Raw genomic sequence first — 57671 nt, 5'->3', positions numbered from 1 at the left:
CTGCTGGATACTCATATAATGTCCCACATGGTCGAGTTCTGCACGCAGAGAGGCCAAATCCTGAGGTTCCCGTACCACGTAACGGAACATCTCACTCAGTGACCGAATGACTTCATAGGTATCCTCTGGCTTTTGGGAAAACACCATACTTCCGATCATTTGCAGCGTATTTTGCAGAAAATGTGGATGAATCTGTGCCTGGAGTGCTTTCAATTCAGCCGTCTTTTTTTGCAAATTGATACTGTATTCCGTCTGGATATGCTCACGGATTCTGCCTGCCATCCCATGCAGACTTCTTTCCAGCAACCCAATCTCATCCGGGCGTGTACTTGGCTGTCCAACCGGCCCCTTGATCATATCCAGTTCCTGTACGGAACGCGCCAAATGGACAATCGGACGTGCAGTGCGCCATGCGATGAAAACGGCAATGCAGATGGAAACCAGGATAGAAATCACGCCGACGATAATACCATACAACATGGTTGAAAAAGCGCTGTGGTTAATGGAGGAAGTGGGTACGATTTTGACCAGCTTCAGCCCAACTACATCCAGATCATTATAGAACACATAATGTTCAGCAGTTTGAATCACTCCGGGACCCGGCTTAACGTCACGAAGAGCTGTCAGCACTCCTGCAGGAGGAGGCGACTGCAGAGCCTGTGCTGGATACATAACCCTGCCATCCGCATCTGTAATAAGCACCTGATGCTGATCCCCTCGTCCCAGCAGGCCCAGCGTCTGATCGAATTGCGACCACAATACATCCAATGAAATAGCCCCCGTCTGCTTCTGGTCTTCAAAACGCCGAATACTGCGTGTCAGTGTAAAGCGTTCCGGGTCAGCAGGGCTTGGACGAATCGAGTAATCCTTATTCGCTTGCCACATCTCGGCATACTGCGTGGGAATACCGTTCACCGTCGTGATTTCATTTTGCATGCTGTTGAAGGTAAACAGGGTTTGCGACTGCTTCAAATAAAGCTGGATGCCGATCACATGACTCCCGGCCGAATAATACACATTCGCCATCGTATTCAGCATTTTTCGCTGGGCATTAAATTGGCTTGAAAGATTGTCAGGCTCGCGCTCATTCAAATAATCGCTCAGATCAGGGCTGATCTGAATGCTGTAAATCAGATGATTTAGACGATCTAGCTGGTCGCTGATATAAATTCCCGTCCATTTCATATTGGACATGTTCGTCTCTACGACTTCGGTTTCCATAGACGCTCTGCTTTTCTCCGCAGCCAGCACCGTGACAGCAATGACCGGCAGCACAGATAAAACAATCATCGTCAAGATCAGCTTGAGCTGAATGCTACGTCGATACGGGGCCGTCAGCGCCCGAAACCAGCGGACTGCTCGGGTTGGCATAGCAATGCACTCCTCTATTCAGCCATATGCGAAAACGCCCCGCAATTCGCAGGGGCGCTTCATGTACCGGATACTCCCGGAGAATACCTATATGATATTATTCGTAAGTCAGTTTCAGCTCATTATTCATCATTTACGCTTCTTCGATAATTATAACACCCCAAGGCTCTAATGAAAGCGTTTGTCCTTGAGCAACTGTACGCTCCCCGATTAACTCCTTGCCGTCTCCATGCGGATATACCACCGAGCCTGCTTGTTCGGAATAGTTAAAATAGTACCGGATTGTCCGTCCCAGTTCATTCGTGCCGGATTTAACAATGATCGGATAAGATGTTTCCTGATCCAGTCCCCATACTCCTGCCTTTTTGGCTACAGAGCTGAATAGTTCGCGGATGACCGCCGGGCTGACGATACAGCCGATGTAGGTCGCTGTTCCCTGACCATAGCGGTTTTGCGTAATCGCGGCATATTTTCCCCAATGCGGGTGATCGTAATAGGCCAATACTTCGGCAGTCGTCGGGGTAATCAGCTCCATCCACGTATCTACCTGATTCTCCTCTGGTGCCACCTCAAAAGGATTATTTTTGAGCGTCACCTTCTTCGGCTCCACGAACAAGCTGTAATGAATGCCGCAGGCTTCGCTAATCAAGCCCGGCTGTCGGGACGTTCTCACCTGCACATGCTCGTCGGTAAATCCGCTTCGGAATGTGTAAACTACATGACCACCTTTTTCCACATATCGGTTCAGCTTCTCCAGTAGTGCGTCTGGGGCAGAATAGAGAACCGGGACGATCAAGAGATCATACTCGTCAAACGATTCTGTACCTGGATGAACGATATCCGTCCCGATATTCAGTTTATACAACTCGTCATACAAACGACGTACGATGTCATTGTAATTCAACGGGCTGCTCATATTAAATTTAAACCAGTCAATCGACGTCAATGCTTCGTTGCTGACCAGAATCGCCGTTTTATTTTTCTTTTTCAGGTTAACCAAATGCGGAGACAATCTGGCAAAATCCTTCCCTATCGTCTGTGCTTCCTCATACACAGGATTCGGCTCAAAATCATGGCTGAGCAGACCCTTCCAGTAGGTTTCGAAGGAATTATGGATGGAATGCCAATGCCAGTATGCGACCATATTCGCCCCGGAAGCCAGATGGCTGAACGCTTGCAGACGCAATTGCCCCGGATAGGGAACCCAGTGGGTAAAAGCCTGCGCTTCCGTTTCCAGCACCAGATAGTTGTTATTTTTCGTCGAACGCGCCACATCGCCACCGAAGGAAATTTCAATTCCAGTCAGATCATCCTGTGATGGATGGTAAATATCCACCCCAGTCACATCAAAGGCTTGCGATGCCGCAAAGTGATCCACGTCCGGCTGAACACCAAAGGAATGACCTCTCCATTCAAAATCAAAGTTTTGCGTAACAAATTGGTCTTCCCGCTTATATTCATTCACCAGCGCGACCTGCCATGCCAGGAAATCCGTCACCAGCTTACGCTGGAATTGGGAAAAGGCTGCGCCCAAACTTCCATTAATTGTTCCGACCACCGAAGGAAAGTCCTCCCAGCTATTGATGCGATTACTCCAGTAGTCCAGACCAAATTTGCGGTTTAGCTCCTCCAGCGATTCGAACCGCTCCCGCAAATACTTCACAAATTGCAATTGCACATTGGGCCCGCTTGTGTTGTAATGCTTGGTCTCATTATCCGTCTGAAAGCCAATGACCGCCGGATGCTGACTCACCCGTCCGATCAGCTTGCGTATGATTCGCTCGGCATGGAACAGGTACACCGGGTTCGTAATGTCCATAATCTGGCGAGCTCCATATTTGCCCGGACCTTGAGGCGTTGTCGCCAATACATCGGGATGCTCTTTCACCAGCCATGTGGGTACGGCATAGGTGGGCGTCCCCACAATGACTTCGATGCCTGCCTCATGCATGGCGTCCAGCACCCGATCCACAGAGGTGAAATCAAACACTCCATTTTGCGGTTCATGCGTGCTCCAGGTGGATTCCGCAATCCGCACCACGTTAATTCCCGCATCCTTCATCATTTGAATATCTTGGTCCAAACGGTCATATGGCATATATTCATCATAATAAGCAACACCGTACAGTAGCTTTTTCATCAAGTCGTCCTCCAATTAGGTTCGTAATAGAATGGTCTTATCAGCAACACCCTGCTTCGCAGAATCTGTCTGTTGTTGATTTTGTTTCGCACTTGCTAGCCAGCCTTCTACGTCTTTTTCCTTAATCTTGTACAGCCATGCGAACAGTCCTGCCGTAATTAAGGCCCCCACACCAGGCACTACTGCATAAAGCGCGAAAATCCATGTGAGAACCTGTCCGGTCTGCGGTACATTCGGGATATAGCCTGCAAAGGCAAGCGCATAAGCGACGATTCCACTGGCTGCCGCTCCCCCCAGTTTTCCTGCAAACGTTTGGGTAGCAAAAGCGGTACCACTGGCACGTACGCCTTTTTTGAATGCGCCATACTCCACACAATCGGCCGTAAACATTGGAACCATGAGCTGTGGTGCAGAGCTGAACAAACCGAAAAGAACCGCGAATACACATACGACAACGGGGTTGCTGTAACCGATTGCAAACAAGGACAGGCCTGTAGTAAACAATCCAAGCAAGCTGACGACATTCACTTTCCACTTGCCGAATCTTTTAATAATTGGTGGTAAAATCAACGCGGTGAGCAGCTGCACACCCAAGGAAATGAACATGAGAATTGAAATATAAATAGGATTTTTCAAGTTGTATAAGGCAAAGTAACTGACGACAATCCCTTGCAGGTTGGTCATAGACAGCGTCATAAACGACATCAGGTAGAATAAAAGCTGCTTGTTTTGCAATGGATACGTCATAATTTGCTTGAGCGTAACCTTCTCCGCCTTGTTGGAATAACGTTCTTTGACATTAAAGCGAGTAAAGTTCATGAGTATCAAACCTGCTATGGCAACAATCAGTGCCAAAATCGGCCAAGATATCTGATTGGCCACAGCGACCGAAGACGAGGAAATCACCATAAAAGCCAGAAAGACCATCGTCCGCCCTCTCGACATCAGCAGGTCACGTTCGTGCGTGTTTTTCGTCATCAGTGTAGCCAAACCGAAACCGGGCGCATCACTAATCGTATAACACATTTCCCATGCCAGATACGTGACGGCGATGTAGATCACCTTAACGGTAAGCGACGCATCACTGGGAACGAGAAAAATAAGTACAGTAAGTATCGGCAAAATGATGGAAGCCAGATTCGTCCATGGTTTGAACAAACCGCCCTTTAGATTGGCTCGGTCAATGATCACACCGAAGATCGGAGCGCTAAGAGCATCCCATATACGGGCTAGTACGAATAAAGTACCGATAATAGAAACAGATATGCCAACATAATCCGTATAAAATAGCATCGCAAAAGAGGCGACCAGACAGAGAATTGCGTTGCTCCCCAAAAAGTAAACGTAATACGATACACGTTCTTTCGATGTTGTTTCCATAGCTCCTCCTGATTACAATATGGCATCGCTTTCAAAATATCTATATATAAGCGCTTTCTTTTACGTAGAAGCTTATACTATAGCATTTGTAAACGCTCTTTTATTATAGTTAAATGTTAGATACAATGAGATTGTCTAAGCGGTGTAAAATTTGCCCTAATCGAAGGTGATCTGATGATATTAAATCCTGATGTTGATCCAGCTCTATTCCATGATTGCCAATGGCTACCCATTATTGACTGGAATGTGAAATTTTTTGGCGCTCATATTCACCGGGTCAAAGCAGATTGGTGCATGCCAGAGGAATCTCATATCGGTTTTGAAATTGCACTCATTTTAGAAGGTCGTCAGGAAACGATCATGGAAAATAACGTATATTCGGTTGGGGAAGGTGATATTTTAATTATTCCGCCGGGTTTTAAACATGTGAGTCAGTGTGTTTCCCCAAACGGCATGTACTATTTTAGCTCTCATTTTAATGTCGATGATCCATTGTTCCGTCAGGAAATGATTAAGAACAATCAGCTCTTTTTCCCGGCGGGTACTGAAACGAATGCCAAGCTGCAAAAGGTCGTCCATAGCTGGATTGGCATGGTGCAGGAAAGTGGAGAATATACGACAGCAGACCGATTTCGCATGCAGATTGCCTTATTTGAGCTATTTGGGATATTCTCGCAAATGATATCTACCGGTTTGGAGCCCAGAATCGCGCCTTCATCCGTTCAATATGCCAAGGCCATCATGGAAGCCATTCAATCAAGGTTTAAGCCTTATCGGGAGGATGAATCTGGCGAGCAAGCGTTCCGTCTTGAAGATGTGGCGGCTTCTCTCGGGATCAGTCCCGGCTATGCCCAGGAAGTGTTCCGCAAGGTGTACGGCTATTCTCCACGTCACTATCTATCGGAGACCAAGTTGCATGAGGCTAAGGTGTTGATCCAGCAGCCCAATCTGCCACTCAACAAGGTAGCTTCCCTGCTCGGATACTCCAGTCTGGCTCATTTCAGCAGACAGTTCAAACGCTGGACAGGCACCAGCCCACTTAAATACCGCCAAACGTTAAAGCCGATTACTGATGAACAAAGGACTAAGATATAAGGACGAATAGCAGGACGAATAGCAGGACGAATAGCAAAGGCTCCAGCGTGTTATTCAACCCAAAAAAGAGCGTGACACCGAATATTACGGTTGTCGCGCTCTTTAGACTCTATTTTCTATAAGCTGTACCGTTGCCTTAATGATCTAAAATCTTGACCAAGCTCTCATTTTTTCGAATCACAGCCTGATATCCCCTATATGCTGGTGCACCACATACATCATCCCCATCAGGAATACGGCCAAAGCCAAGTAACCGATACCGAATTTCCAGCGCGATGATGCGGGTACTTCGTAATATTTATCATTTTCAAACGGAATGTAGTCAATCCCACACAGCAATCTGAGCTGATACGCATCCGGGGTCGGTATATGTTCTACACCGTTCAGCCATACATGCTGGACAAGACACTGCTGTGGCAGCAAAAGCGTCTGCTCCACATCCAGACTTTCCATATACACCGTCACATATTGCTGCCCCTCCAAATCCGAGTAGGTATTAAAGGATAATCTGCGTGTGTGCTCCGGTCCGGGCAGTGGATATCCCTGCTCATACAGATGCTGTACGTTCACCAGCGGCTTTTGCAAAAAGGATTGGATCTTGACCTCTCCTTTATTGCGTTTAACATATTTTTTGTACAAATCGTAGGCAAAGAACGCCCATATGAAGAAAAATAAAAAGGATTTTAAATATACTACGACTACAATTCCACCCAATAGGCCCACCAGCCATAACCAGCGTGTCACAGCCGTGGAAATCCGTCCTCCGTCGAGCGGATGAATCGGCAGCAAATTGATCAAGTTCAGGAAAAAACCGATATATGCTAGTGCATACAAAAGTGGACTGTCTGTTGCATAGGCTCCTGCGTATACCGCCATAGCCCCTACCGTTCCCAATAACGGCCCGCCCATGGCCACGTAAGCCTCTGTCTGCGCATCCAAAGGTTGGCGTTTCATGGTGATCAGCGCACCAAGAAAAGGAATAAATAACGGTGCTGACACCGGAAGCCCCTTGCGCTTGGCAGCCAATACATGTCCCAGCTCATGCACAAACAACAGCAACACGAATCCAACCGCAAATCCCCACGGGTAAATGATCGCATATGTGCTAATCGTTATCGCCATAGATATCAGCGCACCGCCAAATTTACTGAATTTTAAAAGGGCAAGTAACGACTTGCCTTTCAGCAGAAGCAATGCTGCTGCGCTACCGAGATACCATTTGGATGAGCCGGATTTGGAATCGGTCTTTTTATCTTCATTTTGCAAAAGTATCCGTCTCCTTTCTCTAACACTTCCATTGTATCCTGCAATGTGCAGCTTGTAAAAACTTCTCTAACCCACAGATAAGCGAACTGGGGTAACTATTTATATTATTCCTCGTGTTGTAGACATCCTCCATGTAGGATGTTATATTGGTGCTGGGTTAGATGCCCTATTTTGTAAAGGAGGTTTGCTCTTTCATGTGTGCTCACTACATGCGTCTCAGATAAAAGGATAGGCTTTTCAATGAAGTTCAACCCGTTTTTTTATATGGAAGGTTGAGGCTTGTTTAAGTTATCTTTTTTTAACTAAATCTGAACAATGAGGTGTGTTTCATATGACTGAAAAGCGTTCCTTGACTAGCTCAAAAGACGTTAGCGATATATTGGCCCTTGCCAAAAGCAACGGGCTTCACATACTACATGAAGGATTGGAACTCAACGAGTCCGGGCTAGATTTCCGGGCACTATTCGCCAAAGACATTCAGGGTACCCCTTGGGTTCTACGTACACCGCGACGAACAGATGTGGTCCAATCAGCCGCTTACGAGCACAAAGTTCTTCAGTTGATTCGTGATACTCTTCCTGTAGCGGTACCGGATTGGCAAGTGTATAGTCCAGAGTTCATCGCCTACCCTCAGCTGGAGGGCACTCCTGCCGCTACCATTGATATGGAAACAAAAAGTTACGTATGGTTCATCAATCCTGAGGCTCTGACGGAAAGATTCGTTGCTTCGCTCGCTAAAGCCTTAGCCGCGTTGCACCGGACGGATCACCAACAGGCAGCCGATTTTGGTGTCCGCGTAAAGCAGCACGACGAAGTTCGGCAATTGATGGCTCAGCGGATGAAGGAAATAAAGAGCGTCTTTGGTGTATCTGGTGAGCTGTGGCAACGATGGCAAACCTGGCTGGCAGACGATAGCTACTGGCCGGAATATTCCGCACTTGTACACGGCGATTTGCACCCAGGTCATATTCTAGTCTCTTCGAATACAGAGGTTACTGGAATGCTGGACTGGACCGAGGCCGAAGTAGCTGATCCGGCGATTGATTTTACGAGTTACCATACTTTGTTCGGAGAAGTAGAGCTTACTCGTTTATTGAAGTTTTACGAGGCAGCAGGCGGACGTGTATGGCCGCGTATGAGCGAACATATCGTTGAACTGACCACGGTTTACCCTGTGCTTATCGCTGAATTCGCCCTCAAATCCGGACTAGATGAATATATGGAGATGGCACGTAACGCGCTGGGTGTCCATGAGCAAGAAGAAGGGCTATCCGACATATAATATAGCTGTAGCCACCTGGCAGGCTTTGGTTCAATGACGAACCAAGGCCTGCTTTTTTCTGTTCTCCTTTTTCGTAAAGTTACGTTCCGCACACAAGTGTCCATCCTCCTGTCTGTTCTGTTATCATGTAAGAAAACGGAATAACCCAGGAAAGGATTACGAACCATGAGCTTTGAACTTACCCGGCGAGCTATCAGACAACTATGCAGTCAAGCCGCTTATGACGACGGGGATGCCTATTACCGGGCCAAAAGAGTGGCCTTTACACAAATAGATCATGATGAAGGTGTATATGAAGCTACGGTCAAAGGAAGCAGCTTTTATGCTGTTGCGGCGATGATCCGCCCCAATGGAAGTATCCGAGCAGAATGTACCTGTAGCACATTTCAGACCACCGGACGATATTGTAAACATATCGCTGCTGTTCTCCTTAACGCCCATGATATACGCCGTGGAAAAAGTCTGTCTGTACGCTCCTACGCCTCCAGACTTCATCCCGGTACTGCCCCAGATACAGCAGGAAGCATGGATTCAGACGGGATGCATACATCTACAGATGCTCCGTATGATCACACTGCTAGAACGGCACGATCCTCTGACATCACACAAGGGGATCTCCAGCTGACCGACAGCATGTTAAAACTGTTTGACCGCAAGCGACCGCTTCGCAGCACACCAACCCTGCTGGATACTCGCGCAGTCTTGGATTTTCAGTTCGTGATCCGACCTTTTGCCTACGGTTACCAAAAATATATGTTTGGTGTGGAAATGAAAGCTGGGCCCAAACGATTATATATCGTCCAAAAAATTCGTCCGTTTCTGGATAATATTGACCGTGGGGATAGCTACATGTTCACGAAAAGCTTCTCATACGATCCTGCGTTGTACCGCTTCCGACCTGAACATGACGCTATTCTCCAGCAATTATCCCAGGTATGCCACCATGAGCGTATGATTCGGGAAACCTCAGGTACGTATTCATCTTCAGGTAGTCATATGAGCGGTGAACGAATGCTCCTCATCCCGCCTGCAGCTTGGGAAAAGCTGCTCCCCTTGCTGACAGCAGCACAGGGCGTCTACTTTGAAATTCACGGAAATATGAGCGAGGGTATTCCCCAGTCCGACCTGATGCTTCCGCTGCAATTTGAATTTGATGAGGCCGGGACTGAAACCGAAGGCTACCAGCTAAGCATACAAGGATTGGATGACCTGACCATCATGGAAGACTATGGTGTCGTCATTGCCGATGGCAAGCTTGTCAAACAGAAAGCCGACCCCTTACGGCGTTTGTCCGAGCTAAAACGGATGGTAGAAGTACACCACAGGCGAAAAGTTCAGATCGCGCCAGAGCAGATGGAATCTTTTATGGACAAGGTTGTACCCGGGTTAATGAAGCTCGGACGTGTTCATATGACACGTTCCGTCTCAGATCGGGTCACACAGCAGCCATTGAAGGCCAAGCTGTATCTGGACCGAGTAAGAGACAAGCTGCTGGCAGGGCTGGAGTTCCAATATGGGGATATCATCATCAACCCGCTGGAAACAGATGCACGAACGCCAGGTAACGACCGTATTTTGATACGTGATGGGGAACAAGAGCAGCGGATTTTGGAGCTGATGGAGCATAGCTCCTTTGCCAGAACAGACAGCGGATATTTTATGGAAGATGAAGATGCAGAGTATGATTTTTTGTATCATACTGTTCCGCAACTGGAAAAGCTGCTGGATGTCTATGCCACAGGTGCAGTCAAAGCAAAAATAAACAATACTCTGCCAACCCCAAGGATACGCGCGGAGTGGGATGAACGTACGGATTGGCTTGAATTTAAATTTGATATGGAGGGCATACCAGAACCGGAAATTCGCAAACTGCTCAAATCGTTAGAGGAAAAACAGAGATATCACCGTCTGCCGAATGGTGCCTTGCTGCCGCTGGAAACAGAGGAGTACAAGGAATTGATTCGGTTCATGAATGAAACAGGTATCCGCAAAAGTGATCTGGATGCAGCGCAAATTCGTGTTCCCGTCACGCAAGGACTGTACTTAATTGATCCTCACGATCATGGGAAAAACCTGACTTTGGGTAAAACCTTTCGCCAGCTGCTGGAAAATATACGTAACCCAGACCATCTCGACTTCCCAGTTCCAGACATGCTTGCTCCAATCTTGAGAGATTATCAGGTTTACGGCTTTCAATGGCTTAAGACATTGGCGCATTACCGTTTTGGGGGCATTTTGGCAGATGATATGGGGCTGGGTAAAACGCTGCAAAGTATCGCCTTTCTCGTCTCAGTATTGCCGGAAATCCGCAGCCAGCAGCTTCCAGCTATGATCGTGTCTCCTGCATCACTGGTGTACAACTGGCGGAATGAGCTGGAGAAATTTGCGCCGCACATCCGCGTCACTATCGCAGATGGCAGCCCGGAAGAACGCAGCCGGATCATACGGGATGCCGCCAGTTACGACGTCGTCATTACGTCCTACCCGCTGCTGCGGCGCGATGCAGATGTGTACAGCAAGCCATCGTTTCATACGCTCATTCTGGACGAGGCACAGGCATTCAAGAACCATGCCACCCAGACGGCACAGGCTGTTAAGGATGTAAAAGCCCGTTACCGTTTTGCCCTGACAGGAACGCCAGTAGAAAATACGCTGGAAGAGCTGTGGTCCATCTTTGACGTTGTATTTCCTGCGTTATTTCCCGGCGGGAAAAGAGCGTTTCACAACCTGCCTAGAAATGTGATTGCCAAGCGGGTTCGTCCGTTTTTGCTGCGCCGTCTTAAGAGTGATGTCCTCAAGGAGCTGCCGGAAAAAATCGAATCCGTGCAGGTATCCCGGCTTCTGCCAGATCAGAAAAAGCTGTATACGGCCTATTTGGCCAAGCTCCAGCATGAAACGTTGAAGCATCTCAACGAGGAAGGATTTCAGAAAAATCGGATTAAAATTCTCGCAGGTCTAACCCGGCTTCGTCAGCTCTGCTGTCATCCTGGCTTGTTCATCGAAGGATATACGGGAAGCTCCGCCAAATTTGAACAGCTGTTGGAGATTATTACGGAATGTCTCAGCTCCGGGAAACGGATGCTCATTTTTTCACAGTTCACCACGATGCTTCAAATGATCGGACGCGAGCTTGCTCGAGAAGGGGTATCCTACTTTTACCTAGATGGGCAGACTCCCGCTCTGGAACGAGTTGAACTGTGCAGTCGCTTCAACGAAGGCGAACGCGAGCTGTTTCTGATTTCCCTAAAGGCAGGAGGCACTGGCCTGAACCTCACTGGCGCAGATACAGTCATACTGTATGATCTGTGGTGGAATCCCGCTGTAGAGGAGCAGGCTACCAACCGCGCACACCGAATGGGCCAGAAAAAAGTCGTGCAGGTTATTCGTCTCATCGCCCAAGGCACGGTAGAGGATAAAATGTATGAACTGCAACAAAAAAAGAAAAACATGATCGACCAGGTCATTCAGCCGGGACAAGAAACCCTTTCGGCACTGACCGAGCTGGAGATTCGCGAACTGCTCATGATCTAGCCAATTCCACATGCAAAAAAGGTCCAATCACGGTAGAAATCTTCCCGTATTGGACCTTTTTCCTTCTAATATGATTGTTTGGATCGAGCAGATTAATCCTGTTTTAATACTCTAGGTTGAATGGGAACCAGGTTAGACTCAATCTGGGTGCGCTGAGGCTCATACCATTCAGGTAGCATCAGCTTGTGCCCCAACTCATTCAATTCCTCGTCCACGGTAAATCCGGGTGGATCGGTTGCGATCTCAAATAAAATACCGCCCCGCTCGCGGAAGTATACGGCATTGAAGTATTGGCGATCTACAATACCACTGGTCCCAAAACCATGCTGATGAACCCATTCGTTCCACGCCTGATGCTCCGTATCATCCTGCGCGCGCCAGGCAATATGGTGAACCGTACCGGCGCCGCCATTCCCCCACGGGACATCTTTGACCGGAATGTCGATCAGGTTGCCCAAATCACCTGTAGCCTGATAGCGGATGTAGCCTGCATTTGCGTCTTCTCCGATGGGAGCCATTCCCAATACGTTCTCCAACACCTCTTGCGTATGCTTGGAGTCCGCACTGTACAGTACCGCCCCGCCAAAGCCCTTGATAGCTTTATCCGTAGGCACGCCGCCGGCTGTCCACGTGTTCACCGGGCCATCTTCCCGTTCCACCAGCTCCAGATGCAAGCCCTCATTGTCTCGGAACTGGATGAATGACTCGCCAAAACGGGTAGCCTTCGTGAAAGATACCTTCAAGCTGTGCAGACGGTTTTCCCAGTATTCCAAAGCACCGGACGGCACGACATACGTCGTAATCCCAACCTGTCCACCTCCAATCTTACCCTTGCGTGTACCTGGAGCTGGAAAAAAGGTAATGATCGTTCCCGGGCTGCCCTCTTCATTACCAAAGTACAAATGGTATACTTCTGGAGCATCAAAGTTGATCGTCTTTTTAATCAATCGCAAACCAAGTACGCCTGCGTAAAAATCAACGTTGCCCTGCGGATCGCCTGCAAAGGACGTGATATGGTGAATTCCAGCGGTTTTCAATGACATCTTTATCACTCCTTCATTAACATGTTGATTTATTTACACAAATGATTTACAAATTTCAAAATCCATTGTAGCTGACAAATTGTCCAACCGGCTTACGGTATCCCCGTGCCCGCTGACCCGATTCGTCCTCTTTACCCAAGGTAATCATCATCACCGGTACAAATTGCTCTGGAATATTCAGTACTTCCTGCACCTTTGCCGGATCAAAACCGATCATCGGGCATGTATCCCAGCCTTTGTCCTTGGCAATCAACATAAATTGCATAGCCGACAGGCTGGCATTACGGATCGCTTCTTCTCTCTGGAAGACAGGTCCTCGCTCGCGATAAAACTGAGTTACCGATTCCACTGTACTATCATATTCCTGCTTGCTCAGGACACCTAAATTCAGGAATCCTTCGTTGAGGTCAGCTACCTTGGTATAAGCTTCTGTATCCCCCAGCACTACAATGGTCGCCGAAGCCGTTAATATTTTATACTGCTTACTTGCCTCATCATGCAGTCTTTGTTTGGTATCCGCATCCTGCACTACGATATAACGCGCATGCTGTAAATTAAAAGCCGATGGAGCAAACTTCACCAGCTGAAATATTTCTTCCAGTTCTTTTGCATCTATAGTAACATCAGGAATAAATTTAGAAGCTGATCTTCTCTCTTGAATAATATTCACCAGTTCGCTCATGTTAGTTACGCTCCTCGATATTATTTTCAAATGAATTATCTTTAAATTAAGAATATATCCATTCGTGATTTCTGTCAAGTAAAACTATAATCATGTTAGTAAGTATTTTTGGATACAACCTAAGGGCTTCAGCAGCCCTTTACAGATCCGTTGCTCGTATTCTCATCGTAATCGCTTCGCGTTGCGCTTTGGTTAAGCTCTTGAAGACCAGCTCATACGAATGGTCGATCATGCTGTACAAATCCTCCAGTGGGAAGGTAGCATCAACCTCAATCGTATTCCAATGCTTTTTATTCAAATGATAGCCTGGCTTAATCGCCTTGTTTTGTTCACGCAGATTTACCGCAATGACTGGATCACATTTCAAGGATACGTGGCAAATGTCATCCTTTTTAGTTAGAAGTGCAAACATCTTGCCCCCTACTTTTAGTACCAGGGGATCAGCACCAAATGGATAATCCTTAACAGCTTCTTTTTGGCTCAGACCATATGCTACAATTTGTTCAAACACCAGCCTTCTCTCCTCTGCTCCAAGTTGTCGAACTATGAATCTATTTGCGCCCTATTATATCACCTCCGTGCACTCCGAATACACCGGGTCCGTGCTACAATAGGGGAACTGTGCTAAAAGGAGATTCATTATGGATACCATCACACACACATTGTTCGGATTGGCTTTATACGGCGCAAGCAAAAAAGGCGTTTCTACCGGGAGGGTCAATCCTTTCTATATGAATTTAGCGACCGTCCATGACTTCATACACGTCCTAAAGATTTAGCGATATTTTACATACTGTATCTGCAAGCTGACAGCCCTTCACTTCCGAATAGGAAGTTGGAGAGGCTTGTTTTGTTCATATAGTAGAAAATGTTATGCAACAGCCCTATATTTTGGTATACTTCCGTGAGAGGCTGTATCGATACATTCGAACGGTACTCTAGTTAGTGTAATTCAATATGTAGATGTGTGAGCCTATGGAGGTGAACTCGTTGGATTTTGCTCTGATCCGCAAGGACCGAGACAAAAGAACGGTCGCAAATTGACTCTTTTTTTGCCTTTCGGACCTTTTCAGCCATGTGCTGAAAGGTTTTTTTGTGATCTAAAATAAAGGTAGGAAAGGATTTGAATGCAACCATGGCAACCTCGAAAGCACTTAATATTTTGCAATTGAAGAAAATGAAACAAGAAGGTTCACCTATAAGTATGATTACGGCGTATGACTATCCATCTGCTCGTTTGGCTGAGGAAGCCGGGATCGATATCATCCTTGTTGGTGATTCCGTAGGTAATGTGTTATCTAATTATAACTCCACACTGCCCGTCACTATGGATGATATGGTCTATCATACACGGTCTGTCGTGCGCGGTGCGGAACATACTTTTATTGTCGCGGATATGCCATTTATGACGTACCATGGGAGTAGTGAAGAAGCCCTTACTAATGTGCGCAGGCTCATGCAAGAGGGACATGCCCATGCCGTTAAATTAGAAGGGGGCATGGAAATTTGCGACACCGTGAAGCGAATTGTTCAATCCGGCGTCCCACTACTGGGGCATATTGGACTTACACCACAGTCTGTGCATCAAATCGGCGGATACTTCATTCAAGGTAAAAACTCACAGGCCGCTGAGCGCCTTCTAAATGATGCCCGGGCCCTGGAGCAAGCGGGAGCTTTTGCCATCGTGTTAGAGCTGGTGACAGAGGAAGTAGCGAAGAGCATCACCCGAGAGATATCTATTCCGGTCATAGGCATCGGTGCGGGGAGATACTGTGATGGCCAGGTTTTGGTGTATCATGACATGTTACAATACTCAGCTCCTTACCGGGAGAAAAAGTTCGTAAAAACCTATTCGGATATAGGTGCTTTGATTCGCAACAGCATCGGGCAATATGTCGAAGACGTGAAGAATCGTTCTTTTCCGGGCGAGGAGCATGTTTTTAAGGCAGATGAGAACGTAGTAGAAGGACTATACGGGAATGCAAAAGTAAAGGCAGGGACTCTATAATGCGATTTCTGATTGTAGGTGCAGGGGCGATTGGAGGCTATTTTGGGGGACTTCTTGTTCAAAAAGGAGAAGACGTGACCTTCCTCGTACGCCCTTCAAAAAAATCTCAGTTGGCAGAAGACGGTCTAATTGTTAAAAGTGTTCATGGGGATTTTCAGACACCAGTGCGTGCTATTACAAATGGTGAAGCTGCCGATCCGTTCGACTGTATTATCATTTCGGTCAAAGCGTATCATCTTCCCCAATTGCAATTCGATCTTGAGCCTTATGTCGGTGTTCATACCATGATTCTTCCGTTACTTAATGGTTACAAACATTTTGACTTTTTGCGCAAGCAATTCGGTTCTGAAAAAGTGCTGGGCGGACTTTGTTATATTGAAACTACGCTGGATCATGATGGTTCTGTTGTTCAGACAAGTCCGTTCCACCGTATCGTCTTCGGTGAATGGAACGGAGTGCACTCAGAGCGTACACAACTGCTGCTGAATCATCTTGATCATGCAGGCTTCACAGTGGCACGAAGTCACGATATCCAGCGTGAAGTTTGGCAGAAATATATATTCGTTGCCAGCTTGAGTGCAATTACAACACTGATGGATGCCTCGGTTGGGACTATACTTGCCACGGCAGAGTCACGAGCTATATACGAAAAGCTGCTGCATGAGATTGTCACACTTGCTCGCAACGCAGGGATGCCGATTGATTCAGAGATGGAAGCTCATACACTGAAAACGATGGAATCCTTACGACCTGAGATGATGTCATCCATGCAACGCGATATGCATAAAAAGCTTCCGATTGAAGCCAGTCATCTACATGGTTCACTGCTTGCATTGGCTTCAACCAGTAATACTGTTTGCCCCATACTCGAAACGGTATATGCCCGATTAAAGGTATACGAGAGCTTATTGGACACTGTCTAACATTCAAAATTTAAAATCAATTAAAAGAGGAAGCGGCAGCTTCGAAGGTGAAAATGAAATCTTAGACTGCCGCTGCTTTTCCTTTATTAAACTTCAAATATTAAACTTCAAAAATCTAAAGAGTTCCTGTGCTTGAGCAAGCCTGCTCAAGCCCTTGAAGCAATGCTTCTAGCTCCTGCCTAGTCTCAGCATTTGTAATTTCACCTTCCTGATTTAGCTTCAAGGTGATATGCGGAATAATGACCTTTCCATTCTCCACAATCTCTGCATTGATCATTTGCAATGTGAGCAGCAGCGAGGCATGCGCCAGATGACCGCCCATAGGAGACGGGGACGCGCTAATGACCGCTGTAGGTTTATTTACAAATTCACCTGAGGATACGAGCCAATCCAAGGCATTTTTCAAAGCACCCGGCACACCATTTCCATATTCCGGTGTACAGATCAGCACTCCATCCACTTGTTTCAATTGTTCCCGTAGCTCTCTTACGGAAGCTGACCCTTCATCTACATCCAAGTCAGGGTTAAAATGCGGGAGATGCCCCAATCCATCATAGACTGTGAATATCATATTTTCAGAAGCCAGCCCCATAGTAGCCTTCATCAGCGCTGTATTGGAGGACTTTTGACGAAGGCTACCCGATATAGCCAATACCTTAATCTTCTGTTCCAACCGTATCATCTCATTTCTCTGAACTTGATCTGATCTTGCATATTCAGTGTACTATAGCTAACAAGAGAATTAAAAAGTAGGTGAAAATTCATTAGACAATGCCGTTGGACACCTCCTGAATGATGATGAGCGTCAGCGGTTCTTCCTATGAACAAACGGGCAATAAAAAAATGCCTGCGACTTCACAGGCATTCGTGATGAATCAATAGTCACTATACTAGGGTGGAATCTGTAGTGCTGAATCAAGTATCCTTCTCTTGCTTGCGTTTTATCCCAATCAGATCAAGGAAGAAAACAAACAGCGGAATACCTACAATTAAGCCCCAAATCCCAATTAAATGTTCAGAGAAAATCAATACAACAAAGGTAAAAAAGATCGGTAGATTGGTTTTGGATGACATCAGCTTCGGATTTAAGAAATAGGCCTCAATCGCATGAATCACCACGATCAGAATAACCAAGTAAATCACATAATTAATTCCCCCGACGCTAAAAGCGATCAGGCCGAGCGGTGCCAGTGAGATAAACACACCTGCCACTGGAACCAATCCCAGTACGAAAATGATGAGCGCAAGACCGAGCAGATTAGGGAAGCCCATAATCCAGAGCGCAATCGTGGTCAATATACAGTTAATAAGTGAAATCAGCAGTTGAGCCTCCAATACCTTCCCGAACGTATCCAGAAACATACGGCCAAAATGACCCACTTCCTTGAAAAACCAGCCCAGCTTGCTATCTACAAACGTAGCAGTAAAACGTGTAATATAGGATTTTTCCATCAGGAAAAACAAGCTCAAAATAATCGACACCAGCAGCTGTGTTCCCAATTGACTGACCTTCATCACTGCACTCAAGCCAGGCTCAAATAGCCGCTGAACATTCAGCGTATCCATAAATTCGATAATCGTTTCGTTCCATTGGTTGCGATCAGGATACATATACGCTTGCTGAATCATGAGATACACCTGCTTGACCTGTACAATGATTAGCGGCACCATCCGGTAAACGCCCCACACCATAATCAGGATCAGCAGCCCGTATACCAGAAGCAGCACGATCATTGAAGGCACATTGACGAACCGCTTGACCAGCTTATTCACTCCGTTATATATACTACCAATCAAGATCGTAAGCAACAGTGTTAACAACATAATATTCATCATACTTCTTAACATAAACAACAGCAAAACGATTATCGCAAGGACAGCTACCCGCCTGACGCCCGCATGATTCATCCAGTTTCTTACCATTCGTCTTTATTCCCTCTCTCCCACTTGACTGTCACCCTTGCAATCTTCCCCGGCATTAACTTTCTCTTTTTAACAATTTACTGTTAGCGATCAATAGAGAACCTACCATGACTAGGATAGCAATGGACCACCAGAATGTATTTTTAGCATCATCATGGTCCACAATAATGAGCCTGATGACGGCCGTAATCCCAATATAAATGAAATAACGTAATGGAAAATGAAAATTGGTTTTAAAGTACTTAACGATTAATGCAATGAATTCAAAATACAAAAAGAATACAAGCAGCTCTTCCGTGAATTCATAGTAATTTTTGTCGTCTTCTGTAGACAAGAACACATATGAAAAAATGGACCATGTTTCTTTTAGAAGTAAGAAGCTTAAAATCAGCCCCACCAGAAACAGCGAAACATTTAAGATCATTTGCAGAAAACCAGGTAACTTCTCAATATACTTCATTAATGCATTCAATACAGATCCCCTCACTGGTTGTACCCTATCATCTTTACTTATATTATCGGTGGTATACGTGAAAAATGCTACATTACTTTTGGGGTCACCTTAATGAAAGTTTATATTCGCCCCTGCAATATAACCAATGGAGATAAAGATAAGCGTCCATATCAGAGAACCTGCGCTTGCCACCAGCATATATTTTCGGACAGGCATCGCACTAATGCCCGACAAATAGCTTGTCGCATGTCTGACTCCTGGGATAAAATAACCAAACAAAATGGTCCACAACCCAAAGCGCGCAAACCACCCCTTAACTCTTGCAAATCGCTTCGGTGTTAATCCAACCCACTTACCGTGCTTATCCACCAAGGGCTGACCCAGCTTTTTGCCTAGCGTGTAGCTGATCATCATCCCTGTCATTGCACCGATGAAGCTGACTAATATAGACACCGAATAATTCAGTACCATAATAGAAGATAAATAGCCGACAAACACCATAATAATTTCATCTGGAACCGGTAGGCCGATAATCCCAAGAGCAAGAAGAGCAAAAATAGCGATATATCCGTATTGTGTAATCATGCTGATGACCCATTCCATAGAGGAGCCACCTCCTGACCGATTATTTTTTGAAGGACGGAAAGGGAATACGGCTAACCATCAGGAACGACAGCACTACCATTAATGCAAGCAACAACCCCGGCTTCAAATGCTCACTCCATAAAAACATAAAGGACAAAATCACACCCGCCGCCGTAATCGGCATACCTACAAAACCTTTGCTAAAAGCCATTAGGTTGAATCTTGCCAATCTTACCGCACCACATATGACAAACAAAACAGCCACAAGTGGTCCTATCCAATGGGTATCTCCCAGCTTGTATAACAAGATCAAGAAAGCAGGGGCAACCCCAAATGAGACAACATCCGCCAGCGAATCGAGCTGTTTGCCAAAATCACTGGAGCAATGCAACAGCCTTGCCAGCAAACCGTCTAATACATCCCATAAAGCAGCCACCACCACGAGAATAAAAGCGGTCATGTATTGCTCCTGAATCGTGAAATATAGGGATAAGACCCCTGCCCCCAGGTTTGCAATCGTGCATAGTGAGGGCAACCAATTCCATTTCATACTCTTAACTCCTTTGCCATAGCTTAGCCTCCGAATATAACAACAAAACGGACGCCGTCCTTGGTATTCTCCGCCTTATAGCGGAATTCGTGCAAATCCAAAATTCGTTTGACGATCGATAGCCCCAGTCCTGTCCCACCTGTCTGACGGCTTCGTGACAGCTCGGCCCGGTAAAAGCGATCCCATATCTGCTCCAGTTGATCGTCAGGAATGGTCTCACCTTTATTTTCAATGGAAAAAAAACTGATTTCCCCAGCACCTTCGATACGAATCGTGATTGAGCTCCCTTCCTCAGCATGCCGTATGGCATTGACAACAAAGTTGATAATCACCTGTTCCAGCCATCCTACATCGGCATGAATCGGCATCTCATTGGCGGGGATAATGACTACTTCCAGCTTTTTCTCCTTCAACAAATGGAATAGCTTGTCCACGACCTCCTCCACCAGCTCACTCAAGATAAAGGTCGTCTTGCGAAGCTTGAGAGTACCCGATTCCAATTTGGCGAGGTCCAGCATATCTTTGACCAATCGCTCCATTTTGTCCGCTTCCTCTACAATGACTTTTATATAATGATCCTGCTTCCCGGCGCTAACCCCATCTTGTAATCCTTCTGCGAAGCCTTTAATGATACTCAGCGGGGTTTTCAGTTCATGAGAAGCGTTGGCAAAAAAGTCTTGTTGCACAGCCTCCATCCTCTGCTTCTGTTCCATGTCCTCCACCAATTGCTGATTAGCCTCCTGAAGCTCGCGCAAAGCGGTATCCAGGTTCTGGGACAGGGTATACATACTGTAGGACAGGCTACCCAGTTCATCATTCTGCCGGATTGGTGTATGGGCTGTAAAATCGAGCTTAGCCATCCGCTTGGCGGTATTATTCAAAGCAATGAGCGGACGGGTCACCATCCGGGAATAGAACAGGGACAAAATCAGAATGAGTCCAAATCCCCCGATCCCTAGGTACAGATAAAACCAGCGCAGAGCTTCATTCGTCTCACTAATTTCCTGCAACGATGTCACTGTGAACAGGAGGTCGATCTCGCCTGTGTTCTGACGAACAGGATGGACTATGACTGCATTGCGTACCCCTGTCCAAGGTTCCGTCCAATCTTCCTCCAACACTTCGAAATTCTTAAGTTTCTCCAGATGCGCCTGTGACAAAGGAAACCATTCTTCCAGCGCACTAAACAGTAAGCCTTGTCGCTGACTCCATGTTTTCAGATCCGGCAGTACAATCTCTGTCACCGTACCGGAAAACCTTACACTGCCATCCGTGCTTGCCTCTTCCGAAGTTGATCCTATATTTTTGAAACCAAGCTTCTGTATGCCGATTGGATAAATTAAATTGGCGGAAGAAATACCGTCCGTTCCCAATCCCTCACCTTCAACCGTTACCGTATCGCCAGGCTGAATCCGGGCAGCTCTCAGTTCATCTCCGTACTCACTCATAAACAGAGACAGCGATATTTTAACGATTTTACCATCTGCTTTTCTTACATTGATATGAAACGCATCATCCAGCTTTACTTTGCCGTCCAGCGTTACAATCGCCAACTGGTTTTTATTCTGAAGCATAAAACGAGCTGCCTCACGCGAAACCCTGCCCGATCCCCAAGCCTCCTGGACATAACTTTGACCGAAGCTTTGCAAATGACTTTCCACACGCCCAATCTTCTGTTTCTGATAAAAATTTTCAAAAAACAACAATTGACTTAAAATCACCATACCGTAAAAACACAGGAAAAACACAACCGTCATAATGAACAACTTAAAGGTAACTCCCCGTTTGTTCATTCTTCCTCCTCAAACCTGTAGCCTGTACCAAAAACCGTGCGGATATGGCGTGATTCACGGCCCAGCTTACTCCTCAGCTTTTTGATATGCGTATCGACAACTCGTGTATCTCCTTCAAAATCGATACCCCACACCCGACTCAGTATCACATCCCGTGAAATAACGATGCCTTTATTATGTATAAGCAGCCGTAGCAACTCATACTCCTTGGGCGTCAGCTCGACTTCCGCCTGATCCACCTCAAGCCGATGAGCCATCGTGTTGAGAATGGCACTGCCAAACCGCAAAATATGCGACTCTGGCTGCACATGTCCTTCCACCCGTTTCATCAGCGCGTTCGCGCGAGCAATCAGCACCTTGGGGCTGAAAGGTTTGGTAACGTAATCATCCGCTCCCAGTTCAAAGCCCAATATTTTATCATCATCACCGGATTTGGCTGTCAACAAAATGATCGGCACACCTGAACGGCCGCGTACCTGGCGGCACACTTCCCAACCATCCAGCTCCGGCATCATAATATCGAGTACAATCAGGTCCGGCTGCACCGAATCAAACCAGATGAGTGCATCTTTTCCATTGCCTGCTTCATAGACTTCCCAATTATTCTGTTTAAAATAATCCGCAATCACTTCACGAATACGTATTTCATCCTCCACGAGAAGAACTCTTTTCTTCAATCGACTTCCCTCTTTCGGTCATTCTAGGACACCAGCATATCAAAGACATGTGTACTTTATGTGTTCTTGACACTTCTTTTCAGCAGAAGTTTTCATTCACAAATTCAACCTTGGATTAGGGCAAATTTATCTTGGCTCAGACCATCTCATCTCCTATGATCCTACCCTATAATAAGAAGAGATACAAAAAGCCTGAACAGGAGGGTAATACATGAGTAATCAAACCATTCAGTGGTTTTCCACTTCCAAAGCTAAAGCTTGGCAATCCCAAGCTCATCATTTGACCGATACCCAAGAGAGTGCCAACCTAACCCTTACGGGAGAAACTCATCAGCTTGTCGAAGGCTTTGGTGGCTGTTTTAATGAATTAGGTTATGTGGCCCTGAATCATTTGGAAAAGGACGAACGAGATCGGGTGCTTCACTCTCTCTTTCATCCGGAGGGCGAGCACAAATTCGCGATTTGTCGACTTCCAATTGGAGCGAGTGACTACGCGCTGGAGTGGTACAGCCACAATGAAACAGACGGTGACGTGGAGATGAAGCACTTTTCCATTGAGCGCGATCAGCAATATCTCATTCCTTTTATTCGGGAAGCGTTACAACTCAATCCAGACTTGAAGCTGTTCGCTTCACCCTGGAGTCCGCCGACATGGATGAAATCACCGAAAGCCTATAATTACGGCACGCTGCGCTGGGAAAAGGATATTTTGAAAGCGTATGCATTGTACTTTGTCAAATTTGTTCAGGCTTACCGCGAGGCAGGCATTACGATTCATCAGGTTCATGTTCAAAATGAAGTCATTGCCGATCAGAAGTTCCCTTCCTGTGTATGGACCGGAGAGCAGCTGCGTGAATTTATTCGCGACTATTTGGGTCCTGCTTTTGAGGAACATGGACTGGATACGGAAATTTGGCTGGGCACCATTAACGCACCCGATCCGTGGGAGGAATTAATGAAGAAGACTTCGACCGGATTTGATGAGTATGCCCATACCGTATTGAGTGACCCCGAGGCCTACAAATATATTAAAGGCGTAGGCTACCAGTGGGCAGGCAAAAATGCCATTCAGCGCACCGTAGCCAGCTATCCTGAGCTTCGTTACATGCAAACCGAAAATGAATGCGGGAACGGAGAAAACTCCTGGGATTATGCCAAATATGTATATAATCTGTACCAGCACTACTTCACCAATGGTGTGAATGCTTATATTTACTGGAATATGGTTTTGGAACCGAAAGGCAAGAGCACATGGGGCTGGGAGCAAAATTCGATGATTACCGTTGATCCAGCAGATCGAAAACCTATCCTGAATCCAGAGTATTATGTCATGAAGCATTTTTCTCATTTTGTATTACCGGGTGCCAGACGCATCGGACTTCGTGGTTCATGGACTGGAGATGCAGTTGCTTTTCAAAATACAGACGGGCAAAGGGTGGTAGTTATCGCCAATCCGTTCAAGGAATCGCGTGTGCTGAATCTGTCTCTGGGCGAAATAACACACCGCTTGGAGCTGGAGCCAGAATCTTTTAATACTATCGTGATTCCTTCTTAGCGCTGCAGTTCTCTGGAATTATGCATATAAGGAATGTTACAGTCCTGTTTTCCGGTCCTGCGTAATCATCATGCTTCACTGTCCGGTCTATAAGACCCCAAGCATATGTATAGTTTCCAAAATGGATGTATATCCTTTTGCGTATAGTAACTATAAATAGTATACTTGGAATAACTACGGACAGGAGGTCGATGAATATCACTACTGTAAAAGACCGGATTGATTTGAAGCTGATTAATTGTGATAAGGAATTGACTCTCGCGGTCATCGGCGGAAAGTGGAAGCTGATTATTTTGTGGCATCTCGGTATGGAAGGCACCAAGCGGTTTGGTGAATTGAAGAAGCTGATCCCCCATATTACGCAAAAAATGCTGACCAACCAATTGCGCGAGTTGGAAGAAGATAAGCTCATTCTTCGTAAAGTCTATCCTGTCGTCCCTCCGCATGTGGAATATTCACTGACAGAGCATGGCGAAAGCCTGATTCCGGTACTGAGAGCAATGTACGATTGGGGATCAAACTATCGCGAGAACGTGATTTGGAAAGAAGAAGAGGCGATTCAGGACGTCACACCCGTGTGACCAGCAAAACAAGCATTTTGCGAAATGCTAATATATATTTCTCGTATAGACGACCCTGGGGAGATCTGGGGTTGTTTTTTTGTGATATAAAGACATTCCTCAAGATAATAAAAGAAATGGATGCAAGTATCCGTTTCCATTGGCATTAAAGCTCGTTTTCCGCTACATATCCTCATTTTACACTTGTATTCGTGATTTACATTACATCCTCTGTGACGTATGATTCTTCCATCCCTATTTACAGTGAATCCGAGAAGGAGGCCGTTCTAGCATGAACATGACGCTTGCCCAGCCCACAACGTCCCAAGCGACCCAATTATGCATTGGTTCCATGGAAATGATTCAATACGATTATCGTCAATTTCCTGACTCAAAACCTTATCAACACCATTGCTGTGGCTTGCTTACTATGTCGTGTAACAGCGCTCAAGGTCTGGCAGAATATGAGCTGCCTGAAATTAAAGGCGCCTTTGACCTCGTCCGCTGGGCTTCCGTGTTTACCTCGCTCAAGGGTCTGTCCTTAACCGAGGCTGAGCAATATATTCAGCACCACGCTGATCACTGGGGGCCTGATAAAACAGAGCTGGCTCTATCTGCCTTATCCGATCTGACTACCCATGCGAACCTGCACATTTTCTCTCCATCAGCGACCATCCTCCCCTCTCGGATTAGTCGTTCGTATCTTATCGAGCATGGTCTGGTCTACTATTCATTCTAAATATCGTCCACCACTCCATTAGCAATCCACTTTTCAGTTCACGCAAAAAAGCCTGAGACTGTTTATCACAGGCCAGGCTTTTACACTTTCAGCACAGAGTTGATCACACTTGCAGTTTACCTGCACGAATATCGTCTGTCATTCCTGCGTAAGGTGCTCGGGAAATCAATTGTTCGTTGTTCACACCCGCATTTTCGATGAATGTAATATCTGCAAATTCAGGAACTACATACTTCGGATACGTTTCATACTTTTCACGCGATTCCTCCATCAGCGGAATAAAATCGTTTTGATAGCGCACTGTGATTTCCGGATGCTCATGAACCCATTTAGGGAAGAAAATAATGCCGTGCATACGTTTTTCCTCAGGCATAAAATTCAGAGACACGTCAGTGCCTGTCGGTTCGGTCCACGATACTTTATACACATTTTCCACCAGCTTCACCAGATTGACCTTCTGATCACGTACCCAGCGGCCGCCTACCATGCCACTATGAATGCGATAATCGATCGTATCTTCATTTTTAATATAAATTTCGTACTCCCAACCATTCTCATAGGTGTAGATCATGTGGCTGCCGATAAACTTGTCCATCTTGCATCCTTCTTTCCTAATTATAATTTTTTATGAATTAAATAAGAAAACAAAGTAAATAAATAATCAACTTATAACATGTAAATATAAACATGTTTTTAACTACATATAAATTGTAGCACTGTGGTATACTAGTGTCAAATACCGTTTTACGAGGAGAGCTACGTTGAAACGCACATTAAAATACGCCATTTTAGGGCTGGTTCATAAAGAGGAAATGAGCGGCTACGATATTACAAGTCAATTCAAGCAGGAAATTGGACAATTTTGGAGCGCCAAACACAGTCAGATTTATCCTGAGTTAAAAAGGCTGACCGAAGAGGAGCTTATTGAATATCGCACCTCCATTACAGGAGCCAAGCTGGAAAAGAAGCTGTACTGCATTACCTCCAAAGGAACCCAAGAACTGACCGAATGGCTGCTGAGCCTCAAAGAGTTACCAGAAACGGAAAAGGACGAGTTTATGCTTATGCTGTATTTTTCAGCGGCCATCCCCAAGGAAGAAAACAAGCGATTGTTCGAGGACCAGGTAACCAAACGTAAAGAGAAGCTGGAATACCTATACGAAAGTAAAAAATCCCTCCAACAGCTGGACAAGAACCTTCAATCCCCCGGCTCTAATCAATTCGGCCATTATCTGGTGCTGAGCCGTGCCATTAATCGGGAAGAAAGCTATATTATTTGGCTGGAAGAAACACTGTCCCTGTTTGAATAACCTGAAAAACCTTCGACGCCACGTAGATTCGTGGTATTGAAGGTTTTTCTAAAATACGTGCAAACTAGTCTGCCGTCGTAATCGAAGAGCCGTAATCTTCAATATGGATATCTGTGCTAAACCGTACAGGAATGGTGCTAAAAGTGGTATCCCAATCCTCTTTGACCTTACGCCAAACTTTAGGATGCTGAATCCTCAAGGCTTCTCCGAAACCTCCGACGTCAACCTTCAGCTTTTGCATTTTAGCTAACGTTTGTTCAGCTAATGAATTCACTTTCTCCTGAAAGAGACTCTCTTCTTGTCCAAGCACATTATTGTTGCGCAAATTTTCATTCTTTATATGCACCTCCGAAACGCGTCCCTCTGAGGTCATTTTTACCTGAAAGGAAATGTCATCCCCCTGAACGATGGCCTTGATCTTGCTTTTCACCGCTTTGATCTCATATGCTATATTTTTACCGGTTTTTGGATCACTACTTTTCAGCACGCCTCCAGCCAACTGGCCTTTGATCCACATAAGACCCTCAACCTCTGACTCATTCAGATAACCACCGTAGGTTTGTGTCTTTCCCTTGATGATTCCTGCACCCGCGAGCTTGATTTCATTCTCCGCTGTAATGACATTAGGTAATATAAAGCTTCTTTCACCCTTCATGGGTCCGATCACTTTAGCCAAAGCCACAGGCTTTATCAACCGCGCGTTCCGTTTTCGGTTTTGGAATATATCCTTTAAAATATAAGCAGGAATCTGACCAGGGATTTTCTCCTGAAGCGTATTCCCCGCCTTGTCTGTACTAATCAGCAACTGTACGCTGAGCCGAATGTCATTATCCCCCAAGAAAAAGTCCAGCAACTCATACAACGGAATCTTGCGAAGCAGACTGGAGCTGATAATAATCGTTTTCAAATGTTGCCCGATGGGAGGACGATTGGTCCGCAATGAAATTTCTCTGATCATTTCAAAAATGGAATCTCCCGTTTCCGTAATATTAAAAAATTTTTTAGATTGTGGAGAAGAAGTGTTGGAGCCACCGCTTTGTTCTGGAATGATAAATTGAAAGGTTCCTGTAATTAACTCCTTCTTTGGATAATCTCCTCCTTTTCGATTAATTTGTTCTTCTTGCATAGATTCTTCCGCTATATCCATAGCAATGCCTGTCTCCAGATTCAGATCCTCCACCGGAGAACTGCTCCAGCAGCCTGAAAGTATACTGCATATCAGGAGAGCAGCCAATCCGAGTAATGCTGACCGTGCCCTCGTCATGACCGCACCCTCCTCCAGCGAGAAATAAGCAGCAGTGGCAGTGGAAGCAGAGCGAATAAAATGAAAGCTGCATTCCCCAGAATCGTTCCAAAAGAAAATAACTCATTCAGATTTTTGGGAATTTGGGACAGGAAGTAGATGATCGGAAGCAAAATGAACAGCGTCTTGGAATAAGAGCTATTCAAAATTTGAGAAACTCCGAGCGAAGCGCAATAAAAAGCAATACTAAATGTGGAAAAAATTTGCATGATCCAAATGGTCAACAATAAGGATTCGAACCGTTCCAATAACAGGTACTCCACTTCAAAACTGCGAGCCAAATCTAAAAATGGCCAGGTTCTGCTCAAGACTCCTTCGAACGAAAAAGCGCCAATGCACAGGATCAGCGTTGCTGTATAAAAAGCGACCGCGATCCCGATCGCCAGTCCGATTGCCTTGGTTGCTTTCTCGGGTTTTTCCATCCGACAAAGAATAATCAGCAAGGACTCTGTCCCCGTTAATGTCAGGATTGTAGTCTTGAGCGTTCTAACCACTGGCATTACACCCTCCGACAAGACAGGACGCAAATTATTCAATTCGAAAATATTTAAACTCAGCAAGCATATCAACAAAAAGATAGCTGCCGTAATCGGGAATATCAATTGACATATTTTCCCTAACGAACTCACTCCTCCTATGCATAGGTACAGAGAGAGCCACATAAAAGGTGCTGAAATCGCCCACGCCGGAGTGCCTTCAAGCAGAAAGAACGACGTTACTTCCTCCACAGACCGGATTTCAAATGCGGCTATACAAACAAAATAAATAACAATCAGCATACCAATCCCTTTGCCAACGACTTTGCCTGTTATCCGCTGAACATACTGATAAAAGGTACTTTCTGGAAACCTTGAACTTAGTTTGATCATAATCCATCCGAACAGGAAAGTGCCCGCCCCTGCTAAAATGACAGATATCCACGCGTCCGGTGTTTTTGCAACTTCAGTTGCTACTCTGGGAAGGGTAAGCAACCCGGCAGCCAGCATAAAGGAAACCACAATTGCCGTTGTCTGCAACGTTGTAATTTTATCCGCTTTTTTCCCACGGGCCATCTTGCTCCCTCCTGTGTCGAGCTCATCCTTGTCGCTTAGGATCTTTATGCTTCAATAGAATGGGTCTGTTTTTCATAAATTGTATCGGTGCTCGTATGAAGTAATCTTTCCAGTCTTTCAACGAACGGGGGACCGTTAGACTAAGGAACGGAACACCGAAGCTGTGTAGCTTCACCATATGAATACTCAGCAGCAGGAAAAACATAATCACGCCATACAACCCGAAGGTGGCCGCCGTGAACATGGCTCCAAAGCGCATGACACGCATGGAGATGCCAGCGCTGTATACAGGGGAGGAAAAGGAAGAAATCGCCGTGACTGCTACCACAATAACGAGGATCGGACTTACAATCCCGGCGTCAACAGCGGCCTGTCCAATAATCAAACCGCCAACGATGCCCATCGCTGGACCGATGGGTTTGGGGAGCCGAAGTCCTGCCTCGCGTAAAATTTCGATGGAGATTTCCATAATCAGGGCCTCAATCAGCGTCGAAAATGGAACCCCCTGTCTCGCACTGATAATGGAAATGACCAGCTTGGTTGGAATCAATCCGGGATGAAACGAAATAAAGGAGATATAAAGCGCCGGGGCGAACAGCGATATGAAAGTTGCCATAAAACGAAGGAATCGAATAAGCGAACCCGGTATCCATCGTTCATAATAATCTTCGGGGGACTGGAGCATCATCCCATACGTTACAGGCATAAGAAGCGCAAAAGGTGTACCGTCCAGCAGAATCGCCACACGTCCCTCCAGTAATGCAGCCATGACCCGATCCGGTCTCTCTGTATTTTGAATTTGCAGAAAGGGGCTAAGAAAATTATCCTCAATAAGCTGCTCCACATAGCCCGATTCCAGTACCTCATCTATATCAATGGTTTGGACCCGCCGCTTCACCTCATCTACAAGCTCCGAGTCGGCAATGTCTCTGAAGTACACTACCATCAGCTGTTTTTCCACTCTTTTGCCGACTTTGAAGGACGACATGGCTAGTTCCGTACTTTCTCCATGCCTGCGCAGCATCGCTGTATTATCACTGAGCGTCTCTGTAAATCCGATTCGTGGTCCCCGCAGCACCGATTCCGATATGGGGTCTTCCACCCCTCGTGTATTCCCTTTGGGTGTACCCAACACAAAAGCGCCTGGTATGCCCTGAATCATGAGTATGACAGAACCGAACAGCACCTTTTGCAAGGAGAACTGCACCTCTAACGTATACTCTGTTTCCGATACCAGCATGACTTGACGAATAAACATATTCCGAAGTTCTTCTCCTCTCGGAAGATCTTCCCCCCCTTGCCCGGAACTCCCCCAATCCATCAGTGGCTTTAAAATGTTCTGATCCATGCCAACCTTATCTGTTAAGCCATCCACAAAAAAAAGCGTGCCTACAGCGTTCAGTTTTTCAAGAAAAATAGATCGTTCGTTCACGTCTGACATATCCATGATAGCTTGTCTGATTTTTGCTACATTGGCTTCATAATCTTCGGTAAAGGTCCCCTTTATCTTCTCAGCCTCACTTACAGACGGATTACGATCTGCCTGCTGCGAACGGTCTTCTTCTTCTAGAAGCTTTAATCGTTCCATACGTCTGCTCTCTCGACCATCCATCGCTTTAATTTGTCGTACCGTCAGAAAAATAATCAAAGGTATGATAAACAAAAAGAAAGCTTCTATCCATACGTTCCATTTGGGTATATGAGTCCCGATGACCTGCCACACGTTCTTTCCTCCTTCACTTCCATAGGATTTGTATATAGATTTACCTGGATTAGAAAAAAGATGCATCGGCAATGGAATAAATTTCTTTGCTCACAAAAGGAATAAAAAGGTGAATTTGATAGATGAACTGTAGTGTCAAAAGTGGAATTCCATGATAATATCTATTCATTCTATGACTAATGTCACAAATTCGTTGAATTCGTGGGCCATTATTCGAAACTAAAAAGGAGTTGTAGGTATGAAGAAGCATTTTTGGAAGAAAGCCGCTGTGTTGAGTTTGTTAGCGGTCATTTTGTTAGGGGGAACGGCGATCAGTCCCAAACAGGCACACGCAGGTTATGAGCCTTATATTGGGGAAATTACGATCTACCCGTACATGTTCGCTCCCCAGGGATGGCTAAAATGCGAGGGCCAGCTCTTGAGCATTAATCAGAATGCTGCATTGTTCAGTCTGCTGGGCACTAATTTTGGCGGTGATGGAATGAACACATTTGCATTGCCTGACTTGCGCGGGGCTTCCCCGATGCCAAATGTAAACTACTACATTGCAACTGTAGGAACATACCCGTCCCGCCCATAATATGAATACGCTCAATAGTGTGCTATTTAATAAAGAAGAGGTGATGGCGTGCTCGAAGGCAATAACTTCACACGCAACAAATTAAAACCCTATCGGTTGCTGATTCCATTGCTGCCATTTATCGGCGGTGCGTTCCTGCTCATAGGGACGAATGAAGTCAATGCTGCCGGCTGGGAAAATGTGGTGCTTAACAAGCCAACCACATCAAGCGGCTATAGCCAGCCATATGACCCCAGCAGAGCAGTCGACGGTTCCTATGAACCGACAAGCCGCTGGTATCAGGCGAGCAACGGTGAAAAATGGATTCAGGTAGATTTGAGAGACTGGTATATCGTAGATCGATACGTTGTTACAGGTATGGGAGTCCTTTACGGGTGGCAAGATCAACGTGATCCATACAGTTTCCGATTGCAAACAAGCAGCAACGGAAGTAATTGGGTGACTGTTGATACCGTCCAGAATAATGAGAGCTCTAATGTTGAAAAGAGCATTGCCCCTGTAACTACACGATACTTGCGATTATATATTGATCAAGGAAATGCGAGAAACAATCAATGGGCTTCCATCATGGAATTCGCAGCTTATGGGGAGCGATTGCCCGTTCCACAGGCTCCGGGTCATTTTACAGGAACCAAAAATGGAAATACAGTGGAGTTAAGCTGGGATGCTGTTCCTTATGCAACTTCATACAAAGTCATACGAGATAGCGTAACGCTCTATGCAGGCAGCTTAACTCAGTTCACAGACACTTCAGCATTGCCGCCAGGTGAAGCAGTCTACACGGTTCAAGCCGTGAATGCTAAGGGGGAGAGCACTCCCTCAGAGGTCAAAGTGACCATACTTACAGATGCTGAGAGAGTTGCACAGGCAAAAGCTGCTCTTGCATTAGGCTTCGCATCTGGTGATACAGCTGATTCGGTATCCCAAAAGCTGACGCTGCCACTCGCTGGATTGAACGATACGACGGTGAGCTGGAGTTCGGATACTCCTGACGTCATTACGAACGAGGGGGCTGTCACACGCCCGCGGTACGATCTGGGTGACCGAAAAGTAAAACTGACAGCTACGATTGCGAAGGGAAGCGCCTCGGATACTCAAACTTTCGAGGTTACCGTACCGAAGATAACTGCACAAGATACATTGGATCAAGCAGCAGACACCCTCTCGCTTGACAATTTGTCTGCGGTAACAGAAAGTATTTCTCTCCCTTTATCCGGTTATGGTGGAGCACAGATCGAATGGTCCTCGTCCAAACCTCTTGTTATTGCAGCAGATGGAACACTCACCAGACCTTCCTATAGTAGTGGAGATGCCGATGTTACCCTAATGGCTACTCTGCAACTCGCCGGCTTAACGAAAACAAAGAATTTTACTGCGCATGTACTCAGTCTGCCCATGAGCGACACCGAAGCCGTTGACGCAGCATACAGGGCGCTTGAGTTGTCAATGACTACAGTAACCGGAGACGTATATTTGCCAAAAGACGCTCTGAATGGTGTTCAGGTGTCATGGTCATCGAATCAGCCCCAGTTCTTGGATCATAATGGACATGTAACATTCCCAAGCTATGTACAGGGCGATCAGACCATCACGCTGGAAGCAGTTGTGTCACGAGGCGGGGTTGAGCTACGAAAAACATTTAGCCTGCTCGTGCCCGCACTGCCTGTAAGCGCTGATGAAGCAGTAAATTTGGCAGCCAATACACTGAATTTAGATTATCCTCAAGGGATTAAGGATTCCATCGCTCTGCCTCGTACAGGAGCATTTGACACCCAGATCGACTGGTCTTCGGATCAACCAGATATCCTCAGTAACAGCGGTCAGGTGAATCGACCTAAATATACAGACGGCGATGTGACTGTACAATTAATTGCCATTATTTCTAAAGGTGCAACTTCTTTACAAAGAACATTCACGATCACAGTGCTGAAGGCATTACCGAATACACCTTACGTACGATTGAACGGCAGTAATCCAATTGTTCTGGAAACCGGCGACAGCTTCACTGATCCAGGAGCCAGCGTACTAGACAGTGTATACGGCAATATCCTGATCCCTGAATTTTCAGGTAGCGGGAATGTCGATACAAATGTACCTGGCGTATACGTCTTGAACTATGCTTATAGCGACAATGGAGGCTGGACGGCAGAACCGACAGAGCGCCATATAAACGTACTTCCCCGCGCTGTTGTAGCTGCAGCAGGTAATGAGGATATAGCCTCTGTGATCGTTACAGGCGCTTTGCCGAGCGCACGGCTTGAGCTGTACAATGCCCAGCAGGAGCTTATAGCGGAAGGAATTGCTTCGGGAGAGGGAAGATATACATTTACACCTGTTCCTGAGGGAGCCAGCTACTATGTGCTGCAAACCGTAAATGGTATGAAGAGCGCTCCGTCAGGGCTAGTGTATCCGCAAGGATTAACCGCGCAGCGCGTTGCGGATTCCATCACAAGCATACCAGCTCCTACAACAAGTGATACACTGCTCAGGTTTCCTGTTGTACCTGATGGTTTCCGTGTGACCATCAGCAGCAGTAGCCAGCCAGACATCGTGCGTACAGACGGAACTATTGTTCAAGCAGATACTCCTTCCGTTGTAACTATCATGCTGGATGTTATGAGGGTAAGTGATGGTTCTCATGCTTTGACGCAAGCCATAGAAGTCATCGTTCCTGCCAAGGTAATTGCGAATACAGGCAAATCTAACAAAGATAAGAATGAGGATCTATCTGCTTTCGTGCCACAGATCGGATTTTCCGAACAAGGGAAAGAGTTGTCTCTCTTTGTTCCTTCGCCGGCATTTCTGGATGAGCAGATACAGCAATCACTTCGCGAAGGCAAAACTTACGCAGACATTCGTTTGGAGCAGGAAAAGCAACTGAGTCGTGTTCTCCTTCCTTATTCTTTACTGAATAAATGGGATAAGATTGGTGCATCGGTAATATCTCGATATGGAACACTGATGATATCCAGTGACATCTTAACCAGCATGGCCTCAGGCCAGCAGGACGTTACATTGTCATTCCAGCAGGTAGATGTACAACGTGCACAGCAGATCCGTGATTGGGCTGAGCAACAATCCAGCCTGACGCTGATGGGTCCGGTTACAGACATCAAAGCCAATGTGACAGGGACATCAACCATCATTCTACCGCTGGGTAACGAATCCTTAGGTGAATTACAAAATGCGGAACCCCAGTTCTCCATTCTTGTTATTCATGAGAATGGCGAGCGTGAGATTCTAAAAGGTACTGCTGTAATGGATGCAAAAGGTATTTTGTCGGGTGTGAGTCTGAATACGACCGGGTTAGGTACCTTTGCCATTGCCACAGATGCAAAGCCTCAAACCGATCATACCAGTGTGCAAAATGACCAAATCAATTCGTCAGATTCGCAAGAACTAGCTCAGGTATGGCCGGATGTACAAGGCCATTGGGCAGCGAAGTCCCTGCAATCTCTTGCAGACAAAGGCTGGATACAAGGCTATAAAGACGGCAACATACGCCCTGAGCGCGCTGTAAGCCGTGCAGAATTTGTAGCCATACTGACCAGAGCATTGGGAACTGCTGGAGATAAGAGCCCTTCTACCTCATTTACAGATATGCAGGGACACTGGGCTGGATCAGCCGTGGATTCTGCTCACCGTCAGGGATGGATTCAAGGGCTAACCGCTCAAACTTTCGGACCTGATGAGAGTCTTACCCGTGAGCAGGCGATGGTGATCCTGTCACACGCGATGCAGAATCAGACATCCATTTCCAGCACTACTGCACTGCAATCCTACAAGGATGAGCAGCAGATTTCAGCATGGGCCTCCGCAGCATTCCAAAATGCAGTATCCTCCGGCTGGATCAGCGGTTATCCAGATGGAACGCTCAAGCCAAAAGCGGCTATCAGCAGAGGTGAGATGGCTGAACTGTTGGTACGTATGCTTAAATAAGACTTTTCAAGCTTCATAGATGAGTATAGCCAATACAACGCGGCCTCCAAGCTTTTCGGGGGCCGTATTTTTTATGTGTATTTTTATGTACAAGCCTCCAACAATCATTTTTGCTTGTTTATTCACCCTTTTCGCTTCAGAAAATATATTATGAGTATCTGCGAAACGGGGCGATGAACCACCTGTCACCTCTACAGTAGGAAGAACGATCAGGAGGAGATATTTGAGCATGAAACATAAAAAACCGTTCAGGTTCAGTGGTGCCTCAAAAAAAGACGAAGACTGTAAACCAACAAGAGTAAATAGAAGTATCGAAGCTCTTCTCAGGCTGATTAATGAATTGACCGCGATCATCCCCATCGTATTCGCAAACCCCTCTGCGGCTAATGTATCTTCCTTGCAACAGGTTTTAAGACGTCTGTTGTCTCTGGCGAAAAGCTTAAGACTTAGAGGCGGGGTCAAGGCAGACTTACTGGCAGCGCTGGAGCTTGCTATTGTTGCCTTAGAAGCTACACCTTTCTCGCCGATCGGCGTAGGTACTGCACTGCAACAATTGCTGGATGCGCTATTGTCCATCGTTTTACAAGAATCCCTCGATCCTGCTCTTAAAGACAGCTTAATCAGCGCGATCAGAATCGCTGGAACGACGGTTAGCAACGTATTGGGTGAAACATACTTGTCAGGGGAGCCCGGTGCACAAGGACCTCCTGGACCTGTGGGACCCGGCGGTGCGCCTGGACCAGCAGGTGGACCAGGGCCACAAGGGCCTCCCGGACCTGTCGGCGCTCCTGGACCTGTCGGAGCGGCCGGACCTATTGGCCCTGCAGGACCTGCGGGCCCAGTTGGCGCGGCTGGACCTGTCGGCGCCGCTGGGCCTATCGGGGCCGCTGGACCGGAAGGCCCTGCCGGACCTGTCGGCGCTACGGGTGCTGCGGGCCCTGCCGGGGGCGTGACAGGCGCCACGGGCGCTACGGGCGCAGATGGATTGGTCGGGCCAGTCGGTGCCACAGGACCGACCGGGGCCGATGGTTTGCCAGGCGCTGTTGGCGCGGTTGGACCTGCCGGAGCCACGGGTGCTACCGGGGCCGATGGCTTGCCGGGCGCGGTTGGTGCTGTCGGGCCAGCCGGAGCCACGGGTGCTACCGGGGCCGATGGCTTGCCAGGCGCGGTTGGCGCGGTTGGACCTGCCGGAGCCACGGGTGCTACCGGGGCCGATGGCTTACCGGGCGCGGTTGGCGCGGTTGGACCTGCCGGAGCCACGGGTGTTACGGGCGTTACAGGGATTACAGGAGCCACCGGCTCGGGGGCAATCATCCCGTTTGCTTCTGGAGGACCTGCTATTCTAACAACCGTCCTTGGTGGTTTGGTAGGAACCGCAAGTTTGATCGGCTTTGGAAGCTCAGCTACAGGTATTGGCCTTGTAGGCGATACCATTGACCTTACAGGGACACTTGTAGGACCTCTGATTAACTTTGCTTTTTCCGTACCACGGGATGGCGTAATTACATCTATCGCTGGTTACTTCAGTACAACAGCTGCGTTAACTCTCGTGGGTTCAACTGCGACGATTACTGCCCAGTTGTTTAGTTCCCCAACACCTGATAATACCTTCACAGCAGTTCCCGGAGCTATCGTTACATTGGCTCCTCCACTGACTGGCATTATTGCTTTGGGAACGACCTCTAGTGGTATTACTACCGGTTTGGCTATCCCCGTAACCGCACAGACCCGTCTGCTTATGGTTTTCTCTGCCACAGCTGCAGGTGTTTCCCTCGTAAACACTATAGTAGGTTATGCAAGTGCAGGCGTAACCATTACCTGATCCAAGACGAAAAAAGGGCCCAACAGGATTGTTCCTGTCAAGCCCTTTTTTATTTGTATTCCATCAGACGAACTAAACCGTTTCGAGTGATACTTTAACTTCTTCTCCCTCTTCACAAACGGCGAATGTTTTAACTTGTCCGTGATCAGGCTCTTGAACGATGCCTGTCTGCAGATCAATTTTCCAGTCATATAAAGGGTCATAGATATAATGACCAGATACTATCGCCTCTGTAAGAGGACCTCTTTTGGGATGAGGGTTGATATTTTCAACAGCATAAAGCTCATTCTCCGAAGTGCGGAAAACAGCAATTTCAGTTCCTTTAATGTGGATGGTACGTCCTATTCTAATCGGAAAATCCTTACTGTGACCGACGACAAGCCATTCGGCATTCTTGATCATTTGCTTGATTGCTCCCTTCCTCAGGCATTTTAGATACAATTACACAATAGACGGAGTGACAACCTCAAATAGATTTTTCCGTGTATCCTCATCATTGATAATCTTTTTCCATGGGTCTTCGACCTGTTGTAGTGCAAATTCGATACGTTCTACTAACGCTTGTCGATTAGCTGTATCGTGAACGACAGCCTTTTGAATCTCTTCCAGACCCATCCGTTCTACCCACTCCGAAGTACGTTCCAGGTATTGTCCTGTTTCCCGATAGAGTTGCATTACGCTTCCTACAATATCAATCAACTCGGCGTCGGTTTTCACTTTACAGAGTGAATCAGCCAACCGCGCTTTAATACCGCCATTACCACCGATAAAGATCTCCCAGCCCCCATCATTGCCTACGATTCCGATATCTTTGGTGCATGATTCCGCACAGTTGCGTGGACATCCATTAACCGCTAATTTGAATTTTGCTGGGAAATCCAGTCGTTCGAATTTCCGTTCCAACACTTCTCCCATTCCCATCGAGTCTTGTGTGCCAAACCGGCAAAATTGTGATCCAACACAGGTTTTAACTGTACGAAGTGACTTCGCGTAGGCATATCCCGACGGCATATCGAGTTCTTCCCATACTTTAGGCAGATCCTCTTTACGGACACCGATCAAATCAAGCCGCTGCCCTCCTGTTACTTTAACGACCTTAACGTTGTATTTAAGAGAAACATCAGCTATCTTCTTCAAATCTTCTGGAGTCGTCACACCACCGTACATTCTAGGAACAACTGTAAACGTTCCATCCTTTTGAATGTTTGCGTGCAATCGCTCATTTACAAAACGGGAATCTCCCTCATTTTCATAGGTATCCGGGTTAATCATTCCCAAATAGTAATTCAGCGCCGGGCGGCATTTGGAGCATCCTTCATCATTATGCCAACCCAGTACATTCATAACTTCACGCGTTGTTGTCAGCCCTTTGGTTTTGATCGCTTCCACAATCTCGTCCCGGCTCAATGTTGTGCAGCCACATATTCCTTGTTTGGCTGACGTCTTGAAGCTGTCTCCAAGAACATATTGTAGAATCTGTTCCACGACCGGCTTACATCCTCCACAGGAACGCGTTGCTCCGGTACATGCTTTAATTTCATCGACTGTAGTCAGTCCATTTTCATTAATTGCATCAACAATGGCCTTTTTAGTTACACCGTTACAGCCACACACAATTTCATCATCGGCCATCGTTTCAGCGGATGATGTTTTCGCCCCGTGATTGCTGCATCCAGTACCCATGATCTGTCCGTAGATCTCATCTGTCATCAGCGTTTGCTGACGCACATATTTTTGAAGGCTAGCAGATTCGCTCACATCGCCGAACAGTACAGTCCCAACAATTTTATTATCACGAAGCAGCACTTTTTTGTATGTGCGCTTCCACTCATCCTTTGCCACAATCACCGTATGTTCAGGCTGGGTTATGAATTCGCCAGCTGAGAAAACATCCACCCCTGAAATTTTGAGCTTGGTAGAAACCACCGATCCCATATAGCCTTCAGTTTCCGCGCCTGCCAAATGTTTGGCAATGACACTTCCCTGCTCAAACAGCGGAGCTACCAAGCCGTAACAGGTTCCACGGTGTTCAACACATTCCCCGACAGCATATACATCCGGCAGGGAGGTTCTCATCAAATCATCGACTACAATACCACGGTTCGTTTCCATACCACTTTGCACAGCTACCTGAATATTAGGCTTGATCCCGACGGCCATAACGACCAAATCCGCTTCCAGCTCGCTTCCGTCTGAAAACCGCAGTCCTTGTACCCGATCTTGACCATACACTTCCGAAGTTTGCATTTGCATAGCAAACTTGATTCCCTGGCGTTCTAGTTCTGCTTTCAGCATCGCAGAGGCTTCCCGGTCCAGCTGGCGTTCCATCAAATCCTCCATTAAATGAACGACCGTAACATCCATACCCAGGTTGACCAAGCCTTTAGCTGCTTCCAGCCCCAATAGGCCTCCACCAATGACAGCTGCCTTTTTAAAGGTCTTCGCTGCCTCAAGCATTGCCGAGCAATCGGCGATATCTCGGAAACCGATGACACCCGGTAATTCTTTGCCCGGAATAGGCAGAATAAATGATTGTGAGCCAGTAGCTACCAAAGCTACATCGTAATCAATTTCCAGTCCGTCTTCGGTGCGAATCTTCTTGTTCTCACCGTCAATGCTTTTCACCATTTTTCCTGTATATAAAGCAATCCCTTGATCCGCGTACCATTGCAAATCGTTCAGTATGATATCATCAATCGTTTTACTACCTTCCAACACATAAGAGAGCATGATCCTGTTATAGTTCGGATGCGGCTCATTTCCCAGGACCGTAATTTCATACTTATCTGTTAATTTTAAAATTTGTTCGACCGTATTGATACCAGCCATCCCGTTCCCTATAACCACAAGTTTCTGTTTACTGTTTATCATATACCGGTTCCTCCATTCATTCGACGATACTCCCTATCCGACGACATCTCCTACGTTCCTATGAATATTGCTTATGCTTCTATTCTAATACAGCAGATAGAGCTATATGTGATCAGAATCACAATGTAGTTCAAATTATGAATATTTAGGGATTTCCCTATTTCGTTTCAAGGGATAAAGGTAAGAGTCAAATTTCATAAATATTAAATACATCAATTGCCCACTTCATCGGATGAATCTTTCCATTTCATGTGTAAATACAACCTTTATAAGGAATACTTTAGGAACAACTTGTATCTTAAGGGAAAATGAATCGAATCGTATGGAGGTGATCATCATGTGGTCTAAAATTATTTCTTATATTCCAAGCTGGAGTACACTCTTTCAAGCAGGCCTCGCGTTGGTTATTCCTTTAGGAATTTATTATATAAACACCTCGATTTATTCGTATGTCGGCAGTAAGGGAGCAAAATCCAAACATTCTTCTGATCGTCCGCTTTCCGACGAACATAACGAAGGCCACGCGGATCAGCAGCATGAACCAAGCTCCAAAGTTACAGGGAATTATGATTCCGACTTAAAGTCCATTCGAGAAGCTATAGGCGAAAATAGTGATGTGCATTTTCGTGAGTTTGTGGTGAAGAAATATCATGCTCGGTCTGTGTTAGTCTTCATAGAAGGTATGCAGGATGAAAAGCTTATGAGCAAGCAGGTAATGGAGGTCTTGATGTTTGACGGCCAGCAGGACCCACAGGAACAGCAGGAAAGTATAAGTAACTCTTTTATAAAAGAAAACTTGATGCCACTTACGCAAATTAGTGAAGTTGCTGATATGGAGGACCTGCAGGAGTCTATACTTTTAGGCCATACTGCCTTATTAATTGAAGGAATGAAGGGAGCACTGCTGGTGGGCTCGCCTAATGGCGCCATTCGCTCCGTCAATGAACCAACCTCTGAAGCATTACTTCGGGGTCCCCGAATTGGTTTTACGGAAGTATTAGGTGAAAATACTTCGATGCTTCGACGCCAGGGCTTAAACAAAAGTTTGGAGATGAAGAAATTCCAAGTGGGAAGCCGAATCAAAAAAGATCTGGTTGTCGCGTATATAAAGGATATTGTGAATCCGGATCTCCTCGAAGAAGTAAAGCGCAGAATTTCAAAAATAGACATGGATTTTTTGGCTGAATCCGGTTATGTGGAGCAACTCATTGAAGACAATTATTTAAGTCCGTTCCAGCAGGCTCACAACACAGAGCGCCCCGACCGTGTCATTAACGCTTTATTGGAAGGAAGAATAGCCATTTTGCTGGATGGAACTCCCTTTGCACTTATTGTTCCGGTGACCTTCAGTATGCTACTTCAATCGCCAGAGGACTATTATGAGCGCTGGATTCCAGGAACACTCTTACGCCTGCTGCGGTTTACCGGAGCTTTTATAGCGCTGATGGGGCCAGCTTTGTACATTTCATTTATATCGTTTCATCCCGGTTTGATTCCGACCAAGTTGGTCATTAGCATTATCCAAACTCGTCAAGGCGTCCCTTTCCCGTCCGTTATAGAGGTCATGATTTTGGAAATCTCTATTGAAATCCTAAGGGAGGCCGGCATTCGCTTGCCCAAACCCATTGGTCCTGCGATGGGCATTGTGGGAGGCTTAGTCATCGGTGACGCTGCTGTCAATGCGGGCATCGTTAGTCCCTTCCTGGTGATTGTAGTGGCGGTTACTGCTATTTCTTCGTTTTCGATACCAACATATAGTGCAGGTATCACCTTGCGCCTTTTGCGTTTCGCCGGCATGCTCTTTGCAGCCCTCCTGGGCATGTTCGGAACCATATTGTTCTTTCTGCTAATTTGTATCCATCTGACGAAATTAAAAAGCTTTGGCGTACCGTATGTGACTCCCTTTTCTCCCATGCGCCTAAGCGATTGGAAGGATGTGTACATTCGTGCTCCTATATCTCTGATGAAACGAAGACCCAATATGATGAAAACTCAGCAAAAAAAGCGCAGATCATGATGCCAAGACGAAGGAGGAGCTACTGTGTTTAGACGCTCTGATGATAAGATCACAACGAAGCAGGCGGCTGTATTTCTGACCAATACCGTATTGGGCGCAGGGATTTTGACACTGCCGAGAGGGGTTACTGAACAAGTACAGACTCCTGATGCATGGCTTTCTGTCCTCATCGGTGGAGGTATTGTCATATTCGTCGTCTGGGTCATGGTGAAATTAAGTCAACAGTTTCCCGGAAACACCATATATCAATACTCCAGAAGAATCGTGGGCACGATTCCGGGAGGATTTTTAAGCGTGCTATTAATTATATACTTTATAATCATCGCCGGCTTTGAAATCCGTGTGTTAGCTGAAGTGACCATTTTTTTCCTACTCGAAGGCACACCCATCTGGGCGATTGTGATTCCATTTATCTGGGTAGGGAGTTATTTGGTTTTTGGAGGCATTAATCCCATCGCGCGACTGTACCAGATTGTACTTCCGATCAGTCTCTTCTTTCTGCTTTTCTGTTTTCTCTTTAGCTTAAGGATTTTTGAAATTGATCATCTTCGTCCTGTATTGAGTGAAGGGGTTTTACCCGTCATCAAGGGGCTGAAATCAACTATCCTTGTTTTCAGTGGATGTGAAGTCGTCATGACACTGGTCGCTTTTATGCAGCACCCCGAAAAAGCATTTAAAGCCATGGTAGTGGGCATCAGTATCCCTTTATTTTTGTACTTTTTGACCGTAGTTATGGTGATCGGCGGGCTATCGGTAGATTCCACTGTGACAAGTACTTGGCCTACCATTAATTTGATGCGCAGTTTTGAAATCCCCGGATTTCTTTTTGAACGTCTAGAGTTTCCACTGCTAGTGATCTGGATGATGCAAATGTTTTGTAATTCCTGCAGTTTTTTCTTCAATGCATCCTTAGGTGTCTCACAGGTGTTTGGTTTTAAATATCGTTATGCGGTTTTCGGTTTAATCCCGCTAATCTTTATCTCCACAATGACTCCTGTTCGTATGATGGAAGTGTTTAGCCTGGGCGATGCGATCGGATACATGGGAGTCATATTATTTTTTCTGATTCCGGTATTTCTCTCCATCGTGTTCATGATCAGGAAGAAGGGAATGAAGCAAAATGTGTAGACGGTCTATCTTATCTGTATTGCTTACCTTCATTCTTCTGGTCACTCAAGTCGGCTGCTGGAGCAGTAAAGAAGTAGAGGAACTAAGCATATATACAGGAATTGCTCTGGACCGGGGGGAGCTCACTCCATTGGAACAGGATCTGGAGAAGAAAGGTAGCCGTTACTTCAAGAAAAATAAAATTACGGCCAGTGTACAAATCATCCCAAAAAAATCATCTGGAAGCCCAAGCAAGCAAGGCGGAGGAGGAGGACAAGAGCCCAACTATAACAACATAACTAGCACAGGAGATTCTTTGCTTGAAATCTTCCGACAGCTCTCTCTCCGTTTGGATCGTCCCATTATTGGCCACCATCTAAAGGTCATGGTGGTTTCCACCGAGCTGGCAAAACAACAGACGATGCAGCAATTGATGGATTTTGTGTTACGTGATAATGACATTCGCCCGAGTTGTTTGGTCTTTTTAAGTAAACAACGAGCAGCCAACACCCTAGTTACCAAATACAAGGGCGAAATCCCATCCATTCATATTCTGAATATGCTTCGTAACCACTTCAGAACCAGCAAGGTAATGAGGGGGGTCAATTTGTCTGAATTGGATGGGTTGATGCATTCCAAAAAAAGCTACATTCTGCAAAACATTACTGAATCTGGAGGAGAATTAGAGTTTTCAGGTGCCGGCATTATTAAAGGAGAAACGGGTCACTGGATGGGGAGTTTGGGACAACAAGAGGTGGAGAGTATTGGATGGATTAAGGGTGATGTTGAGGGCGGAGCTGTCAAAACGTATGATGAGCATAATGAAGCTATAACTTATGAGATTAAATCGGTAAAAAGCAAAATAACGACCAAGGTGACCAACGGAAGCGACATCTCGTTTCACGTAAAAATTGAATCCAAAGGACGTCTAATCGAAAACTGGGATGATAAAGCGGACCCGACTGAGACACGAAACATGAAAGAGGCTGAGAAAGAGTTTGAAAAACAAGTGACTACAAGAATTAAAACTCTTATGCACAAATTACAATCCGAATATAAAGTCGATGTTGCCGGTTTTGGTGAGCATTTGCATATTGAAAAACCTCAGATTTGGAAAAAAGTAAAAGATGATTGGGATTATAAGTTCAGTAAAATCCCTGTTACTTTCGATATTAAGCTAACCATTACGGATTTAGGCTCATCTGCCGAATGAAAGAGTCGAATTGGCCTTATATAAAGGCCAATTCGACTTAAGATTCGCGGTTGTCTACTTAACCTTCCAACGCTGCAACGGTCGTTCCTGAATTTCCAGAAGCGGCTACACGCTTAATTCAAATTGATTTTAAATACATCCCCTGCATTGCCACCTAAAACGATCAAGCCACCTTTGGGCAGTACAACCGAATTGTTATTGCTAGCAGTTGAAAATTGTACAACCGCTCCGTTTTCATCATAGACAGCGAACCCTCCACTTGTTGGAAAATCAACGGTCATCGTTTTATTGGCTGAGTTTTTATCTATTTTATACCATGTGGCTTGGCCATTAGATGGTATGGTATACACTGATTTTCCTCCCAAGATAGGTTTAACAGCATCTTCACTGATATAGGATTGTCCATCTATGGTTAAATACTCCGAACCATCCTTGGCATAAAAATTCAGATCAAATGCATCTCTTCCACTCATAACAGGAATCTCAACGGCATTTACTGCTTTATTCTCATCCACAATTTTAGTACCACTTGCGTATCCATCATGATCAACGGATATTTTTTTCGTTATAAATGAGGGAGCCAGATAAAATATGGAAGATATCTTTTCATCCAAAGCATAATAATTTTTCCCGTTTCTGTTTTCCCATGCCTTTTTAACTGTGGGATTTACAGGATTGGCATCTAGCTTTTGATATTCATAAGTGACCATAACCATTTGACCTAATCCCGGAAAGTTTAAATATAGGTTAGCCTTAATATACGTTTTCCCGTTTTTTTGTTTGTCAAAGCTTATGGCTACACTGCCATCACTGCTTTTGAATTGTCCATTGCCTGTATACACATATTTTTGCGCCGGGACGAATCCATCCAAGAAAGCAGGTAAATCAAACTCACCGTTTTTAATCTCTACATTGATGGTTGTACCCACAGAACCGTATAATCCCGAATAAGAAAGTAAATCAGATGGCATTTCCACTTTTACAGGAGGCTCAAATGTTTTCTCCGGTATGATGTCTTTAATGATGCCCTTATCTTTTAAAACTTCCAATAAAATGTTAGAAGCAAAAATACTATCTAAGATGGAAGACCCTCCAGATGAAAGCACAGCCATAGAAATATGATGCTCTGGTATGGTGATCAAAGTAGAGTGATACAAAACAGTATCCCCACCCTTGGATAACGCAGTTATTCCGTAATCACTAAACGGTGCCAACTGAACCGCATCCCAAGCAAGTCCATAATTAAAGCTGTTTGTCTCTTCAGGTACCCATATTCCTTTTCGATATTCATGACTTTGCATGGACTTCGCCGATTGGGCAGATAGAATATCGGGTCTGTTCCCCGTTAATACTTCTGAAAACATAGCCACCTCTTCTGCGGTGGAGTATAAGCCCCCTGTCCCGATGACATTGGCATTTTCGACCGGTAAGGCCCCCTCAATCGCAGGAAAATAAGTTTTGGACAGCTGTTGTCTATCAAATTGATCGAGTGGTGTTTTCGTAGAGTTCAAACCCAAAGGGACACTAATATGCTTTGCCAGAAATTCGGTATAACTTAGACCACTCACCCGTTCAACCAATATTTCAAGCAATTGAAATCCATCATTGGTATATACGGAATATTCGCCAGGGTTGGATTTTAAAGTTTCTGATTGTAATCTCAGCAATAGCTCATCATGATTTTCTGTATCATTGTCATTAAATAACATACTATTTTTTAAGTGGGCACCGTAAAGGCCTGACGAATGATTTAACAGCATACGCGGTGTAATTTTTTTGTACCTTTCATCGACCATTTTAAAGTCCTTAATGTATGTTGTTAGCGGCTGATCAATATCGACTTTATGGGCATCCACCAGCATCATCGTTGCAGCAGACACGTACATTTTGCTGATAGAGCCTATACCGAACATGGTATCTTTGGTGATCGGCTCGTTGGTTGCTTTATTCTTTACACCCACGCTATCCGATAATACGATGTTTCCATGGTCCATAATGGCATACTGCACACCGCTAGCACCGTATTTGGATACCAGCTCCGAGGCCAGACTGCGAGCCTTTTCCTTGATGGGTTCAGCAGTGCCTTGAGCAAAAGTATTCGTCATCGGCAGTACAAAAAGCATAGCAGAAACGAACACAGCTATTATTTTCTTCATTCCATATTTCCTCCTCTTATAGCTTCACCAGATTTTATTACTGACCTGATCATACAATGAACGAGGATTCTATATAAAAAAACACCCTTAAACGAAAAAAACAATCCCTAAACAACATGATGTCTAAGGAATGTCCTTATAAAATGGCAATAAAACCATATTATTGAATACTTTATTTTTCGTTTCAATGGTCATATTCCCACCATATTTGTTACATATTCTAGATATATTGGTTAAGCCAATGCCATGAACATCCGGGTTTGATTTTTGACTATGCAAATGAGCCACTTCATTCTCCACATGATTAAGGATGTGAATGAAAAGCGCGGACTCATTGGAATGTATTTTAATAAGAATGTACCTGTCATCGGCAATCTTGACTTTTTTAGATGCTTCTATGGCATTATCCAGCATATTCCCTAGAACTACACATAAATCATAACGTTCAATATTTACTTTCTGTGAATATAAGTTAAGTTGGGTATCTACCTTTATGCCATTGGCTTGCCCAATATTAAGACTATTCGTGACAAGGGCATCTATAACCAGATTACCGGTATTAACCCTTTGATATGCTCCTTCGATTTTATTTAAGGTAACCTTAATATGTTCACTCGCCTCAGCCAATTCATTTCTCTTGATACATTCTTCAATATACAAAAACTGTTGGTGTGTATCATGAATGATTCTTTTTATATTTTTGAAGCTGTGAACCGTTTTTTCGTAGTTGGCATCTTGGTAGTCCATCTGATCTTGTAATTGAGCATTTTCATGCATTAATTGAAATTTTTCAATGACATTATCAAAAATATATATGATAAAAACATTTAAGGAAATAAAGCCAATAATAGAACCAAAATAATACATATTCTTTTCACTATAAACAGATAAAACATTGACCTGGTATAAACTTATGATGGGAACGATTAAAAATAAAATATAGTAACGATGCTGCAAAGGGAAGGTTCTGCGTTTGGCAAATAGCCGTATAATCTGAATGACAGCAAACATGATAATGCAGCTGAGCAACATAACCTTAGAGAATATCAAGTGATCTTGTCCACTTAAATGGCTAAAGTTGCTAATTTTAACGGAGCCTACAGCATATAAAATATAAAGAGATATAAAATTAACGATGGTTATCAATACAGCATAAAGGATGGAAAAAATGATCTTTGTCTTTATTTCCATGGTATAAGACTGAGCCAAGCTAAATATGACAAATAACGCCAAAATGGAGGAAAACGTAGGAGACAGATAAATACTTAAATATAAAAAATTCAGCAACCCAAAAATAATGAAATACACGAATCTGTTCGGCTTTCGATTGGACTTATCAAAAACCGAGTTAAAGTAAAAATTCACTTGGAAGCACATAACAAGGACAACGCAAAGATTAAGAAGCAGGGAGTTATATTCCATCATATTAATGCATCTTCATGATCATAAATTTGGTATATAGATCTTTAACTTCTTTTATTTTAGAACGCCCAATAGGTAACTTCACATCATTTGACATCAAAACATCACCGCCAGCAAATTTTTTCACATGAATTAAGTTTATAATAATCGAACGATGAATTTGTAGAAAATTATGTTCTTTTAATGCTGAAGCATAGTCCGAAAGAATCCCTTTGCTATCATAGGTTTGAGTAGAGGTTACAAAATGCAGTTTGTTTTTTATGGTTAAGCTTTTGACCACTTCAATACTAATGATATCATCATATTTTAAAAGCACTTCCTCATAAGCTGACTTGATGATAACGAATTTTTTATCGAGAGATTGAAAATATTGACACAGCTTTATCATTTTTTCCTCAAAGATATGGGGAGCAATCGGTTTTATTAAATACTGAAATGTGACTACGTCAAAACTTTCCACCATATATTCAGGGTAGCTCGTTAAAAAAACAATCTGTTCATCTAGATGATTTAAATTCCTTATTTTTTGGGCGGTTTGAATTCCGTTTATGCCATTCATTTCAACATCCAATATTAAGATATGGAATGGAGACTCATGGTTTTGATAATGAGATACCAGCTGTTCTCCTGAGTCGAATAATTCAACTTTAAATTCTATATTGGTCTTTAACGACAAAGTAATCAGCATATTTTTAACAAGTTCTCTGTGCTTGTGCTCATCATCGCAGATAGCCACTCTATACATCAATAACATACACCTCATTCCCATTGCATTGATCATGGAATTGTATTCTAAACAGTATATAACCTTTTAATATTCTATAAACAGCTTTTGGATAAAACGCAAATTCAAATCCCTCAAATGCCAGTATACAAGCTGCTCAGCAGTTGCATCCAAGGTAAAAAAGAAACCCTCGTCTTCAAAAGACGGGGTTTCTTAACTGTTTTATTGATCGTTATTTAAAAAAATCAGTTTTTTTCTCTTCACCGTGGGAACGTCTAGCAAAGTCGACAAATTGGAATTTGTCCAGCCGATGTCTTGACTCGGTATACTGAAACAAGGTGGTGTCCTCCAGATAAACATAGTTGCGTACTACGACCACATGAGTGTAGTTCTGAAGGTCCATCAGCTTATGATCTTCTTCGTCTGCATTTTCTACGGAAACCACTTTTTTGGCATAACTGATTTGAAGATGGAGCTCTCCCTCCAAATATTCGTAGATGGACCCACGACTAATTTCCTCAGTAAGCACAGGTACAATGTCTGATCGAAAGTAATCTTTATCCAGTATGACGCATTCACCCTCAATCTCACGCGCACGAATAACTTTCCAGACCAAATACTTATCTTTGTTAATCTCAAGATGATTGGCTATGTCATCTGGAACTGGAATTAAATGATTTTCATGTACAATTGTTCGTGATGTACGCCCAATCCGTTCAGACATTTCCTTGAAACTGACCAATCCTCCTATAGGGAAATCCATCCGTCCAATATCCAGAACAAAAGATCCTTTAGCTTTTATTTTATGGATATACCCATTTTGTGCAAGCAAGTGAAGTGCCTTACGCACGGTTTCGCGAGAGGTGTTGTACTCTCGGGCCAGTTCATTTTCAGAAGGCATTTTCGTGCCTGGAGCCAATTCACCTGTCTGGATCTGTCCCGAATAATCCTGATAAATTTGCAAAAATATATTCTTTGTCAATTTTCATCACCACGTTCATTGTAGCATCCTTTCACTTCCTGTTCACTAAAATAGGCTGTCTGAATGAATCTGACTTAATTCGTATTGTCTGATGAAGCATTCAAATGAATTCTCATTAAGGTATACTGCAAACTTTCTGCCTCACCTGGCAGTTCCTCAACCGATTCAATCATACTCTGACCATCCGGGACAATGACTGGTGTAATGACGGGATATCCGGATTTCTGAATCTGATCACGGTCAAATTCCATCAATAGTTGTCCTTGCTCCACGGTTTGATTGGTCTCCACATGCATGGTAAATCCCTCACCCTTCAGTGACACCGTATTGATCCCCACATGTACCAGAATCTGTACACCTGTCGAATGCTCCAAAATCAAGGCATGCTTGCTTTTCATCATGATATGAATAACTTTTCCGCTGAAAGGGGCAAGAATCTTGCCATCCTTCGGTTCCACTGCAATACCTTGCCCCATCTGCCGTTCGGCAAAAGCCGGGTCAGGAACCTGCTCCAATGGCACAACATGTCCCAGTACCGGAGTCTTTACTTCAAGCACATCCAGCGCAGAATTTTGACGGCCTGAATCTTTCCGTACGGAGTCGTTAGCTAGTGTAGCAGGAGTCTGACGGCGCTTATTTAGCAGTTTTCCATACATAAAGGTTAAAGTGAACGGTACAATCAATACGATTGCCATCCCAATGAAGAATACACCCCAGTTGTTTGGGAAAATTGACAAGAAGCCTGGAATCCCCCCCACACCAATGGAAGAAGCCATCACATGATTTACGGTGAGCAGTATACCTGCAATACCGGAACCGATCATTCCGAATACAAACGGATATTTATATCGGATATTCACCCCGAATATGGCAGGCTCGGTTACACCCAGAAAAGCAGACACGGAAGAGGTAAGAGCCAATCCTTTTCCCTTTTGCTCCTTCAATACCAGCATCATTGCCAGTGCTCCGGCACCCTGAGCGATATTGGACAGCGCCAGCATTGGCCAGAGGAATGTCCCACCCTGCGTACCAATTAATTGCACGTCCACCGCCAGGAAAGTATGGTGCATTCCCGTAATCACGAGCAAGGAGTACAAGCCTCCATAAATCAGGCCTCCCACTGCAGGAGCCAAATCGAAAACGTATACAAGACCAGACGTAATAGCATTACCAATCATAAAAGTAACCGGACCGATCACTGTAAAAGCCAGAAATCCCGTTATTAATAATGTAATCGGTGCTACAAGTAACAGTTTAAATGAATCTGCTATCTTCTTATTTAGGAATTTCTCAATGTGTGCGAGCACGTAAGCGGATACTAAAACGGGTAAAACCTGTCCTTGATAACCAATCTTGTTCACTTCCCACCCAAACAAATTCCAAACCGGAACGGTTCCTTTGGTAACGGCATCCGCATAACCGTACGCACTTAGCAGATCCGGATGAACCAAAATCAGACCCAGTACGATCCCGAGTAAAGGACTGCCGCCAAACCGGACAACAGCCGACCATCCAATTAAGGCAGGTAGAAATGTAAATGCGGTGCTGGCAATGGTGTTAATGATAGCAGCAAAGTCGGTCCATTGAGGATAGACCTGAACCAGAGCCATACCTTCGAAGAAGATTCCCTTGCCTGTCAAAATATTATTTATTCCAAGTAATAAACCTGCAGTCACGATTGCGGGCAAGATGGGGATAAAAATATCTGCCAACGTCTTGATAGCACGCTGAATAGGATTTTGTTTTTTGCTTGCCGCATTTTTGACATCGTCTTTAGAAGCCCGACTGCCTCCTGTAATGGAGATCATTTCGTCATATACCTTATCCACCAGACCTGGACCGATCACGACCTGATACTGTCCTTGTGAAGAAAATTGGCCTTTGACCAGATCATTTTGTTCAAGTGCATCTTTATCGACCAGCTTATCATCATAAAGGGCAAATCGCAGACGAGTTACGCAATGCGTAGAGGCCTCTATGTTGTCTTTGCCACCAACGGCTTTTATAATGTCTTCTACCTGTGATCTTTCAATCGCCATTTAGCCCACTCCCTTAACGTTTGCTCATTTTAAAGCAGCAACCCCGGTTGTAAAAAGTAGTGTACCCGGGGTGCTACCTGATGTCTCCATACTATTCACTAAGGCTACGAACAATCCACATATAGGAAGCATATGGGGTCAAAGCGATTACTTCTTTTAGCTCCGGGGCGTGCTGAGTATTACCGATTAAAAGCTCAGCCCCAGCCAACGCTTGATTTTCTAATGATGAATAAAATGAATCCGGTATACGGAATTGCGTATTCTGTCCGCTAAAATTAGAGATGACGACCAAAGTCTCCTCTTCATTGCTACGTTGATAGGCGTAGACCTGAGGATGAGCTTCGTCCAAACGTTGATAATTCCCATCGGTAAGGACCTGCACCGTCTTACGCAGATGAATCAGCTTACGATAATGGTGGTAAATAGAATTCGGGTCCTCTAACTGAGACTGAACGTTGATCTGTGGATATCGTTCATCTACCTTAATCCAGGGAGTACCTGTAGTGAAGCCCGCATTGCGAGTGCCATCCCACTGCATCGGTGTTCTCGAATTATCACGAGACCGCTCTCGAATGATATTCAATGCTTCTTCTGCACTTTTGCCTTGTTCCTGTAAGATACGATACATATTCAGAGATTCAACATCCCGAAACTCTTCAATGTCTGCCCACTGCGGGTTGGCCATCCCAATTTCTTCACCTTGAAATATATAAGGTGTTCCTTGAAGACCATGTAGCGTGGTTGCCAGCAGCTTGGCGCTTTCCGCATGATATTCGCCATCATCCAAAAAGCGAGAGATTGCCCTTGGCTGATCATGATTATTAAAAAACAATGCACTCCAGCCGCCACCCTGTTGCATGCCCGTTTGCCAATCCGAGAATAACTTTTTCAGCATTTCAAAATCATATGGCATCAATTCCCACTTTTGTCCATTTGGATAATCCACCTTCAAATGATGAAAATTAAAGGTCATGGACAATTCTTTTCTCTCTGGATTGGAATAACGGATGCAGTGCTCTAGGGAGGTAGAGGACATCTCACCCACAGTGACGCTATTCTGTTTGGCAAATACTTTCTCATGTAACTCATGAATGTATTCATGCACATGTGGACCGTCCGTATAATATTTACGTCCGTCGCCAGGAGCCGTGCTCCCATCATCGTTCGAGAATTGTTGATCTTTGGAGATCAAATTAATGACATCGAGTCGGAAACCACTGACTCCTTTCTCAGCCCAAAATTCCAGCAGATTAACAACTTCCTGACGGACTTTGGGATTTTCCCAGTTTAGATCCGCCTGAGTCTTATCAAATAGTGTCAGGAAATATTGGCCTGTTGCCTCGTCATATTGCCAAGCGGGTCCACCAAATTTGGAAACCCAATTGTTTGGAGGTCCACCATCGGGTGCTGGATCACGCCAGATATAGTACTCCCTATACTCACTATCCTTAGAAAGCCGTGCCTCTTGGAACCAGGCATGTTCTGTGGAAGAATGGTTAACCACGATGTCAATCATTAAATACATCCCACGCGCCCGGATTCCCTCGCTCAATTCTTCAAAATCCTGCATTGTTCCATAATCGGGATTAATCCGGCAATAATCGGCTACATCATACCCGTTATCACGTTGTGGTGAGACATATACAGGCTGCAACCAAACAATATCGACACCCAGTTTTTTTAAATAATCCAGCTTTTGCGTCAGCCCTCTTATATCACCGGTTCCTTTGCCCGTCGTATCGTTAAAACTTTTGGGATAAACCTGATAGACTACTGATTTACGCCACCAGTCCTTATCTTGAGGAATTAAAGTCTTGTTCATTGCTTCCATTCATGCTCATTCCTTTCTTGCGAAATGAAGTAGCGTAAAAAATAATATAACGCTTTCAACATCTTGTATATACAAGATTAAGTCATGTATATACAAGTTGTCAACAGCTTTATCTATTAAGGTAATACCCGTTTTGCAGCTAAATGATCAGGAGACTCATCCATTCTGTCCGATTGTATGTTATGACTCGTAAAATAAGCTCAATTCACATGAAAAAAAAGGCTCCTGCCTATAGTCAGGAACCCTTTTCTATGATGGATATGGTATTCATTTACATCCATATCGATAGTGCACTATATATCAGTAATAAGGCCATTATAATATTGAAGGAGCGCTCATACTTATTCAAGAAACGCTGAAACATAGCCCCAAAAACCGCCCAGCACACTACAGCTACAAAACCAATACAGGTCAAGAGTAATGAAATCGTAATAAGCTCTATATACGATACATCATAAGGCATAACAAACGTTGAAATGATCGTAATACCATACAAAATGACTTTTAAATTGATAAATTGCAGCAGCAATCCTGATTTGAAGGTATATCCTTCATTGTGATCATTATTGTTCGCAGAAGGTTTGCTCTTCGCTATTTTTACCGCCAAATAAAGCATGTACAGACTACCGAGTACATTCATCCAGATTTTAACCCGTGGCAAAAAATGATACAAAGCAAGATTAAAATAGCAGGCTAACAGCATAATGGCGAAACAGCCCGCTGTTACTCCCAGCAAGAATGGGAATGCTTTTCTCAAACCTAACCGCCTGGCACTGTCTAAAGACATAATATTGTTGGGACCTGGCGTAAAGCTGGTAACAAGTGCATAAGAAAGGAACGGAATAAACGGCATGCAACAATCAACTCCAGTATGTTATAATTGAATGAAATGTACGTTGAAACGTACATTTGTACTTTATGATTGTACAATATGTTCTTTATAAAGCACAATAGGAGCGAAAAATGTTGGAGAATATTAATCTGATTTTAAGTAAAAATTTGAAATATCTAAGAAATGAACGAAAATTAAGTTTAGATAAATTAGCCGATCTGACGGGAATCAGTAAAACGATGCTTGGTCAGATTGAGCGGGGAGAATCTAATCCCTCGATTACAACCGTATGGAAAATTGCGAACGGCTTGAAAATCTCTTTCACTGCTCTGATTAATGAGCCACCTGCAGATGCAGTAGTCGTTCCGAAAAGCAAGGTGCAAGTGCTTGAAGAAAGTAATCACTACCGGTTGTATCCGTTTTTCCCCTATGAAGGAAACAGAAATTTTGAGGTGTACACCGTAGAGATTGAAACAGGCGGGGAACTGAGTTCAGCCCCGCACCGTGAAGGTACTGAAGAATTTATTACGGTATTTGAGGGTGAGATGGTGGTAAAAGTCAGTGAGGAAATATACACAGTTAAAGCTGGAGATTCGATCCGCTTTAAAGCAGATCGCCCACACATATACTATAATTCAGGAGAAACACTGGTAAGGATGAATATGATTATTTATTACTCTGTATAGTTCAATCTTGAAGAGCATAAGCCTACTAGTCTTTAAATCAAATGATCCTATTAAAATAAAGAGCTATTTTAATAGGATCATCGGAACAAATATTAAATGATTAGCCAGTATGCTGTTTAGGAGATTTCAATTTGCTTAATTATTCGTGCTGGATTTCCAGCTACAACCACATAATCTGGAACATCCTTGGTTACTACTGCTCCTGATGCCACTACGACATTATTACCTATCGTAACACCAGGATTGATAACGGCTCTACCACCGATCCATACATTGTTGCCAATCGTTACTGGTTTTCCGAACTCTGGTCCAGCGATTCGTTCAAACGGATCTATGGGATGAGTTGCTGTGTAAATATGAACTCCCGGAGCCAGGAAGCAATTATCTCCAATGCGCACTTCGCAAACATCCAAAATGGTACAGTCAAAGTTCGCATAGAAATTCTCTCCAACATGGATGTTATACCCGTAGTCACAACGTATGTTGGGTTCCATGCTTATACTTTTACCAGTTGACCCGAAAAGCTCCTTAAGTAACTTTTCACGGTACTCACTATCCGTCTCTGTCGTCTGATTAAAGAGACGTACATATCTTCTCGCATACTCTCTTTCACTCGTTAATTGAGGATCAGCAGCTACATACAGTTCTCCATCTATCATCTTTTGTTTTTCCGTTTTCATAGTCATGCGACAATCCCCTTTATATTTTAATCTGATTTCTTTTCTTTCACCCCAATGGGCTGGGCTGCACCCGATATCAAACCAGCAACCATAACGCCAACAAGCACTACAATCAAGGCATGCAGGAGACCCACATGATTCTACTGGCGTTCACTTATCTCCTTATCATCACTTTTTATCAACCTTTTAATAAGTTATATTATAATTAGTCATTCTATTCGTATCTATACTATTTGTCAAAAAAACTGGACGGCATGATAAGCTGAGAGCAGGCACCTTCCGTTTTTAGAGCTTCATCACTACAAGCCTTATCTCCATCCCCCAAATCGCCCAATCGGTTCCAATGTGACGTGTCATGCCGAAATCCTTTCACCTTCTGTTGTAATTCCCAAGTAACCCGGCGTTGCTACCATTCGTGGTGCTGCCTTTGCAGAAAACACGATGAAAAGGGTGCTCCTGGATTCCTCCAGAAACACCCTGCTTCTCTATCAATCAGCATTGCAGCTTCATATGGAGGTTTCTCCAGCTGCTCATAAGCAAGCTTGTCCCCTTTGCCAATCCCTTGATTTTGTGATTCGAAAAGGCCATACCAACAACACGGGCATTCATAACTTGAGGGGCGAAGCGTTACTGGATATCCTTCCTTGCCGAAAATTGGAGGAACTTCGAGCCTATGCGAAGCAACATTCATCCTTTTTGGAGCTTCGTCCCGCTGCGGTGGTGATGGATCTGGCTCCGTATTACCATACCTGGATTCAGGAATACTTCCCAGAGGCGATCCAAACGATGCTTTCTCCTCGAGCGAAAACGAATTTGAAAGCCAAACAGCGGTTGCAGTTGCTGGGCGATGGCTTGCTGGATGATACGATCCACGACCGTGGGAATGCCGAGCTTTCTCACTCCGCTTCCATCTGGTTTGGGAATTTCCTTGCGTCGTACCGGACTCGGCTTATATTGACTTGCTTGTAGGCTCTGTTCAGATTGTCTCTGTCCAGTATCCTTTCCAGCAGGCCCTTTGCACCGTCTCTTTCTTTACTTTCCCGAGTGCCAATGCTCCGCGCTCCTGCATACTCTTCGCGTAAGCTCGTCCGTCCCACCATGCCTTCTATATGATTTCTGTTCGTCAGACCGAGGGTTTGCCTCCGGCTTCCTTCAGATTCCCCCTCACGAAGGATACCCTTGCCTTTGGCTAACAGTTCCTACTGCCAAGCCTGTAGCGGACTTTCACCGCCAAGTTATCGCCCATGCCGGGCACACATGCCAAAAAAACTAAACAACGATGATTGTTTAGTTTTTTTGTAATTGACGGAAATCCGTCTTCTAAATACTAATTAATTGTAAATTGACGTTTTGCTTCGCTAATAATGCATTGCTATTTGATATGCTGATCATTTTGATGCGCATCTTCATTAAAGTAATGTTCAAACTGTTTTTGCATTTTATCGGCTACCAAGTGAGTGTGGCGTGAATGCACAATTGCTGTAATGACAAAATAAAGGGAAAGTATTGTAAGAAAAAAATAAATTATATTCATCGAAAAACTCCTCCCGGAAGGTAGATGATCGAAGATTGTATGGTTCCATTTGACTTTATGTGAGCCGTATTTTTATTCTATAAAACTATTGGTTACTTTTTCTTACCATTCAACTTGATCAAAACGCATGTCTTTATAGTAGAACTCTCTATCATGATCCGTAATCTCCCGAAGAACTCTGCATGGATTTCCAACAGCTAGTACATTCGCCGGGATATCCTTGGTTACCACACTACCAGCACCAATTACACTCCCTTTGCCAATCGTGACTCCTGGAACAATAATCGCTCC

The 57671-nt window shown here is 44.8% G+C and carries 46 protein-coding genes and 1 pseudogene (1 of these 47 running past the window's edge); 17 read left to right on the top strand and 30 right to left on the bottom strand.

Going from position 1 to position 57671, the window contains the following annotated elements; translation table 11 throughout:
- From AC5ELV_RS20760 to AC5ELV_RS20750, 3 genes are all read right to left on the bottom strand, one after another.
- Window positions 1-1371, bottom strand: the 5' portion of a protein-coding gene (locus AC5ELV_RS20760; protein WP_493431683.1) for a sensor histidine kinase. The gene continues 429 nt to the left of window position 1, outside the view; 1371 of the gene's 1800 nt are visible here — the first part of the coding sequence; its start codon is at window positions 1369-1371; its stop codon lies beyond the left edge, outside the window.
- A gap of 133 nt (window positions 1372-1504) precedes the next feature.
- Window positions 1505-3511 (bottom strand): beta-galactosidase, encoded by a 2007-nt coding sequence (locus tag AC5ELV_RS20755; protein WP_493431682.1) that lies wholly within the window; start codon window positions 3509-3511, stop codon window positions 1505-1507.
- Between the two features lie 15 nt (window positions 3512-3526).
- On the bottom strand, window positions 3527-4891 hold the full coding sequence (locus tag AC5ELV_RS20750; protein ID WP_493431681.1) for an MFS transporter: 1365 nt from the start codon (window positions 4889-4891) through the stop codon (window positions 3527-3529).
- A 174-nt stretch (window positions 4892-5065) separates the two neighbouring features.
- Between AC5ELV_RS20750 and AC5ELV_RS20745 the strand changes: the two genes are divergently transcribed.
- Complete coding sequence (locus tag AC5ELV_RS20745) at window positions 5066-5986, top strand: AraC family transcriptional regulator (RefSeq protein WP_493431680.1); 921 nt, start codon at window positions 5066-5068, stop codon at window positions 5984-5986.
- Window positions 5987-6163: 177 nt separating this feature from the next.
- Here AC5ELV_RS20745 and AC5ELV_RS20740 read toward each other — a convergent pair whose 3' ends face one another.
- Window positions 6164-7252, bottom strand: coding sequence for a site-2 protease family protein (locus tag AC5ELV_RS20740; RefSeq protein WP_493431679.1), 1089 nt, complete (start codon window positions 7250-7252; stop codon window positions 6164-6166).
- 331 nt (window positions 7253-7583) lie between these two features.
- Between AC5ELV_RS20740 and AC5ELV_RS20735 the strand changes: the two genes are divergently transcribed.
- Together AC5ELV_RS20735 and AC5ELV_RS20730 are read left to right on the top strand one after the other, a co-directional pair.
- Window positions 7584-8534 (top strand): macrolide 2'-phosphotransferase, encoded by a 951-nt coding sequence (locus AC5ELV_RS20735; RefSeq protein ID WP_493431678.1) that lies wholly within the window; start codon window positions 7584-7586, stop codon window positions 8532-8534.
- A gap of 165 nt (window positions 8535-8699) precedes the next feature.
- A complete protein-coding gene (locus tag AC5ELV_RS20730; RefSeq protein ID WP_493431677.1) occupies window positions 8700-12065 on the top strand; it encodes a DEAD/DEAH box helicase in 3366 nt (1121 codons plus the stop codon).
- 92 nt (window positions 12066-12157) lie between these two features.
- On the opposite strand, the gene AC5ELV_RS20725 is transcribed toward AC5ELV_RS20730, so the two are convergent.
- The 3 genes from AC5ELV_RS20725 to AC5ELV_RS20715 all read right to left on the bottom strand — a co-directional run bounded on the left by AC5ELV_RS20725 (window position 12158) and on the right by AC5ELV_RS20715 (window position 14301).
- Window positions 12158-13108, bottom strand: coding sequence for a ring-cleaving dioxygenase (locus tag AC5ELV_RS20725; protein ID WP_493431676.1), 951 nt, complete (start codon window positions 13106-13108; stop codon window positions 12158-12160).
- 55 nt (window positions 13109-13163) lie between these two features.
- Window positions 13164-13790 (bottom strand): nitroreductase family protein, encoded by a 627-nt coding sequence (locus tag AC5ELV_RS20720; RefSeq protein WP_029515856.1) that lies wholly within the window; start codon window positions 13788-13790, stop codon window positions 13164-13166.
- 139 nt (window positions 13791-13929) lie between these two features.
- The gene (locus tag AC5ELV_RS20715) at window positions 13930-14301 is read right to left on the bottom strand and encodes an MmcQ/YjbR family DNA-binding protein (RefSeq protein ID WP_493431675.1); all 372 of its coding nucleotides are present in this window, start codon (window positions 14299-14301) and stop codon (window positions 13930-13932) included.
- 624 nt (window positions 14302-14925) lie between these two features.
- Between AC5ELV_RS20715 and panB the strand changes: the two genes are divergently transcribed.
- Both panB and AC5ELV_RS20705 read left to right on the top strand, forming a co-directional pair.
- Entirely contained in the window at window positions 14926-15798 is an 873-nt protein-coding gene (panB, locus tag AC5ELV_RS20710; protein ID WP_493431674.1) for a 3-methyl-2-oxobutanoate hydroxymethyltransferase, read from the top strand.
- Window positions 15798-16721 carry a ketopantoate reductase family protein gene (locus tag AC5ELV_RS20705; RefSeq protein WP_493431673.1) on the top strand — a complete coding sequence of 308 codons (924 nt, stop codon included), beginning with the start codon at window positions 15798-15800 and terminating at the stop codon, window positions 16719-16721. Before panB ends, AC5ELV_RS20705 begins: the two co-directional genes overlap by 1 nt.
- A 115-nt stretch (window positions 16722-16836) precedes the next feature.
- Here the strand turns inward: AC5ELV_RS20705 and AC5ELV_RS20700 are convergent, their stop codons facing one another.
- From AC5ELV_RS20700 to AC5ELV_RS20670, 7 genes are all read right to left on the bottom strand, one after another.
- A complete protein-coding gene (locus tag AC5ELV_RS20700) occupies window positions 16837-17403 on the bottom strand; it encodes an NADPH-dependent FMN reductase (RefSeq protein ID WP_493431672.1) in 567 nt (188 codons plus the stop codon).
- Window positions 17404-17636: 233 nt separating this feature from the next.
- Window positions 17637-18644 carry an AI-2E family transporter gene (locus AC5ELV_RS20695; protein ID WP_493431671.1) on the bottom strand — a complete coding sequence of 336 codons (1008 nt, stop codon included), beginning with the start codon at window positions 18642-18644 and terminating at the stop codon, window positions 17637-17639.
- Window positions 18645-18699: 55 nt separating this feature from the next.
- Window positions 18700-19116 (bottom strand): phosphate-starvation-inducible protein PsiE, encoded by a 417-nt coding sequence (gene psiE / locus AC5ELV_RS20690; RefSeq protein WP_493431670.1) that lies wholly within the window; start codon window positions 19114-19116, stop codon window positions 18700-18702.
- A 90-nt stretch (window positions 19117-19206) separates the two neighbouring features.
- Window positions 19207-19701, bottom strand: a complete 495-nt coding sequence (locus tag AC5ELV_RS20685; RefSeq protein WP_013308662.1) for a DedA family protein — start codon at window positions 19699-19701, stop codon at window positions 19207-19209.
- 22 nt (window positions 19702-19723) lie between these two features.
- Entirely contained in the window at window positions 19724-20233 is a 510-nt protein-coding gene (pssA, locus tag AC5ELV_RS20680; protein WP_487734817.1) for a CDP-diacylglycerol--serine O-phosphatidyltransferase, read from the bottom strand.
- Between the two features lie 23 nt (window positions 20234-20256).
- Window positions 20257-22026 (bottom strand): sensor histidine kinase, encoded by a 1770-nt coding sequence (locus tag AC5ELV_RS20675; protein WP_493431669.1) that lies wholly within the window; start codon window positions 22024-22026, stop codon window positions 20257-20259.
- Complete coding sequence (locus AC5ELV_RS20670; RefSeq protein ID WP_493431668.1) at window positions 22023-22703, bottom strand: response regulator transcription factor; 681 nt, start codon at window positions 22701-22703, stop codon at window positions 22023-22025. The genes AC5ELV_RS20675 and AC5ELV_RS20670 overlap by 4 nt, the downstream gene beginning before the upstream one ends.
- Before the next feature lie 211 nt (window positions 22704-22914).
- Here AC5ELV_RS20670 and AC5ELV_RS20665 point away from each other — a divergent pair, with 211 nt between their 5' ends.
- The 3 genes from AC5ELV_RS20665 (at window position 22915) to AC5ELV_RS20655 (ending at window position 25557) form a co-directional block, all read left to right on the top strand.
- The gene (locus AC5ELV_RS20665) at window positions 22915-24258 is read left to right on the top strand and encodes a glycoside hydrolase family 30 protein (RefSeq protein WP_493431667.1); all 1344 of its coding nucleotides are present in this window, start codon (window positions 22915-22917) and stop codon (window positions 24256-24258) included.
- A 191-nt stretch (window positions 24259-24449) separates the two neighbouring features.
- Window positions 24450-24839 (top strand): winged helix-turn-helix transcriptional regulator, encoded by a 390-nt coding sequence (locus AC5ELV_RS20660; protein ID WP_023986908.1) that lies wholly within the window; start codon window positions 24450-24452, stop codon window positions 24837-24839.
- A 271-nt stretch (window positions 24840-25110) separates the two neighbouring features.
- Window positions 25111-25557 carry a hypothetical protein gene (locus AC5ELV_RS20655; RefSeq protein WP_493431666.1) on the top strand — a complete coding sequence of 149 codons (447 nt, stop codon included), beginning with the start codon at window positions 25111-25113 and terminating at the stop codon, window positions 25555-25557.
- A 103-nt stretch (window positions 25558-25660) separates the two neighbouring features.
- On the opposite strand, the gene padC is transcribed toward AC5ELV_RS20655, so the two are convergent.
- Entirely contained in the window at window positions 25661-26152 is a 492-nt protein-coding gene (padC, locus tag AC5ELV_RS20650) for a phenolic acid decarboxylase (protein WP_493431665.1), read from the bottom strand.
- A gap of 166 nt (window positions 26153-26318) precedes the next feature.
- On the opposite strand from padC, the gene AC5ELV_RS20645 reads away from it, so the two are divergent.
- Window positions 26319-26867: a PadR family transcriptional regulator gene (locus AC5ELV_RS20645; protein WP_493431664.1), complete on the top strand. Its 549-nt coding sequence runs from the start codon at window positions 26319-26321 to the stop codon at window positions 26865-26867.
- A 64-nt stretch (window positions 26868-26931) separates the two neighbouring features.
- On the opposite strand, the gene AC5ELV_RS20640 is transcribed toward AC5ELV_RS20645, so the two are convergent.
- From AC5ELV_RS20640 to AC5ELV_RS20630, 3 genes are read right to left on the bottom strand one after another with little or no spacing between them, the layout of a single operon-like run.
- Window positions 26932-28131: a Ger(x)C family spore germination protein gene (locus AC5ELV_RS20640; protein WP_493431663.1), complete on the bottom strand. Its 1200-nt coding sequence runs from the start codon at window positions 28129-28131 to the stop codon at window positions 26932-26934.
- The gene (locus AC5ELV_RS20635; protein ID WP_493431662.1) at window positions 28128-29222 is read right to left on the bottom strand and encodes a GerAB/ArcD/ProY family transporter; all 1095 of its coding nucleotides are present in this window, start codon (window positions 29220-29222) and stop codon (window positions 28128-28130) included. Before AC5ELV_RS20635 ends, AC5ELV_RS20640 begins: the two co-directional genes overlap by 4 nt.
- Before the next feature lie 22 nt (window positions 29223-29244).
- Complete coding sequence (locus tag AC5ELV_RS20630) at window positions 29245-30945, bottom strand: spore germination protein (RefSeq protein ID WP_493431661.1); 1701 nt, start codon at window positions 30943-30945, stop codon at window positions 29245-29247.
- Window positions 30946-31183: 238 nt separating this feature from the next.
- On the opposite strand from AC5ELV_RS20630, the gene AC5ELV_RS20625 reads away from it, so the two are divergent.
- From AC5ELV_RS20625 to AC5ELV_RS20615, 3 genes are all read left to right on the top strand, one after another.
- Window positions 31184-31525, top strand: a complete 342-nt coding sequence (locus AC5ELV_RS20625) for a tail fiber protein (protein ID WP_493431660.1) — start codon at window positions 31184-31186, stop codon at window positions 31523-31525.
- A 48-nt stretch (window positions 31526-31573) separates the two neighbouring features.
- Window positions 31574-35464 (top strand): immunoglobulin-like domain-containing protein, encoded by a 3891-nt coding sequence (locus AC5ELV_RS20620; protein WP_493431659.1) that lies wholly within the window; start codon window positions 31574-31576, stop codon window positions 35462-35464.
- 229 nt (window positions 35465-35693) lie between these two features.
- On the top strand, window positions 35694-37286 hold the full coding sequence (locus AC5ELV_RS20615; RefSeq protein ID WP_493431658.1) for an exosporium glycoprotein BclB-related protein: 1593 nt from the start codon (window positions 35694-35696) through the stop codon (window positions 37284-37286).
- A gap of 72 nt (window positions 37287-37358) precedes the next feature.
- On the opposite strand, the gene nirD is transcribed toward AC5ELV_RS20615, so the two are convergent.
- On the bottom strand, window positions 37359-37688 hold the full coding sequence (nirD, locus tag AC5ELV_RS20610) for a nitrite reductase small subunit NirD (RefSeq protein ID WP_493431657.1): 330 nt from the start codon (window positions 37686-37688) through the stop codon (window positions 37359-37361).
- A gap of 39 nt (window positions 37689-37727) precedes the next feature.
- Window positions 37728-40157, bottom strand: a complete 2430-nt coding sequence (gene nirB / locus AC5ELV_RS20605; RefSeq protein ID WP_493431656.1) for a nitrite reductase large subunit NirB — start codon at window positions 40155-40157, stop codon at window positions 37728-37730.
- Window positions 40158-40494: 337 nt separating this feature from the next.
- On the opposite strand from nirB, the gene AC5ELV_RS20600 reads away from it, so the two are divergent.
- The 3 genes from AC5ELV_RS20600 to AC5ELV_RS20590 are packed head-to-tail and all read left to right on the top strand — an operon-like array spanning window position 40495 to window position 44494.
- Window positions 40495-42174, top strand: coding sequence for a spore germination protein (locus AC5ELV_RS20600; RefSeq protein ID WP_493431655.1), 1680 nt, complete (start codon window positions 40495-40497; stop codon window positions 42172-42174).
- A gap of 24 nt (window positions 42175-42198) precedes the next feature.
- On the top strand, window positions 42199-43302 hold the full coding sequence (locus AC5ELV_RS20595; protein WP_493431654.1) for a GerAB/ArcD/ProY family transporter: 1104 nt from the start codon (window positions 42199-42201) through the stop codon (window positions 43300-43302).
- On the top strand, window positions 43295-44494 hold the full coding sequence (locus AC5ELV_RS20590; protein ID WP_493431653.1) for a Ger(x)C family spore germination protein: 1200 nt from the start codon (window positions 43295-43297) through the stop codon (window positions 44492-44494). The genes AC5ELV_RS20595 and AC5ELV_RS20590 overlap by 8 nt, the downstream gene beginning before the upstream one ends.
- Window positions 44495-44607: 113 nt before the next feature.
- On the opposite strand, the gene AC5ELV_RS20585 is transcribed toward AC5ELV_RS20590, so the two are convergent.
- The 7 genes from AC5ELV_RS20585 to AC5ELV_RS20555 form a co-directional block, all read right to left on the bottom strand.
- Window positions 44608-46650: a serine hydrolase domain-containing protein gene (locus AC5ELV_RS20585; protein ID WP_493431652.1), complete on the bottom strand. Its 2043-nt coding sequence runs from the start codon at window positions 46648-46650 to the stop codon at window positions 44608-44610.
- A gap of 123 nt (window positions 46651-46773) precedes the next feature.
- Window positions 46774-48075 (bottom strand): GHKL domain-containing protein, encoded by a 1302-nt coding sequence (locus AC5ELV_RS20580; RefSeq protein WP_493431651.1) that lies wholly within the window; start codon window positions 48073-48075, stop codon window positions 46774-46776.
- Between the two features lies 1 nt (window position 48076).
- On the bottom strand, window positions 48077-48817 hold the full coding sequence (locus AC5ELV_RS20575) for a LytR/AlgR family response regulator transcription factor (RefSeq protein ID WP_028541077.1): 741 nt from the start codon (window positions 48815-48817) through the stop codon (window positions 48077-48079).
- 211 nt (window positions 48818-49028) lie between these two features.
- Window positions 49029-49778: a trehalose operon repressor gene (gene treR / locus AC5ELV_RS20570; RefSeq protein ID WP_493431650.1), complete on the bottom strand. Its 750-nt coding sequence runs from the start codon at window positions 49776-49778 to the stop codon at window positions 49029-49031.
- A gap of 74 nt (window positions 49779-49852) precedes the next feature.
- Window positions 49853-51817 carry a PTS system trehalose-specific EIIBC component gene (treP, locus tag AC5ELV_RS20565; protein ID WP_493431649.1) on the bottom strand — a complete coding sequence of 655 codons (1965 nt, stop codon included), beginning with the start codon at window positions 51815-51817 and terminating at the stop codon, window positions 49853-49855.
- 91 nt (window positions 51818-51908) lie between these two features.
- Entirely contained in the window at window positions 51909-53648 is a 1740-nt protein-coding gene (treC, locus tag AC5ELV_RS20560; RefSeq protein WP_493431648.1) for an alpha,alpha-phosphotrehalase, read from the bottom strand.
- A gap of 271 nt (window positions 53649-53919) precedes the next feature.
- Window positions 53920-54501 carry a LysE family transporter gene (locus tag AC5ELV_RS20555; protein ID WP_493431647.1) on the bottom strand — a complete coding sequence of 194 codons (582 nt, stop codon included), beginning with the start codon at window positions 54499-54501 and terminating at the stop codon, window positions 53920-53922.
- 110 nt (window positions 54502-54611) lie between these two features.
- Between AC5ELV_RS20555 and AC5ELV_RS20550 the strand changes: the two genes are divergently transcribed.
- Window positions 54612-55166, top strand: a complete 555-nt coding sequence (locus AC5ELV_RS20550; RefSeq protein WP_493431646.1) for a helix-turn-helix domain-containing protein — start codon at window positions 54612-54614, stop codon at window positions 55164-55166.
- A 116-nt stretch (window positions 55167-55282) separates the two neighbouring features.
- On the opposite strand, the gene AC5ELV_RS20545 is transcribed toward AC5ELV_RS20550, so the two are convergent.
- On the bottom strand, window positions 55283-55852 hold the full coding sequence (locus AC5ELV_RS20545; RefSeq protein ID WP_493431645.1) for a sugar O-acetyltransferase: 570 nt from the start codon (window positions 55850-55852) through the stop codon (window positions 55283-55285).
- A gap of 435 nt (window positions 55853-56287) precedes the next feature.
- Between AC5ELV_RS20545 and AC5ELV_RS20540 the strand changes: the two genes are divergently transcribed.
- Complete coding sequence (locus AC5ELV_RS20540; protein ID WP_493431644.1) at window positions 56288-56815, top strand: transposase; 528 nt, start codon at window positions 56288-56290, stop codon at window positions 56813-56815.
- A gap of 403 nt (window positions 56816-57218) precedes the next feature.
- Here AC5ELV_RS20540 and AC5ELV_RS20535 read toward each other — a convergent pair whose 3' ends face one another.
- Both AC5ELV_RS20535 and lacA read right to left on the bottom strand, forming a co-directional pair.
- Window positions 57219-57380: a hypothetical protein gene (locus tag AC5ELV_RS20535; RefSeq protein WP_493431643.1), complete on the bottom strand. Its 162-nt coding sequence runs from the start codon at window positions 57378-57380 to the stop codon at window positions 57219-57221.
- 102 nt (window positions 57381-57482) lie between these two features.
- Window positions 57483-57671 (bottom strand): annotated as a pseudogene (gene lacA, locus AC5ELV_RS20530) (galactoside O-acetyltransferase); the annotation flags it as partial.

The organism is Paenibacillus sp. NMA1017 (assembly GCF_058895805.1).
Note: the sequence above shows the minus strand (reverse complement) of the source record. Positions and strands in the feature narration are given on the sequence as shown.

What these genes read in the sequence shown, in the direction of transcription:
- AC5ELV_RS20755 (WP_493431682.1), bottom strand. Translation starts at nt 3,511, where the DNA reads ATGAAAAAGCTACTGTACGGTGTTGCTTATTATGATGAATATATGCCA.
- AC5ELV_RS20750 (WP_493431681.1), bottom strand. Translation starts at nt 4,891, where the DNA reads ATGGAAACAACATCGAAAGAACGTGTATCGTATTACGTTTACTTTTTG.
- AC5ELV_RS20745 (WP_493431680.1), top strand. Translation starts at nt 5,066, where the DNA reads ATGATATTAAATCCTGATGTTGATCCAGCTCTATTCCATGATTGCCAA.
- AC5ELV_RS20735 (WP_493431678.1), top strand. Translation starts at nt 7,584, where the DNA reads ATGACTGAAAAGCGTTCCTTGACTAGCTCAAAAGACGTTAGCGATATA.
- AC5ELV_RS20730 (WP_493431677.1), top strand. Translation starts at nt 8,700, where the DNA reads ATGAGCTTTGAACTTACCCGGCGAGCTATCAGACAACTATGCAGTCAA.
- AC5ELV_RS20725 (WP_493431676.1), bottom strand. Translation starts at nt 13,108, where the DNA reads ATGTCATTGAAAACCGCTGGAATTCACCATATCACGTCCTTTGCAGGC.
- AC5ELV_RS20720 (WP_029515856.1), bottom strand. Translation starts at nt 13,790, where the DNA reads ATGAGCGAACTGGTGAATATTATTCAAGAGAGAAGATCAGCTTCTAAA.
- panB (WP_493431674.1), top strand. Translation starts at nt 14,926, where the DNA reads ATGGCAACCTCGAAAGCACTTAATATTTTGCAATTGAAGAAAATGAAA.
- AC5ELV_RS20705 (WP_493431673.1), top strand. Translation starts at nt 15,798, where the DNA reads ATGCGATTTCTGATTGTAGGTGCAGGGGCGATTGGAGGCTATTTTGGG.
- AC5ELV_RS20700 (WP_493431672.1), bottom strand. Translation starts at nt 17,403, where the DNA reads ATGATACGGTTGGAACAGAAGATTAAGGTATTGGCTATATCGGGTAGC.
- AC5ELV_RS20695 (WP_493431671.1), bottom strand. Translation starts at nt 18,644, where the DNA reads ATGGTAAGAAACTGGATGAATCATGCGGGCGTCAGGCGGGTAGCTGTC.
- AC5ELV_RS20685 (WP_013308662.1), bottom strand. Translation starts at nt 19,701, where the DNA reads ATGGAATGGGTCATCAGCATGATTACACAATACGGATATATCGCTATT.
- pssA (WP_487734817.1), bottom strand. Translation starts at nt 20,233, where the DNA reads ATGAAATGGAATTGGTTGCCCTCACTATGCACGATTGCAAACCTGGGG.
- AC5ELV_RS20675 (WP_493431669.1), bottom strand. Translation starts at nt 22,026, where the DNA reads ATGAACAAACGGGGAGTTACCTTTAAGTTGTTCATTATGACGGTTGTG.
- AC5ELV_RS20665 (WP_493431667.1), top strand. Translation starts at nt 22,915, where the DNA reads ATGAGTAATCAAACCATTCAGTGGTTTTCCACTTCCAAAGCTAAAGCT.
- AC5ELV_RS20660 (WP_023986908.1), top strand. Translation starts at nt 24,450, where the DNA reads ATGAATATCACTACTGTAAAAGACCGGATTGATTTGAAGCTGATTAAT.
- AC5ELV_RS20655 (WP_493431666.1), top strand. Translation starts at nt 25,111, where the DNA reads ATGAACATGACGCTTGCCCAGCCCACAACGTCCCAAGCGACCCAATTA.
- padC (WP_493431665.1), bottom strand. Translation starts at nt 26,152, where the DNA reads ATGGACAAGTTTATCGGCAGCCACATGATCTACACCTATGAGAATGGT.
- AC5ELV_RS20640 (WP_493431663.1), bottom strand. Translation starts at nt 28,131, where the DNA reads ATGACGAGGGCACGGTCAGCATTACTCGGATTGGCTGCTCTCCTGATA.
- AC5ELV_RS20635 (WP_493431662.1), bottom strand. Translation starts at nt 29,222, where the DNA reads ATGGCCCGTGGGAAAAAAGCGGATAAAATTACAACGTTGCAGACAACG.
- AC5ELV_RS20625 (WP_493431660.1), top strand. Translation starts at nt 31,184, where the DNA reads ATGAAGAAGCATTTTTGGAAGAAAGCCGCTGTGTTGAGTTTGTTAGCG.
- AC5ELV_RS20615 (WP_493431658.1), top strand. Translation starts at nt 35,694, where the DNA reads ATGAAACATAAAAAACCGTTCAGGTTCAGTGGTGCCTCAAAAAAAGAC.
- nirD (WP_493431657.1), bottom strand. Translation starts at nt 37,688, where the DNA reads ATGATCAAGAATGCCGAATGGCTTGTCGTCGGTCACAGTAAGGATTTT.
- nirB (WP_493431656.1), bottom strand. Translation starts at nt 40,157, where the DNA reads ATGATAAACAGTAAACAGAAACTTGTGGTTATAGGGAACGGGATGGCT.
- AC5ELV_RS20600 (WP_493431655.1), top strand. Translation starts at nt 40,495, where the DNA reads ATGTGGTCTAAAATTATTTCTTATATTCCAAGCTGGAGTACACTCTTT.
- AC5ELV_RS20590 (WP_493431653.1), top strand. Translation starts at nt 43,295, where the DNA reads ATGTGTAGACGGTCTATCTTATCTGTATTGCTTACCTTCATTCTTCTG.
- AC5ELV_RS20585 (WP_493431652.1), bottom strand. Translation starts at nt 46,650, where the DNA reads ATGAAGAAAATAATAGCTGTGTTCGTTTCTGCTATGCTTTTTGTACTG.
- AC5ELV_RS20580 (WP_493431651.1), bottom strand. Translation starts at nt 48,075, where the DNA reads ATGATGGAATATAACTCCCTGCTTCTTAATCTTTGCGTTGTCCTTGTT.
- AC5ELV_RS20575 (WP_028541077.1), bottom strand. Translation starts at nt 48,817, where the DNA reads ATGTATAGAGTGGCTATCTGCGATGATGAGCACAAGCACAGAGAACTT.
- treP (WP_493431649.1), bottom strand. Translation starts at nt 51,817, where the DNA reads ATGGCGATTGAAAGATCACAGGTAGAAGACATTATAAAAGCCGTTGGT.
- treC (WP_493431648.1), bottom strand. Translation starts at nt 53,648, where the DNA reads ATGGAAGCAATGAACAAGACTTTAATTCCTCAAGATAAGGACTGGTGG.
- AC5ELV_RS20555 (WP_493431647.1), bottom strand. Translation starts at nt 54,501, where the DNA reads ATGCCGTTTATTCCGTTCCTTTCTTATGCACTTGTTACCAGCTTTACG.
- AC5ELV_RS20550 (WP_493431646.1), top strand. Translation starts at nt 54,612, where the DNA reads ATGTTGGAGAATATTAATCTGATTTTAAGTAAAAATTTGAAATATCTA.
- AC5ELV_RS20545 (WP_493431645.1), bottom strand. Translation starts at nt 55,852, where the DNA reads ATGACTATGAAAACGGAAAAACAAAAGATGATAGATGGAGAACTGTAT.
- AC5ELV_RS20540 (WP_493431644.1), top strand. Translation starts at nt 56,288, where the DNA reads ATGAAAAGGGTGCTCCTGGATTCCTCCAGAAACACCCTGCTTCTCTAT.
- AC5ELV_RS20535 (WP_493431643.1), bottom strand. Translation starts at nt 57,380, where the DNA reads ATGAATATAATTTATTTTTTTCTTACAATACTTTCCCTTTATTTTGTC.